General features: G+C 56.8%; 53 protein-coding genes, 2 pseudogenes and 1 riboswitch (1 of these 56 cut by a window edge). Of the genes and pseudogenes, 27 read left to right on the top strand and 28 right to left on the bottom strand.

Annotated features, from left to right (window positions below):
• The 5 genes from F8562_RS10510 to F8562_RS10490 all read left to right on the top strand — a co-directional run.
• Positions 1–232, top strand: the end of a protein-coding gene (locus tag F8562_RS10510) for a ketose-bisphosphate aldolase (protein WP_014228956.1). It extends 605 nt beyond the left edge of the window; the window shows 232 of its 837 coding nt (coding positions 606–837); the start codon falls outside the window, past its left edge; its stop codon occupies positions 230–232.
• Between the two features lie 4 nt (positions 233–236).
• Positions 237–1,184, top strand: coding sequence for a sugar kinase (locus F8562_RS10505; RefSeq protein ID WP_014838183.1), 948 nt, complete (start codon positions 237–239; stop codon positions 1,182–1,184).
• Between the two features lie 9 nt (positions 1,185–1,193).
• Complete coding sequence (locus F8562_RS10500) at positions 1,194–2,177, top strand: aldo/keto reductase (protein WP_014838184.1); 984 nt, start codon at positions 1,194–1,196, stop codon at positions 2,175–2,177.
• A 133-nt stretch (positions 2,178–2,310) separates the two neighbouring features.
• On the top strand, positions 2,311–3,069 hold the full coding sequence (locus F8562_RS10495) for a DeoR/GlpR family DNA-binding transcription regulator (RefSeq protein ID WP_014228959.1): 759 nt from the start codon (positions 2,311–2,313) through the stop codon (positions 3,067–3,069).
• A gap of 141 nt (positions 3,070–3,210) precedes the next feature.
• Positions 3,211–4,569 carry an MFS transporter gene (locus F8562_RS10490; protein ID WP_089046356.1) on the top strand — a complete coding sequence of 453 codons (1,359 nt, stop codon included), beginning with the start codon at positions 3,211–3,213 and terminating at the stop codon, positions 4,567–4,569.
• Positions 4,570–4,606: 37 nt separating this feature from the next.
• Here the strand turns inward: F8562_RS10490 and pncA are convergent, their stop codons facing one another.
• The 3 genes from pncA to sppA form a co-directional block, all read right to left on the bottom strand.
• Positions 4,607–5,248 (bottom strand): bifunctional nicotinamidase/pyrazinamidase, encoded by a 642-nt coding sequence (gene pncA / locus F8562_RS10485; RefSeq protein WP_014228961.1) that lies wholly within the window; start codon positions 5,246–5,248, stop codon positions 4,607–4,609.
• Positions 5,249–5,258: 10 nt separating this feature from the next.
• Positions 5,259–6,275, bottom strand: a complete 1,017-nt coding sequence (gene ansA, locus F8562_RS10480) for an asparaginase (RefSeq protein ID WP_004850037.1) — start codon at positions 6,273–6,275, stop codon at positions 5,259–5,261.
• A gap of 94 nt (positions 6,276–6,369) precedes the next feature.
• Positions 6,370–8,223 (bottom strand): signal peptide peptidase SppA, encoded by a 1,854-nt coding sequence (gene sppA, locus F8562_RS10475; protein WP_014228962.1) that lies wholly within the window; start codon positions 8,221–8,223, stop codon positions 6,370–6,372.
• Positions 8,224–8,389: 166 nt separating this feature from the next.
• On the opposite strand from sppA, the gene F8562_RS10470 reads away from it, so the two are divergent.
• On the top strand, positions 8,390–8,941 hold the full coding sequence (locus F8562_RS10470) for an NAD(P)H nitroreductase (protein ID WP_014228963.1): 552 nt from the start codon (positions 8,390–8,392) through the stop codon (positions 8,939–8,941).
• A 231-nt stretch (positions 8,942–9,172) separates the two neighbouring features.
• Here F8562_RS10470 and phoC read toward each other — a convergent pair whose 3' ends face one another.
• Positions 9,173–9,919 (bottom strand): acid phosphatase PhoC, encoded by a 747-nt coding sequence (phoC, locus tag F8562_RS10465; protein ID WP_014838185.1) that lies wholly within the window; start codon positions 9,917–9,919, stop codon positions 9,173–9,175.
• A gap of 227 nt (positions 9,920–10,146) precedes the next feature.
• On the opposite strand from phoC, the gene selD reads away from it, so the two are divergent.
• Both selD and F8562_RS10450 read left to right on the top strand, forming a co-directional pair.
• Positions 10,147–11,190 carry a selenide, water dikinase SelD gene (gene selD / locus F8562_RS10455; RefSeq protein ID WP_014838186.1) on the top strand — a complete coding sequence of 348 codons (1,044 nt, stop codon included), beginning with the start codon at positions 10,147–10,149 and terminating at the stop codon, positions 11,188–11,190.
• A 4-nt stretch (positions 11,191–11,194) separates the two neighbouring features.
• Positions 11,195–13,127 (top strand): annotated as a pseudogene (locus F8562_RS10450) (DNA topoisomerase III); the annotation flags it as partial.
• A gap of 95 nt (positions 13,128–13,222) precedes the next feature.
• On the opposite strand, the gene gdhA reads toward F8562_RS10450, so the two are convergent.
• Together gdhA and F8562_RS10440 are read right to left on the bottom strand one after the other, a co-directional pair.
• A complete protein-coding gene (gene gdhA / locus F8562_RS10445) occupies positions 13,223–14,566 on the bottom strand; it encodes an NADP-specific glutamate dehydrogenase (RefSeq protein WP_014838187.1) in 1,344 nt (447 codons plus the stop codon).
• A gap of 182 nt (positions 14,567–14,748) precedes the next feature.
• A complete protein-coding gene (locus tag F8562_RS10440; RefSeq protein WP_014838189.1) occupies positions 14,749–15,159 on the bottom strand; it encodes a pyrimidine (deoxy)nucleoside triphosphate diphosphatase in 411 nt (136 codons plus the stop codon).
• 86 nt (positions 15,160–15,245) lie between these two features.
• Here F8562_RS10440 and F8562_RS10435 point away from each other — a divergent pair, with 86 nt between their 5' ends.
• The gene (locus tag F8562_RS10435; RefSeq protein ID WP_014838190.1) at positions 15,246–15,863 is read left to right on the top strand and encodes a CDP-alcohol phosphatidyltransferase family protein; all 618 of its coding nucleotides are present in this window, start codon (positions 15,246–15,248) and stop codon (positions 15,861–15,863) included.
• 134 nt (positions 15,864–15,997) lie between these two features.
• Here F8562_RS10435 and F8562_RS10430 read toward each other — a convergent pair whose 3' ends face one another.
• From F8562_RS10430 to xthA, 8 genes are all read right to left on the bottom strand, one after another.
• Positions 15,998–17,305 (bottom strand): rhodanese-like domain-containing protein, encoded by a 1,308-nt coding sequence (locus F8562_RS10430; RefSeq protein WP_014228969.1) that lies wholly within the window; start codon positions 17,303–17,305, stop codon positions 15,998–16,000.
• A 78-nt stretch (positions 17,306–17,383) separates the two neighbouring features.
• The gene (locus tag F8562_RS10425) at positions 17,384–18,016 is read right to left on the bottom strand and encodes an ATP-binding cassette domain-containing protein (RefSeq protein ID WP_014838191.1); all 633 of its coding nucleotides are present in this window, start codon (positions 18,014–18,016) and stop codon (positions 17,384–17,386) included.
• Entirely contained in the window at positions 18,016–19,551 is a 1,536-nt protein-coding gene (locus tag F8562_RS10420; protein ID WP_014838192.1) for an ABC transporter permease subunit, read from the bottom strand. The genes F8562_RS10425 and F8562_RS10420 overlap by 1 nt, the downstream gene beginning before the upstream one ends.
• Positions 19,524–20,684, bottom strand: a complete 1,161-nt coding sequence (locus F8562_RS10415) for an ABC transporter substrate-binding protein (protein WP_014838193.1) — start codon at positions 20,682–20,684, stop codon at positions 19,524–19,526. Before F8562_RS10415 ends, F8562_RS10420 begins: the two co-directional genes overlap by 28 nt.
• A 9-nt stretch (positions 20,685–20,693) precedes the next feature.
• Positions 20,694–21,245 (bottom strand): carboxymuconolactone decarboxylase family protein, encoded by a 552-nt coding sequence (locus tag F8562_RS10410; protein WP_014228973.1) that lies wholly within the window; start codon positions 21,243–21,245, stop codon positions 20,694–20,696.
• Positions 21,242–21,940 (bottom strand): TVP38/TMEM64 family protein, encoded by a 699-nt coding sequence (locus tag F8562_RS10405; protein WP_014838194.1) that lies wholly within the window; start codon positions 21,938–21,940, stop codon positions 21,242–21,244. Before F8562_RS10405 ends, F8562_RS10410 begins: the two co-directional genes overlap by 4 nt.
• On the bottom strand, positions 21,930–22,562 hold the full coding sequence (locus F8562_RS10400) for a TVP38/TMEM64 family protein (protein WP_369816092.1): 633 nt from the start codon (positions 22,560–22,562) through the stop codon (positions 21,930–21,932). Before F8562_RS10400 ends, F8562_RS10405 begins: the two co-directional genes overlap by 11 nt.
• A gap of 213 nt (positions 22,563–22,775) precedes the next feature.
• Positions 22,776–23,582, bottom strand: a complete 807-nt coding sequence (gene xthA / locus F8562_RS10395) for an exodeoxyribonuclease III (protein WP_014228976.1) — start codon at positions 23,580–23,582, stop codon at positions 22,776–22,778.
• A 444-nt stretch (positions 23,583–24,026) separates the two neighbouring features.
• Here xthA and F8562_RS10390 point away from each other — a divergent pair, with 444 nt between their 5' ends.
• The 8 genes from F8562_RS10390 (at position 24,027) to F8562_RS10355 (ending at position 33,663) form a co-directional block, all read left to right on the top strand.
• Positions 24,027–25,247, top strand: a complete 1,221-nt coding sequence (locus F8562_RS10390; RefSeq protein ID WP_014838196.1) for an aspartate aminotransferase family protein — start codon at positions 24,027–24,029, stop codon at positions 25,245–25,247.
• On the top strand, positions 25,244–26,278 hold the full coding sequence (gene astA / locus F8562_RS10385; protein WP_014228978.1) for an arginine N-succinyltransferase: 1,035 nt from the start codon (positions 25,244–25,246) through the stop codon (positions 26,276–26,278). The genes F8562_RS10390 and astA overlap by 4 nt, the downstream gene beginning before the upstream one ends.
• Complete coding sequence (astD, locus tag F8562_RS10380) at positions 26,275–27,753, top strand: succinylglutamate-semialdehyde dehydrogenase (protein WP_014838197.1); 1,479 nt, start codon at positions 26,275–26,277, stop codon at positions 27,751–27,753. The genes astA and astD overlap by 4 nt, the downstream gene beginning before the upstream one ends.
• Positions 27,750–29,075 carry an N-succinylarginine dihydrolase gene (astB, locus tag F8562_RS10375; protein ID WP_014838198.1) on the top strand — a complete coding sequence of 442 codons (1,326 nt, stop codon included), beginning with the start codon at positions 27,750–27,752 and terminating at the stop codon, positions 29,073–29,075. The genes astD and astB overlap by 4 nt, the downstream gene beginning before the upstream one ends.
• Positions 29,076–29,084: 9 nt before the next feature.
• Entirely contained in the window at positions 29,085–30,050 is a 966-nt protein-coding gene (gene astE, locus F8562_RS10370; RefSeq protein WP_014838199.1) for a succinylglutamate desuccinylase, read from the top strand.
• A gap of 349 nt (positions 30,051–30,399) precedes the next feature.
• Positions 30,400–30,882: an ATP-independent periplasmic protein-refolding chaperone Spy gene (gene spy / locus F8562_RS10365; RefSeq protein ID WP_014228981.1), complete on the top strand. Its 483-nt coding sequence runs from the start codon at positions 30,400–30,402 to the stop codon at positions 30,880–30,882.
• 191 nt (positions 30,883–31,073) lie between these two features.
• Complete coding sequence (locus F8562_RS10360; protein WP_014228982.1) at positions 31,074–31,616, top strand: LemA family protein; 543 nt, start codon at positions 31,074–31,076, stop codon at positions 31,614–31,616.
• Between the two features lie 4 nt (positions 31,617–31,620).
• Positions 31,621–33,663: a DUF2207 domain-containing protein gene (locus F8562_RS10355; protein ID WP_094909475.1), complete on the top strand. Its 2,043-nt coding sequence runs from the start codon at positions 31,621–31,623 to the stop codon at positions 33,661–33,663.
• A 34-nt stretch (positions 33,664–33,697) separates the two neighbouring features.
• Here the strand turns inward: F8562_RS10355 and cho are convergent, their stop codons facing one another.
• Both cho and nadE read right to left on the bottom strand, forming a co-directional pair.
• Complete coding sequence (gene cho / locus F8562_RS10350) at positions 33,698–34,558, bottom strand: excinuclease Cho (protein WP_004850082.1); 861 nt, start codon at positions 34,556–34,558, stop codon at positions 33,698–33,700.
• A 107-nt stretch (positions 34,559–34,665) separates the two neighbouring features.
• Complete coding sequence (gene nadE / locus F8562_RS10345) at positions 34,666–35,493, bottom strand: ammonia-dependent NAD(+) synthetase (protein ID WP_004850083.1); 828 nt, start codon at positions 35,491–35,493, stop codon at positions 34,666–34,668.
• A gap of 230 nt (positions 35,494–35,723) precedes the next feature.
• On the opposite strand from nadE, the gene osmE reads away from it, so the two are divergent.
• The 7 genes from osmE to chbG all read left to right on the top strand — a co-directional run bounded on the left by osmE (position 35,724) and on the right by chbG (position 41,666).
• Positions 35,724–36,062: an osmotically-inducible lipoprotein OsmE gene (gene osmE / locus F8562_RS10340; RefSeq protein ID WP_004850085.1), complete on the top strand. Its 339-nt coding sequence runs from the start codon at positions 35,724–35,726 to the stop codon at positions 36,060–36,062.
• 284 nt (positions 36,063–36,346) lie between these two features.
• On the top strand, positions 36,347–36,667 hold the full coding sequence (gene chbB, locus F8562_RS10335; RefSeq protein ID WP_004101340.1) for a PTS N,N'-diacetylchitobiose transporter subunit IIB: 321 nt from the start codon (positions 36,347–36,349) through the stop codon (positions 36,665–36,667).
• A gap of 167 nt (positions 36,668–36,834) precedes the next feature.
• The gene (gene chbC, locus F8562_RS10330) at positions 36,835–38,193 is read left to right on the top strand and encodes a PTS N,N'-diacetylchitobiose transporter subunit IIC (RefSeq protein WP_004850089.1); all 1,359 of its coding nucleotides are present in this window, start codon (positions 36,835–36,837) and stop codon (positions 38,191–38,193) included.
• A gap of 53 nt (positions 38,194–38,246) precedes the next feature.
• The gene (gene chbA / locus F8562_RS10325) at positions 38,247–38,594 is read left to right on the top strand and encodes a PTS N,N'-diacetylchitobiose transporter subunit IIA (protein ID WP_004850090.1); all 348 of its coding nucleotides are present in this window, start codon (positions 38,247–38,249) and stop codon (positions 38,592–38,594) included.
• A 12-nt stretch (positions 38,595–38,606) separates the two neighbouring features.
• The gene (chbR, locus tag F8562_RS10320; RefSeq protein ID WP_071532282.1) at positions 38,607–39,446 is read left to right on the top strand and encodes a transcriptional regulator ChbR; all 840 of its coding nucleotides are present in this window, start codon (positions 38,607–38,609) and stop codon (positions 39,444–39,446) included.
• 102 nt (positions 39,447–39,548) lie between these two features.
• The gene (locus F8562_RS10315; RefSeq protein WP_009653470.1) at positions 39,549–40,895 is read left to right on the top strand and encodes a 6-phospho-beta-glucosidase; all 1,347 of its coding nucleotides are present in this window, start codon (positions 39,549–39,551) and stop codon (positions 40,893–40,895) included.
• Positions 40,896–40,907: 12 nt separating this feature from the next.
• Positions 40,908–41,666 (top strand): chitin disaccharide deacetylase, encoded by a 759-nt coding sequence (gene chbG, locus F8562_RS10310; protein WP_014228984.1) that lies wholly within the window; start codon positions 40,908–40,910, stop codon positions 41,664–41,666.
• 42 nt (positions 41,667–41,708) lie between these two features.
• On the opposite strand, the gene katE is transcribed toward chbG, so the two are convergent.
• Positions 41,709–43,967, bottom strand: a complete 2,259-nt coding sequence (gene katE / locus F8562_RS10305) for a catalase HPII (protein WP_014228985.1) — start codon at positions 43,965–43,967, stop codon at positions 41,709–41,711.
• 196 nt (positions 43,968–44,163) lie between these two features.
• Between katE and cedA the strand changes: the two genes are divergently transcribed.
• The gene (gene cedA, locus F8562_RS10300) at positions 44,164–44,403 is read left to right on the top strand and encodes a cell division activator CedA (protein WP_009653410.1); all 240 of its coding nucleotides are present in this window, start codon (positions 44,164–44,166) and stop codon (positions 44,401–44,403) included.
• Between the two features lie 75 nt (positions 44,404–44,478).
• Here cedA and F8562_RS10295 read toward each other — a convergent pair whose 3' ends face one another.
• From F8562_RS10295 to hxpB, 4 genes are all read right to left on the bottom strand, one after another.
• Complete coding sequence (locus tag F8562_RS10295) at positions 44,479–45,870, bottom strand: L-cystine transporter (protein ID WP_014228987.1); 1,392 nt, start codon at positions 45,868–45,870, stop codon at positions 44,479–44,481.
• A 134-nt stretch (positions 45,871–46,004) separates the two neighbouring features.
• Positions 46,005–46,595 (bottom strand): metal-dependent hydrolase, encoded by a 591-nt coding sequence (locus tag F8562_RS10290; RefSeq protein WP_004850102.1) that lies wholly within the window; start codon positions 46,593–46,595, stop codon positions 46,005–46,007.
• A 91-nt stretch (positions 46,596–46,686) separates the two neighbouring features.
• Positions 46,687–47,448: a 2-dehydro-3-deoxy-D-gluconate 5-dehydrogenase KduD gene (gene kduD / locus F8562_RS10285; protein WP_014838201.1), complete on the bottom strand. Its 762-nt coding sequence runs from the start codon at positions 47,446–47,448 to the stop codon at positions 46,687–46,689.
• A 148-nt stretch (positions 47,449–47,596) separates the two neighbouring features.
• On the bottom strand, positions 47,597–48,265 hold the full coding sequence (gene hxpB / locus F8562_RS10280) for a hexitol phosphatase HxpB (RefSeq protein WP_094909474.1): 669 nt from the start codon (positions 48,263–48,265) through the stop codon (positions 47,597–47,599).
• 129 nt (positions 48,266–48,394) lie between these two features.
• Between hxpB and F8562_RS10275 the strand changes: the two genes are divergently transcribed.
• The gene (locus F8562_RS10275; RefSeq protein WP_009653426.1) at positions 48,395–48,931 is read left to right on the top strand and encodes a YniB family protein; all 537 of its coding nucleotides are present in this window, start codon (positions 48,395–48,397) and stop codon (positions 48,929–48,931) included.
• A gap of 32 nt (positions 48,932–48,963) precedes the next feature.
• Here F8562_RS10275 and yciA read toward each other — a convergent pair whose 3' ends face one another.
• From yciA to F8562_RS10250, 5 genes and pseudogenes are all read right to left on the bottom strand, one after another.
• Positions 48,964–49,362 carry an acyl-CoA thioester hydrolase YciA gene (yciA, locus tag F8562_RS10270; RefSeq protein WP_004850109.1) on the bottom strand — a complete coding sequence of 133 codons (399 nt, stop codon included), beginning with the start codon at positions 49,360–49,362 and terminating at the stop codon, positions 48,964–48,966.
• 98 nt (positions 49,363–49,460) lie between these two features.
• A pseudogene (locus tag F8562_RS10265) lies at positions 49,461–51,643 on the bottom strand (TonB-dependent siderophore receptor).
• 183 nt (positions 51,644–51,826) lie between these two features.
• A complete protein-coding gene (locus tag F8562_RS10260) occupies positions 51,827–53,143 on the bottom strand; it encodes a voltage-gated chloride channel family protein (RefSeq protein ID WP_014838202.1) in 1,317 nt (438 codons plus the stop codon).
• A 79-nt stretch (positions 53,144–53,222) separates the two neighbouring features.
• A riboswitch (Fluoride riboswitch) is annotated at positions 53,223–53,284 on the bottom strand.
• A gap of 99 nt (positions 53,285–53,383) precedes the next feature.
• Complete coding sequence (locus F8562_RS10255) at positions 53,384–53,923, bottom strand: septation protein A (RefSeq protein ID WP_004101360.1); 540 nt, start codon at positions 53,921–53,923, stop codon at positions 53,384–53,386.
• Between the two features lie 52 nt (positions 53,924–53,975).
• Complete coding sequence (locus F8562_RS10250; RefSeq protein ID WP_004850117.1) at positions 53,976–54,719, bottom strand: YciC family protein; 744 nt, start codon at positions 54,717–54,719, stop codon at positions 53,976–53,978.
• Positions 54,720–55,032: 313 nt separating this feature from the next.
• Here F8562_RS10250 and ompW point away from each other — a divergent pair, with 313 nt between their 5' ends.
• On the top strand, positions 55,033–55,671 hold the full coding sequence (gene ompW, locus F8562_RS10245) for an outer membrane protein OmpW (RefSeq protein ID WP_004121296.1): 639 nt from the start codon (positions 55,033–55,035) through the stop codon (positions 55,669–55,671).
• A 121-nt stretch (positions 55,672–55,792) separates the two neighbouring features.
• On the opposite strand, the gene F8562_RS10240 is transcribed toward ompW, so the two are convergent.
• Together F8562_RS10240 and F8562_RS10235 are read right to left on the bottom strand one after the other, a co-directional pair.
• Positions 55,793–56,038: a YmjA family protein gene (locus F8562_RS10240; RefSeq protein WP_014228996.1), complete on the bottom strand. Its 246-nt coding sequence runs from the start codon at positions 56,036–56,038 to the stop codon at positions 55,793–55,795.
• Positions 56,039–56,562: 524 nt separating this feature from the next.
• Positions 56,563–57,186, bottom strand: coding sequence for a helix-turn-helix domain-containing protein (locus F8562_RS10235; protein WP_014838203.1), 624 nt, complete (start codon positions 57,184–57,186; stop codon positions 56,563–56,565).
• Positions 57,187–57,324: the final 138 nt, after the last annotated feature.

Raw genomic sequence — 57,324 nt, 5'->3', positions numbered from 1 at the left:
GCTGGTGCTACACGGCGCGTCCGGCATTAGCGACGCGGATATTAAGCAGGCCATATCGTTAGGTATTTCGAAGATTAACATCCATACCGAACTGTGCCAGGCGGCGATGGCGGCGGTACAGGAGAACCACAATCAGCCGTTCCTGCACGTAGAACGTGAAGTTCGCAAAGCGGTGAAAGCGCGCGCGCTGGAGAAGATCAAACTGTTTGGTTCTGACGGGAAAGCGGAATGACAATATGGATAATATCGAGGTTATTTGTCTGGGTGCGGCTATCGTAGATATTCCTCTGCAGCCGGTGAGTAAAAATATCTTTGATGTCGACTCTTATCCGTTAGAACGCATCGCCATGACCACCGGGGGAGATGCCATTAATGAGGCCACTATTATTTCCCGACTCGGTCACCGAACAGCATTAATTAGCCGGATAGGGAACGACGCTGCAGGACATTTTATTCTTGAACACTGCCGCCGGGAGAATATTGATATCCATAGCCTGAAGCAGGATAGCGAAATCGATACCTCAATCAACGTGGGCTTAGTCACCGCCGATGGCGAGCGTACTTTTGTGACTAACCGCAACGGGAGCCTGTGGAAGCTGAATATTAACGATGTTGATTTTGACCGCTTCTCTCAGGCAACGCTGCTGTCGCTGGCGAGCATTTTTAATAGCCCGCTGCTCGACGGCAAAGCGTTAACGGAGATCTTCATTCAGGCCAAAGCGCATGGGTTAATTATTTGCGCCGATATGATTAAGCCGCGGCTTAACGAAACCCTTGAGGATATTCGTGAGGCGCTGAGCTACGTCGATTATCTGTTTCCCAATTTTGCCGAGGCAAAACTGCTCACCGGCGAAGAGACGCTGGATGAGATTGCCGACTGTTTCCTGAGCTGCGGTGTAAAAACGGTCGTCATCAAGACCGGCAAGAGAGGCTGCTTTATTAAGCGTGCCGATATGAAAATGGAGGTTCCGGCGGTTTCTGGCATTACCGCCATCGACACCATTGGCGCGGGGGACAATTTTGCCTCGGGATTTATCTCCGCGCTGCTGGAAGGCAAACCGCTGCGCGACTGCGCGCTGTTTGCTAACGCAACGGCCGCGATCTCGGTGCTTAGCGTAGGCGCCACCACGGGCGTGAAGAACAGAAAGCTGGTTGAACAACTTCTCGACGAATACGAAGGGTAATAGCAGCAGATGAAAATGATTCCTTTAGGCAGTACGGATATGACGCTTTCCCGCATGGGATTAGGCACATGGGCCATTGGCGGTGGCCCGGCATGGAACGGCGATCTCGACCTGCAGATATGTATCGATACCATAGTTGAGGCGCATCGCTGTGGGATCAATCTGATTGATACCGCGCCGGGCTACAACTTTGGCAACAGCGAAGTGATTGTCGGCCAGGCGCTTAAACAGCTGCCGCGCCGTGAAGTCGTCGTCGAAACCAAATGCGGTATCGTCTGGGAGCGGACGGGTAGCCTGTTTAACAAGGTCGGAGATCGCCAGCTGTACAAAAACCTGACGCCCGAGTCGATTCGCGAAGAGGTGGAGGCCAGCCTGCAAAGGCTGGGTATCGACACCATTGATATCTATATGACCCACTGGCAGTCGGTGGAGCCCTGCTTTACGCCAATTGCGGAGACCGTCGCCACGCTGAACGCGCTAAAGAAAGAGGGCAAGATTCGCGCCATCGGCGCGGCGAACGTCGATGTCGGGCATATCAGGGAGTACCTCAAACACGGCGAGCTGGATATCGTGCAGGCCAAGTACAGCATTCTTGACCGGGCGCTGGAAGCCGAGCTGCTGCCGCTCTGTCAGCAGAACGGTATTGTGGTGCAGGTCTACTCGCCGCTTGAACAGGGGCTACTGACCGGCACTATCGGCCGTGATTATGTTGCCGGCGGCGCGCGTGCTAATAAGGTCTGGTTCCAGCGGGAAAATATGCTGCGCGTGATTGATATGCTTGAGCAGTGGCAGCCGCTGTGCGAAAAATACCGCTGCACCATCCCCGCGCTGGCGCTGGCGTGGATTTTAAAGCAAAGCGATTTAATCACCTTACTCAGCGGCGCCACGGCGCCCGAACAGGTGCGTGAAAATATTGCCGCGCTGACCATCGCTTTGACGGATGATGATTCATTATTGATGAGACGAATGGCGGAAGCGGTGGAGACAAAATAAGAGCGGCATCATTGACCTCTGTTTCTGTGTAAAAGAATATTGGAATCTGCTATTCGGACATGTTATTTTGAAAACAAACATATCCTGGCAGAGGCCAGGGGGTTATTACTTTGCGGGAAACAGAGGTGTTATCGTGGCGGCAAAAGACAGGATTCAGGCCATTAAGCAAATGGTGACTAACGATAAGAAAGTGGCGGTTTCTAATTTAAGCGCAATTTTTCAGGTCACTGAGGAAACTATACGCCGCGATCTGGAAAAGCTCGAAGATGAAGGTTTTTTGACCCGAACGTACGGCGGTGCGGTATTAAATACCAGTGCTTTATCCGACAATATTCATTTTTATAAACGGGCAAAGTCTCATTTTGAAGAGAAGCAAATTATTGCCCGTAATGCCTTGCCGTTTATTAAAAATAAAACCACCATGGCTGCCGATTCCAGCAGTACGGCGATGGAGTTATTAAAGCTGCTAAAGGAGAGAAACGATCTCACGCTGTTAACCAACTCGGCGGAAGCATTTCATGAGCTGGCGCAGTCGGAAATAAATGTTGTTTCGACCGGCGGAGAACTGAATAAGAACACGCTGTCGCTGCAGGGGCGGATCACCAAGGAAATTATCAGTCGTTATCATGTAGATATTATGGTAATGAGCTGCAAAGGCCTCGATATGCAGAGCGGGGCGCTTGACTCTAACGAAGCGGAAGCGGAAATCAAGAAAACCATGATTCGCCAGGCAGCAGAAGTAGCTCTGCTGGTCGATCACTCCAAATTCGATCGTAAAGCGTTCGTCCAGCTGGTGGATTTTAGCCATATTAATTACCTTATCACTAATAAGGCGCCCGGTGCACAGTGGATTGCTTTCTGTAAAGAAAATAATATTCAACTGGTTTATTAACTTCGCCGTTGGTGGTGTCGATATTGTTTTCGTTTGCACCTGGGTAATGCCATAAAAATTTAATGATGACGGACAGCGCGGCAAAAGTGACCCTGCCGCCAACGCCATACTCTATAATTTAGCTGAATTTGAGGCATCCAGATGGAACAATGTGACCCTATCGGCGCAAGATTAGACCGCTTACCCTTGTCGCGATTTCATTTTCGTATTTTTGGCATTATTAGTTTTAGTTTATTAATCACCGGTTTCCTAAGCTATTCCGGTAACGTGGTGCTGGCAAAATTAGTCAGCAACGGCTGGTCAAATAATTATCTCAATGCGGCATTTACCTCGGCGCTGATGTTTGGCTACTTTATCGGCTCGCTGACCGGCGGTTTTATGGGGGACTATCTCGGACGGCGCAAAGCTTTTCGCGTCAATTTACTGATCGTCGGGATCTCTGCCTGTGCGGCAACCTTTGTGCCCAATATGTACTGGCTTATCTTATTCCGCTGTCTGATGGGCTGCGGGATGGGCGCGCTGATTATGGTGGGCTATGCCTCATTTACCGAATTTATTCCGCCCGCGGTGCGCGGCAAATGGTCCGCCCGACTGTCGTTTGTCGGCAACTGGTCGCCCATGCTGTCGGCGGCCATCGGCGTTGTAGTGATTGCTTTTTTAAGCTGGCGGATGATGTTTCTGCTCGGCGGTGCGGCTATGCTGTTGGCCTGGTATCTGTCGGGGATGTATTTTATTGAATCCCCCCGCTGGCTGGCCGGCAAGGGGCAACGACACGCGGCTGAAGAACACCTCCGGCAGGTGGAGTCGCAAATCGAGAAAGAGAAAAACATCACATTGCCGTCCTGGCAGAATACTGCCCCGGTGGCGGAGCCGTGCGCGGAAAGCGGCTCTTTCTGGCTGCTCTTTAAAGGTCAGATGCTGCGGCGAACGCTGGTGGCGATCACGGTACTGATCGCCATGAACATTTCGCTCTATACCATCACGGTGTGGATCCCAACGATTTTCGTCAATTCGGGGATCGACGTGACGAAATCTATCTTGATGACCGCGATAATGATGGTTGGGGCGCCGGTGGGGATATTTATCGCCGCGCTGATTATCGACCGTTTTCCGCGGCGATTATTTGGCTCATTTCTACTGATAATTATTGCGGTGCTCGGCTACTTCTATTCGATTCAAACCGCAGAGTGGGCCATCTTAAGCTATGGTCTGGTGATGATATTTTTCCTGTATATGTACGTCTGCTTTGCTTCAGCGGTATATGTGCCGGAGCTGTGGCCAACGCATCTCCGTCTGCGCGGTTCAGGTTTTGTTAACGCGGTAGGCAGAATTGTCGCCGTATTTACCCCTTACGGCGTCGCTATCCTGCTGACCCGCTACGGCGCGATTACCGTATTTATGGTTCTTGGTTTATTGCTGGCGCTTTGCGCGCTGATTCTGTTTTGTTTTGGCATCGAAACGCGCAACGCGTCGCTGGAAGAGATTTCCGCTCTGGCCTGAGATAACGCGCCGACAGGACAATGCCTGTCGGCGTATTTTATGCGTGGGTTTCCAGCCAGTCGTCAAGGGTATAGAGAGTTGCGCCCGCGGCGGCCATCTCCATAAACGCCAGATTGCTATCCTGCGGCTGAATATTCACCCCGCGGCAGCCGTCGGTAATCACGTTGACGGTGTAGCCCAGATTGAGGGCGTCAAGCACGGTAAACTTGACGCAGTAGTCGGTGGCGAGCCCCAGCACCGTTAGCTCGCTGATGCCGCGCTCGCGCAGCCACGCATCGAGCTGCGTTTTCTGCCGGTGGCCGTTGTCGAAAAAGGCGCTGTAGCTGTCAATGGCCGGATTTTCCCCTTTGTGGAACACGGCGGCAATATCCTGCTGTTTGAGCAGCGGATGCAGCGCCGCGCCTTCGCTATTCTGCACGCAGTGATCCGGCCAGAACGTCTGCGCCAGGCCATCAAGCTCGCCCTGGGTATAGGGTTCGACCTGATGCTGACTGGCAAAGCTGCCGTGGTTCGCCGGGTGCCAGTCCTGGCTGGCAACTACCGTTTCGCCCCGCGCCAGGCTCCAGGCGATAAGCTGGTTGGCGACGTCCACCGTGCTGTCGCCCTGCGGGACGGCTAGCGCGCCGCCGGCGCAGAAATCATTTTGTAAATCGACCAGTAGCAGCGCGCGCTGGGTCATGTGCTTCTCCTTACTCATCGGGTGTCAGTTCGCCGCGCAGATTCTCCTGCATGGCGTGACGGATAGCCGCCACGTCCAGATCCTGGCTCAGCAAATAGTGTAGCTTGGTCAGCGTGGCCTCGACGGTCATATCAAATCCGCTAATCACGCCAGCCTGCGCCAGCGCGTTGCCGGTGGCGTAGCCGCCCATGTTGACCTTGCCGGACATACACTGGGTCAAATTAATCACCACGATACCGCGCTGGCTGGCTTCGGCCAGGACCTGAATAAACTCGCCGTTCTGCGGCGCGTTACCGACGCCATAGGAGCGCAGGATCAGCGCTTTGACCGGCTGGCGCAGGAAGTTGCGCACCACGTCGGCGGAAATGCCGGGATAAATCGTCACCACGCCAATCGGCTGCGGCGTGATAGGGTGAACCACCAGCTCGCCGCTGCCGTGCGGCGCGGGAGGCGTGCCGAGCCGGCGAATATGGATGCCGGCTTCCAGCAGCGGCGCCAGGTTGGGCGAGGCGAAGGCGTTAAAGCCGTCGGCATGGGCCTTCGTCGTGCGGTTGCCGCGGTAGAGGCGATTATTGAAGAACAGCGACACTTCGTTAATCGGATAGTTGGCGGCGACGTACAGCGCGTTGAGCAGGTTAATCTGGCCATCAGAGCGCAGTTCGGCAAGCGGGATTTGTGACCCTGTCACAATGACCGGTTTTCCCAGATTCTCCAGCATGAAGGAGAGCGCCGAGGCGGTAAACGCCATGGTGTCCGTGCCGTGGAGGATCACGAAACCATCGTACTGGTCATAATGGTCGCGAATATCGTCGGCGATATGCTGCCAGTCTTCCGGCGTCATATCGGAAGAGTCCATTAACGGGGCGTATTCATGAATGGTGAAGTCCGGCATCTCCGGGCGGTGAAACTCGGGCATCAACGCCAGCTGGCGCTGTAAATGGCCGGAAACGGGGATATAGCCGTGTTCAGAACGCTGCATACCAATGGTGCCGCCGGTATAGGCAACGTAAATAGATTTCTTCTGCATAGCATCGCTTAGGTTAAACGTAGACAGGCGCAGTATAGAGGGGCGGAAGAAAAAATAAAGTAAATGCCGCCCCATGAGATGGGGCGGCAGAGGATTAACGAATATTGGCGCAGGTTAAGCAGAACGCGTAGCGGTTCTGCGGATCGTTGAATGCCGCCAGCTTATCGCTCTCGGTTTTCACCGCATTGGCCGCCGCGGCGACCGGTGCGGGCAGATACGCCTGGACCGCTGCCGGCAGCGCCGCGCGAACGGAACCCGTCAGGCTATCCACCACCATCGAAAAGAAGGTCGGTTCTTCCTGATAGTAGTTGATATGCCACTGTTTCAGCTTCGCCAGTTCGGCGGCTTTTGCCACCGCGTCGTCAAAGTCGCCAAGGCTATCGACCAGGCCGTTCGCTTTTGCATCTTCACCGGTCCAGACGTGGCCCTGAGCGATTTGGTCAATTTTCTCCGGCGTGCTCTTACGCGCGTTCGCCACCAGGGTGATAAAACGCTTGTAGCCGTTTTCGATGCTGAGCTGCATCAGCTGTTGCACTTCCGGAGGCAGCGCTTTGGTGGTTGAGACATCAGCCAGCGGCGAGGTGGCCACGCCGTCGGTATGGACGCCAATTGAGCCGAGGGTATCTTCGACGGTATTGATCACCCCAAAGATACCGATAGAGCCGGTAAGGGTGCTGGGGTTGGCGACGATATAATCCGCCGGGGTGGAGATCCAGTAGCCGCCGGAGGCTGCCATGCCGCCCATTGAGACCACCACCGGTTTACCGGCCGCTTTTGCCGCCGCCAGCTCTTCGCGAATCATCTCGGAGGCGCTGACGCTGCCGCCCGGGCTGTTAACCCGCAGCACGATCGCTTTCACTTTCGGATCGAGGCGCGCGTCGCGGATCTGCGCGGCGGTGGTGTCGCCGCCGACGTTACCCGGCGTTTCTTCGCCATCCATAATCGCGCCGTTAGCAAAGATAACCGCTATTGCGGAACCCTGGTCGGCAGGCGTTTTCAGCGTGTAATCGTAGTAGCTGATCGCGCTGTAGTTGTTGTCCTCTTTACTCCAGCCAAACTGTTTAGTCAGCGCTTTTTCCACCTCGGTAGAGGTGCCCAGCGCATCAACCAGCTTGTTATCCAGCGCGTATTTTGCCGTGTCGCCATCGACTTTACGCAGGCCGTCAATCACGCCCTGAGCGCCGGGGAACAGCTGCTGAGCGGTGATCTGGCGGTTGGCGGCAATGGTATTGAGGTAGTTTTGCCACAGCTCGCCAATCCAGCGGCTGTCCGCCTCGCGCGCCGCCGGGGACATATCATCGCGGATAAACGGCTCTACCGCTGACTTATAGGTGCCGACGCGGAAAACGTGGGTCGACACTTTGAGCTTGTCGAGCAGCGATTTGTAGTACAGGCCGTTGGTCGCGAAGCCGTGCAGGTCCACTTCGCCCTGCGGCGAGAGCCAGATCTTATTGGCGAAGCTGGCCAGATAGTACTGGCCCTGGCTGTAGCTGCTGCCGATGGCATATACCGGCTTGCCGCTATCGCGGAATTCGCGCAGCGCTTTACCGATATACTGCATCGACGGCTGATCGCCGCCGGCAAAGTCCTTCAGATCCAGCACGATACCGGTGATATTGCGGTCGTCTTTCGCCTGGCGAATTGTCTGCACAATGTCGAACAGCGAGTTTTCCTGCAGGCGATCGGAACTGGCGCCAAACAGCTGGCGGCCAATCACGCCAAGCTTGCTGCTGGCCGAGGGTTTATCGACCACCACGCCGGTGATATCCAGCAGCAGCGCGCCGCGGGTAGCGTGCTCTGTCGTTGTACTACTGAACTGGGCCCAGATGCCGACGCAGGCCAGCACCAGCACCAGGAAAACCACGTTCAGTGCGAGCTGGCGAATGAAATTTAGCACGCGCCATGTCCATTTAAAAAATCCGGCGAGCAGTCGCCAAAGAGTTCGCATGTATTCTCCCTAACCATAATCAAAAATGGGCGAGCCGCAGGGGCTGCCGCGTCTGGCTATCCTAATGAGAGTGCCGTCGGTTGTCAGCAGGAATCACCCGTTGGGCTGTAACAAAATCCTTGCGCATGTTAATTTTATGAAAAATCACATCACAGGAGTTATACAGATGGATGCTCTCGAACTACTGGTTAATCGCCGCAGCGCTTCACGTCTGACCGACCCGGCTCCGGCGGGCGAACAGCTGGAAAACATCCTTCGCGCTGGCCTGCGCGCGCCGGACCACGGGACGCTGCAGCCGTGGCGCTTCTTCATTATTGTCGATGAAGGGCGCGAGCGCTTCAGCCAGCTGCTGGAAAAAGGCGCGGTGGCGGCAGGGGGAGATGAAAAAGCGATTGAAAAAGCGCGCAGCGCGCCGTTTCGCGCGCCGCTGATCATTGCGGTGGTGGCGCGCTGTGAAGATCATCCGAAGGTGCCAAAGTGGGAGCAAGAGATGTCGGCGGGCTGTGCGGTGATGGCCATGCAGATGGCGGCCGTGGCGCAGGGGTTTAACGGCATCTGGCGCAGCGGCGCGTTAACCGAAAGCCCGGTTGTACGCGAAGGGTTTGCCTGCCGCGAGCAGGATAAGATCGTGGGCTTTCTCTATCTGGGGACCCCGCAGCTCAAAGCGTCAACCACCATCGCTTTGCCGGATACCGCACCGTTCGTGACGCGCTTCTGAGTCCGTTCTCGTTATGCCGGGCGGGCCCGGCTCACCGGCTCCTCCGGGGGAGTAGCCCGGCTAAGGGCAGTGCGAGCCGGGTGGAAGCAGTGCCAGTCTATCAGACTTGACACCTTTCCCGGAGGCGGTGCTGGCGCACCTGTCCGGGCTATCAAACCGCGGACGGCTGGGAACCCGTAGCCCGGAAAAAGCGCGTCAAGCGCCGCCTCCGGGCATTCAACGGCGACGATGTTACTTCTGTTGTTTCGCGAATTCGTCTTTCGCTTTCTGAAGCTGCTGCTGGAAGGCCGGATTGGTATGCAGCGTGGCGACGACCGCCGAACCGACGATACGCGCCGCGTCTACGTCGCTCTGCCAGTGATAGCCGCAGATCACCCGGCTCTCGCCGAGCTCAAAGCCGCGCTTAAGGATTTCATTTTGCCGCTGGGGATTAATCTCAGCCAGCACCAGCGCGGTGGCCCAGCCGATAGAGGTGTGGCCGGAGGGGTAGGAGCCGTTTTTCGACAGCGTATCCTGTTCCTTGGTGTTACAGGTGGCGACGCCATAAAACGCAAATGGGCGAATGCGCATGTACTTCTCCTTCGCTCCTCGCGTCGCCAGGTCGCCGGCATCTTCAATCATGTTGGTGAGCAGCTTGTGCAGCTCCGGCGCATCTTTGGCGGTAATGGGCGAGCCGAAGGCGCCGGAGAAGGCGTTGGCGACGCCGCCGCCGCTCAGGTTGGCGTCTTCAACCGCCAGCTTACCGCGCTCGGTGCCGCGCAGCAGACGGCCTTTCTCATACATTGCCTGATCGTTTAAAAACGCGATACTGCCCACTTCCGGCGGCGGCGGTAGCAGCGCGAGGCTGTCGATAGCCTGGGCGTTGGTCAGGTAGTAGAGATCGGGTTTTGTGGTGACGTCGTTACCGGCGGGAACCAGGGCGAAAGCGTTAAGCGAGAAGAGACTGGCCAGGCAAACGGCGAGAACACGCTTTTTCATGAAAACTTCCTTACGTTGTTATATGTCCAGAGAAAACAGAATTTATGCTTGTCATATTTCTGTCATTTTTTAGTAAAGGGTAAAATCACGCTGAAAAAGCGGGACCGCATCGCAAAATCGGTTTTTTGTCTGCTTAATGAGCAACCATACGCGATTTCGGACTGTCGCACTTACCACTCCGCCATTTGGGCGCTACCATATCGGGATTGCAATGACAGGAGATGTCCATGAGCGAGCAAGCCATTCGTTTAACGCAATACAGCCACGGAGCCGGTTGCGGGTGTAAAATTTCCCCTAAGGTGCTGGAAACTATCCTGCAAAGCGACCAGGCCAAATTTATCGACCCGAATCTGCTGGTGGGCAACGAAACCAGCGATGATGCCGCGGTCTACGATCTCGGTAACGGCACGTCGATCGTCAGTACTACCGATTTTTTTATGCCGATCGTCGACAACCCGTTCGACTTTGGGCGCATTGCGGCGACCAACGCCATCAGCGATATTTTCGCCATGGGCGGTAAGCCGATTATGGCGATCGCTATTCTCGGCTGGCCCATCAATACCCTGGCGCCGGAAATTGCCCGTCAGGTGGTTGAGGGCGGGCGCTTTGCCTGCCAGCAGGCGGGGATCGCGCTTGCCGGCGGCCACTCCATTGACGCTCCGGAACCCATTTTCGGGCTTGCCGTGACCGGCATCGTCCCGACCGAGCGGGTGAAGAAAAACAGCACCGCGCAGGCCGGCTGCAAGCTGTATCTCACTAAACCGCTGGGTATTGGCGTGCTGACCACCGCGGAGAAAAAGTCGCTGCTGAAGCCTGAGCACCAGGGGCTGGCGACGGAAACCATGTGCCAGATGAACCTCGTCGGCTCGGCGTTCGCCAACATTGACGGCGTGAAGGCGATGACCGACGTCACCGGCTTCGGGCTTCTGGGCCACCTGAGCGAAGTGTGCCGCGGCGCGGGCGTACAGGCGCAGCTTACCTATGCGGAAATCCCGAAATTGCCCGGCGTCGAAGCCTACATCGCGGCGGGCGCGGTGCCGGGCGGTACCGGGCGTAACTTTGCCAGCTACGGCCATTTGATGGGCGACATGCCGCCAGCGTGGCGCGATCTGCTGTGCGATCCGCAAACCTCCGGCGGTCTGCTGCTGGCGGTAACGCCGGAAGCCGAGGCTGAGGTGCAGGCTGCCGCCGCTGAGTTTGGTATCACGCTTACCGCTATCGGCGAGCTGGTTACCGCCCGCGGCGGACGCCCCATGATCGAGATCCGTTGATTTCATGCGGCTGTTTATTGCAGAAAAACCGAGTCTCGGTCGCGCCATCGCCGATGTGCTGCCAAAACCGCATCGCAAAGGCGACGGCTACATTGAGTGCGGTAACGGGCAGGTGGTCACGTGGTGCATCGGCCACCTGCTGGAGCAGGCCCAGCCCGACGTCTACGATGCGCGCTATGCGCGCTGGAACCTGCTCGACTTGCCTATCGTGCCGGAAAAGTGGCAGCTGCAGCCTAAACCGTCGGTGACCAAACAGCTTAACGTGATTAAGCGTCTGCTCGGCGATGCGCAGGAAGTCATTCATGCGGGTGACCCGGACAGAGAGGGGCAGCTGCTGGTGGATGAGGTACTTGACTACCTGCAGCTGGCGCCGGAAAAGCGTCAGCAGGTGCAGCGCTGTCTGATTAACGATCTTAACCCGCAGGCGGTGGAGCGGGCGATTAACCGCCTGCGCGCCAACAGCGAATTTGTTCCGCTGTGCGTCTCCGCGCTGGCCCGCGCCCGCGCCGACTGGCTATACGGGATCAATATGACCCGCGCGTACACCATCCTTGGCCGTAACGCGGGTTACCAGGGGGTACTCTCGGTCGGGCGCGTGCAAACGCCGGTGCTTGGCCTGGTGGTACGCCGCGATGAAGAGATTGAAAACTTCGTCGCTAAAGACTTCTTCGACGTCAAGGCGCATATCGTTACCCCCAAGGATGAGCGTTTTGTCGCCACCTGGGTGCCCAGCGAGGCCTGTGAACCGTACCAGGATGAAGAGGGGCGACTGCTGCATCGCTCGCTTGCCGAGCACGTCGTCAAGCGCATTGAGGGGCAGCCGGCGACGGTCACCGCTTATAACGATAAGCGGGACTCTGAGCCAGCGCCGCTGCCGTTCTCCCTCTCGGCACTGCAGATTGAAGCCGCGAAGCGCTTCGGCTTTAGCGCGCAGAACGTGCTGGATATCTGCCAGAAGCTGTACGAAACCCATAAGCTGATTACCTATCCGCGTTCGGATAGCCGCTATCTGCCGGAGGAGCATTTTGCCGGGCGCCATGCGGTGCTGAACGCGATCGGCGTGCACGCGGCGGATCTGCTGCCGCAGCCGGTGGTGGATCCGGAGATCCGTAACCGCTGCTGGGACGATAAAAAGGTCGATGCCCACCACGCGATTATTCCGACCGCCCGCAGTTCGCAGGTAAAACTCAGCGACAACGAAGAAAAGGTTTACGGCCTGATTGCCCGCCAGTATCTGATGCAGTTCTGTCCGGATGCGGTGTTCCGCAAATGCCAGATCGATCTCGATATCGCCAACGGCAAGTTCGTTGCCAAAGCGCGTTTTCTGGCGGAAGCGGGCTGGCGAACCCTGCTGGGCAATAAAGAGCGCGATGAAGAGAACGACGGCATGCCGCTGCCGGTGGTGGCAAAGGATGACGAGCTGCTGTGCGAAAAAGGCGAAGTGGTGGAGCGTCAGACCCAGCCGCCGCGTCATTTTACCGATGCGACGCTGCTATCGGCGATGACCGGTATTGCCCGCTTTGTGCAGGATAAAGACCTGAAGAAAATCCTGCGCGCAACGGACGGACTCGGTACGGAGGCAACCCGCGCCGGGATTATCGAACTGTTGTTCAAACGCGGCTTCTTAACCAAGAAAGGGCGCTATATCCACTCCACCGACGCCGGGAAGGCGCTGTTCCACTCTTTGCCTGAAATGGCGACGCGCCCGGATATGACCGCCCACTGGGAATCGATTCTGACGCAAATCAGCGAGAAACAGTGCCGCTATCAGGACTTTATGCAGCCGCTGGTCGGTACCCTGTTCCAGCTTATCGACCAGGCCAGGAGCACGCCGGTACGCCGCTTCCGCGGAATTGTGGCCCCGGGCGACGGCAAGAAGAGCTTTAGCAAGGGGAAAGGCAGAGCCAAAGCGAAAGATAAAAAAAGCGCCGCCGGCCCTGCGGCGGAAAGTCCGCAATAAAAAACCCCGGGAAACCGGGGTTTTTCAATTATGTTCCGAACCCATATACAGGGGTTCATTCAGCGAGTGGACTTAAATAACACCCTGCGCCAGCATTGCGTCGGCGACCTTCACGAAACCGGCGATATTCGCGCCGCGTACGTAGTTGGTCTGCTTCGCTTCACCGCCGTACTCAACGCAGGCGTGGTGGATATCCAGCATGATATGGTGCAAACGGGCATCCACTTTCTCCGCTTTCCAGCCCATACGCGCGGCGTTCTGCGCCATTTCCAGACCTGAAGTGGCGACGCCGCCGGCGTTGGCCGCTTTACCCGGCGCGAATAGCACGCCCGCTTCGAGGAACAGATCGGTCGCCGCGATAGTGGTTGGCATGTTGGCGCCTTCCGCAACGGCCTTCACGCCGTTGGCAATGAGCTGGCGGGCAGCGTCGACGTCCAGCTCGTTCTGCGTGGCGCACGGCAGAGCGATATCCACCGGCACGGACCACGGCTGCTTGCCTTCAAGGTAGGTCAGGCCGAACTCGCGCGCGTAATCCGCCACGCGGCCGTGGCTGCGCTCTTTAATGTCGATCAGGCGCGCCAGTTTTTCTTTAGTAAAGCCAGACTCGTCAACCACGGTACCGTTGGAGTCGGAAGCCGTAATCACCCGGGCGCCGAGCTCCATGGCTTTCTCAATCGCGTACTGCGCCACGTTGCCCGACCCGGACACCGCGACGCGAGCCCCTTCAAAGCCCAAACCGTGGCGCTTAAGCATCGCTTCGGTGAAGTAAATCAGTCCGTAACCGGTGGCTTCCGGACGAATCAGGCTGCCGCCGAAGGAGAGGCCTTTACCGGTGAAGACGCAGGCGCTGTTGTTGGAGAGCTTACGCATCATTCCGGCCATAAAGCCCACTTCACGACCGCCCACGCCGATATCACCGGCCGGCACGTCGGTATCCGGACCGAGGTGGCGATAGAGCTCAGTCATCAGCGACTGGCAGAAACGCATCACTTCGCCATCGCTTTTTCCTTTAGGATCGAAGTCGCTGCCGCCTTTACCGCCGCCCATAGGCAGGGTGGTGAGAGCGTTTTTGAAGGTTTGTTCAAAGCCGAGGAATTTCAGAATCGACAGGTTTACAGAGGGATGGAAACGCATACCGCCCTTATACGGGCCGATGGCGGAGTTGAACTGCACGCGCCAGGCGCGGTTAACCTGAACCTGATTGCGGTCATCAACCCAAACGACGCGGAACTGGATAGCACGCTCCGGTTCAACCAGACGTTCCAGCAAATTCATCTGACGATAGCGCGGATTTTCCTCAAGGAATGGCCACAGGGTGGTCATCACCTCGCGGACCGCCTGAGCAAATTCAGTTTGATTTGGATCGCGCTGTTGAACGCGGGCGAGAAAACCTTCCAGAGTGCACGTCTGATCCATAGATATAAGTTCCCCTTATGGTTGTGGTTGCGTCTATTTATTATGATTCGGCCCTTGAAAAAGCCGATTTTCCGACTATACCATCGGAAATCGTTAGTTAAGCAAGGAAAAATTGTTCAGAAAGCAAAATTTATAATCAGGCGGTGGTCATAATCAAAAACGATGACAACCACCCGATAAAATTAGCGGGAATGGAGAGCGACGCGCTGGGCGATAAAGGCTTCGAGCAGGGGAATATCGGCTGGCGCAAGAGGGAAGGTTAACGCCTCCTGCGGTGAACACCAGCGCAGCTGGCTGTGGTAGCGGGCGATGGGTTCGCCGTTAAAATGCGGAACCCACCAGGCGTGAAGATGTATCAGGCGAGCGGACACTTCGCGCTGGTGGCTGGCGATGTAGCATTCCGGCCGGGCGTCGATCGCCAGCTCCTCCCGGAGCTCGCGCGCCAGCGCCTGGGCCTGGGTTTCGCCGGGTTCGACTTTACCGCCGGCCAGCTCCCACATTCCCGGCTGATCCGCGTGGGGCGGCCGCTGCGCCAGCAGAATTTGCCCGTTGCGTTCGATAATGGCGGCAACAACATCAAGGGTTTTTAGCATGTGAATCATCGTTCTGTACGGGATAATGGCCTATTATCACCGTCCTTGTCCCCGTCAAACAACCCTGAATTCGCTGGAGAGACTTTGTGCTTGACCGTCATTTGCATCCCCGCCTGAAACCTGTCCTCAACGCCGCCGCCGCCCTGCTGGATCGTCCGGCTATCTCTCCCGATGGCCTGACGCTATTTGGCTTTGCGATTGGCGTGCTGGCGCTGCCGTTTTTAGCCCTGGGCTGGTATCCGGCGGCGCTGGCGGCGATCGCGATCAATCGCCTGCTGGATGGCCTGGACGGCGCGCTGGCCCGGCGACGCGGATTAACCGATGCGGGCGGTTTTCTCGATATTTCTCTCGATTTCCTGTTTTACGCCCTGGTGCCGTTTGGCTTTATTCTTGCCGATCCGGCGCACAACGCGCTGGCGGGCGGCTGGCTGCTGTTCGCGTTTATCGGTACCGGCAGCAGCTTTCTCGCCTTTGCCGCGCTGGCGGCTAAGCATCAAATCGATAATCCGGGCTACGCCCACAAATCGTTTTATTATCTCGGCGGGCTGACGGAAGGGACGGAAACTATCGCGCTGTTTGTGCTGAGCTGCCTGTTCCCGGCGTGGTTTGCGTGGCTGGCGTGGATGTTTGGCGCACTGTGCTGGCTGACGACCTTTACGCGGGTGTGGAGCGGATACCTGACCCTGAAGCAGGTAAGAGATTGATGGGCGGGTTTTTCCCGGCTGCGCTTAGCCGGGCTACGGGGCCACAGTCGTCAGCGGTCCGGTGCGCCAGCGCCGTCTTCGCGAAATGCGCCGGGAAGGATGCTTCCCGGCGGTGCATATGGCCAACAGGCGAATTACATACTGCTTTCCGGGCCGCGTTCCCCGCGCGAGACCGGGTTTTTCGGGTTGCTGCTCCACTCGTACCAGCCGCCGTCGTAGACCGAGACGTTGTTCCAGCCCATCGCCCGGGCGTACATAAAGGTTTCTGAGGCGCGCCAGCCGGTACCGCAGTAAAAAGAGACCTGCTGGTTCGGCAGAATATTCCATGATTTCCACATCGCGGCGATATCATCTGCGCTACGCATGGTGCCGTCCGGATTATGGAAATCCTCCATATGGGTGGAGTCGCTTCCGGCATGGCCCCAGCGGGCCCCGGCAATCTCCCCCATCGGCTTGATATAGCTGTAGCCGCTGGTGGTGCCGATAAACTCCGGCCAGGAACGAATGCTTACCAGCGAGGCGTCCTGACGGTGCAGCAGGGCGCGAGCCTGCTCGGTATTGAGCATCAGCTGCGGCTGACCCGGGATCGGCGCGCCGAACTCCGGCTCGGGCTTCTGCTTCGGCGGCGTTCCGCGCTCGACCGGCAGCCCGGCGTCGGACCAGGTTTTCCAGCCGCCGTCGAGCAGGCGTACATCCTTAACCCCGGCGTAGAGCATGATCTGCGCCACGCGGGCGGCGGCATACACGTCGCGACCGTACAAAATCACCGCGGTGTCATGGCGAATACCGTGTTTTGCCAGCATCGCTTTAAGCTGCGCGTCGGAGACTTTGTTCCATAGCGGCTCGCTCTCCACCTCGTTGGTATCGATATACCCGGCGCCCGGAATATGGCTCAGCAGATAAAACTTCGGCGCGCCCCAGGCGGCCTCGAACACCTTCCAGTGCCCGGCAGGCGCGGCGGTGACCGGTTTACCCTGCTGGAGGTCGTGCAGCCACTGCGGATACACCAGCTGTTCAAAATGCGGCAGCTTCTGCAGGCGGTCCGCCTGGCTCAGGGCGTCGCCGAGCGAGCTGAGGTGAGTGAAACCAGCCGCCTTAAGGCGCGCCGCGACTTTCGCGTTGTCGTCGGCGTTGCCGTACAGCGCAATCGGCGTAGAGGCCTGCAGATTGTGCAGCTTAGCCCAGGCGCTCAGCTGTTCATCGTTCAGCGAGCCAAGCCAGCTGGCGGCGAGGTTGAGCGCCTGCGGTTCATGGCCCTGAGGGCCGTTGGCGCCTTGCGGCCAACCGTTATAGAAAGCGCTAAGGCGCGTATCAATAGCGACGCCGTTGTGCTGTTGCAGCGTGGCAAGCGTTAGCGTTGGCATGGTGTCAGCGGCGGAGGTGGAAGCAGCAGCAAGCCCCATCAGCAGGGCGAGTGCGGTCAATTGAGAAACACGTTTCATCGAAATGCCCGGCAGTAGAAAATTGAGCGGCAATTCTCCGCGAACAATGCGGAGAATTCTTTGCGATAGCGCAGGCTTTCATTGCCAGAGCCCCATATGCAAACAGCGTCCGCCGGCGGGCGTATCCTGGTCATCATGCGTGACCAGCACCGCGGGGATCGCCTGCCGCGCCAGTTCGTTGAACACCCAGCGGCGAAAATCGGCGCGCAGCGCAACGTCGAGACGGTTAAACGGCTCATCCAGCAGCAGCGCCCGCGGTCGGGCCAGCAGGGCGCGCAGCAGGCTGACCCGCGCCCGCTGGCCGCCGGAAAGGGTGGCCGGATCGCGCGTATAAAATCCCGCCAGACCGGCGCGCTCCAGCGCCTGTTCGACCTGGGCTTTGCGCTGGGGGCCGCGGACGTCAGCGGCAAGCGCCAGGAGTAAATTTTGCCCGACGCTGAAGTGGTCGAACAGCAGCGCGTCCTGGAACAGGATGCCGATGCGCCGTCGCTCGGTGGGTAAACTGTCGCAGCGCTGGTTATCCAGCCACAGCTCGCCGGCGGCGCGAAAATTCTCCGCCAGCGCGCCGACCATCCAGGCGAACAGGGTTGATTTACCGCTGCCCGAGGGGCCCATCAGGGTCAGTATCTCGCCGGGAGCAACGGAAAAGTCGACGTTGCGCAGCAGCGGCTCTTCGTTGAGGCTGAGAGTCAGGTTTTTGACGATCAACATTAGCGTAATCCTTGTCGATAGCGGCCGGTCAGCCAGGCCAGCAGCGCGGTGGCGGCAAAAAACAGCGCCGGCAGCAGTAGCTGCCATAGCGCCTGCGCGGCCAGAGTGGACGTCTCGCCGCCGCTGCTCAGCGCGACGGCTTCGCTGGTGAGCGTCGGGAACCGTCCGCCCCCCAGCCATAACGTCGGCAGATATTGCGCGATGCTTACCGAAAAGCCCACCGCCAGCGCGGTCAGCAGAGGACGCGTCAGGGCGGGTAAGGTAACCAGCCAGAAGATGCGGCCTCGTTGCCAGCCGAGGGTGCGGGCGAGCAGCTCCATGCGCGGGTCGCGAGCGCGCCAGGCGGGACGCAGAATAAACAGCATCCACGGCACGACCCACAGCAGGTGCCCCCATAAAACGGCGACCCACTCGCCGTCCAGCCACGTATACAGCGCCAGCTGATATTGGCCGTCTACCAGCGGCAGCGCCGGTAAAATCAGTGGCAGCCAGATCCATCCGTCGAAACGGGAAGGGCCAGACGCCAGCCACAGCAGGCAGATAACCGCGCCGAGCGACGCTGAGCAGAGTCCAAGCCACAGGCTGTTGCCGACGCTATCGCTGACCGGCTGGCTATTCTGCGCCGCCGCGGCAAGCAGCAGGGCGCAGGCCACGCCGCACAGCGGCAGAAGAAGGGCGAAGCTTTTCCCGGCGAGCGCCCGCGGCTGCGGGCGGCGGATCCCCTGAACCTGCGGGATCCGCCGTCGCCAGAGACGCCAGACTCCCCACGCCGCCAGCGCCATGATGGCGAGCGTCAGCAGCAGTACCAGGCTGGCGAGGGCGCCTTTCGCCTGCTGGATCTCATCGCCCTGGCTTAACCATTGCCAGGCCAGCACCGCCAGCGTCGGCGGGTTACCCGGGCCAATCACCAGCGCGACGTCGACCGCCGAAAGGCTCCAGGCGGCGGTGGCCAGCAGCGCTATCGACAGCGCCGGAAGCAGCGTGGGCAAGACTAACCATTTCAGGCACTGCCAGCGTCCGTAGCCGAGGCTTTTTAATACCGTCGCCTTTCCGGCCAGGCGTTTCTCGCCTAACAGGCCATAAACCACCCACAGCAGGAACGCGCTCTCTTTGAGCGCCATCGTCAGGCCCAGTCCAATGCCGTAGCGGTCAACCGGCGGGGTAAAAAAGGGCAACAGGCGCGAGAGCCAGCCGCCATCGGCGAAGAGCAGCAGGGCGGCGGTGGCGAAGGCCACATGGGGCACCGCCAGCAGCAGAGGGAGCCTTGCGGCCAGCCGCCGCCAGCCGCCCGACGGCCAGAGTGCGGCCACGACGGTGAGCGTGATGATCAGCGCGCCGCCAACCGATAGCAGAGTTGAGACGAGAGTCGCCGCCAGCGCCTGGCTGAATTGCGGGTCGGCAAACAGCGACAGCCAGCGCGCGCGGCGGAGCGCCGGAAGCGCCATCAGCGCAGCGGCCGGCAGCAGCGGCAGATAGATCAGCGCGACGGCGGCCCAGGCCAGCAGCCTTAGTGCGTGCCGTAGCGGCGCAGCCATTCCTGCTCCAGCGCGTCAACCCAGGCCGCGTGCGGTTCACCCAGCATCGGCGGCATATTCTGCGGCACAACGGCGTTAAAGGCCTGCCGCTCAGTCTCGGTTAATTTCGCCGGATCCAGCACGCTGGGGTCCCCCCACACCGTCGGGTCGGCCTTGCGCAGCTGGGCCTGGGGCGAGAGCAGGAAATTCGCGACCACTTTCGCCCCCGCCGTCGCCCGGGCATTGGCCGGGATCGCCACAAAGTGGACGTTGCCAAGCATCCCCTCGCGGAAGCCGAAACCGTAGCTGTCTTTCGGCAGCTCGCCGCTGACCGCTTTTTGCTGCGCGTGCAGCGGGTTAAAGGTGATGGACAGCCTGAGGGTCCCATTTTTAAGCATGGCATCCATGCGGGCGGGCGAAGCCGGGAAGTCGCGGCCCTGGCGCCACAGCAGAGGATGAAGCCGATCAAGATAGTGCCACAGCGGCGCGGTCACGGCGGCGAAGGTGGCCTCCTCAGGCGGCTGGCGTAGCGCGTCGGGCCGCGGAGTCAGCGTCAGCAGCAGCTGTTCAAGAAACGCGGTACCGGTAAAATCCGGCGGACGCGGGTAGGTGACGCTGCCGGGATGCGCGGCGGCGAAAGCCAGCAGCGCCTGCGGAGAGGTGGGCCCGTCGGGCGTTTGTGAGCGGCGGGCGATAAAAGTGAGCTGCGCGCCGCCCCACGGCGACTCGGCGCCGTCGGTGGGGATGGAGAAATCCTCGCGCACCGGCTTTTGCGTATCGACAAAGCGCCAGTTGGGCAGGGTTTCCGCCCACCGGGTTTGCAGCAGCCTGCCGTTTTTCAGGGTGCGGAAGTTTTCGCCGTTGACCCACAGCAGATCGATGGAACCGCCTTTACTGCGTCCGGCGCGGGCTTCGGTCTGGATGCGCTTCACCGCGTCGGCGGCATCCGCAATATGCACGATGCGCAGGTCGATAGCGTAGTCGCGCTTTACCTCACCGCTGACCCAGTCGAGATAGCGGTTCACCGCCGGATCGCCGCCCCAGGCGTTAAACCACACCGTCTGGCCGCGGGCTTCTTGTTGTAGGGATTGCCAGCCGGCGCTGGCGGCCAGCGGGGAGAGCAACAGCAAAGCGAAGACCAGCACACTGCGCATAACCACTCCTTATGGTTTTGAATCGGTTGGGATCCGGCACAATCCCTGGGCGGGGATCGCCATGGCCGAATTAAAGCGCGCCGACAGGTTTTGTAAACCGATCAGCGCCGTGAGTTCGGTGAGCGCGCGGGCGTCAAACTGGCCTGCCAGCCTGTCGCGCAGCGCATCGTCGACCACCGGCGGCGTCATGCTGGCCGCCTCGGCATACTCCAGCGCCAGCCGCTCGCGGTCGCTGAATAGCGCGCTGTCCCGCCATTCGGCGACCGCCAGCAGCTTAGCGCTGCCGCCGCTGCGTTCCGCCAGCTTCATATTGGTGATATCAATGCAAAACTCGCACAGGCACAGCTGCGCGACGCGGGCGCTGACCAGCGATCTCAGCACCGGATCGAGGGGCGAACGCTTGCGTTCCAGATAGCCGACGAACATCGACACCAGGTAAAACACCAGCGGAATACGGCCCCACCAGCGGATAGGGCTGAGCACCTCGCCGTAGTGGCGACGATGCAGCCAGGCCTGCGGGCGAAGAATCAGCGGAATGGACTTCAGAGGGGGTAAGCTCATCGTGAACGCCTCTTTTGTTGTTCAAGATAGAGCGCTTTCGCGACGACCACCACAATCGCCAGCGCAAACAGGATCGATAAACCGGTCACCAGCCAGAATGTGCCGCCGGTCAGCAGGCTGCCGGTCCACGAATAGACTATCGTCGCGGGCAGCTGGCCGAGACCGGTGGCCAGCATAAAGTGGCGAAAGCGCATTGACGTCAGCCCGGCGGCGTAGCTCACCGGGTCGAAGGGAACGAAAGGGAGCAGACGGCAGATTAATATGGTGTGTTTGCCGTAGCGGGTAAAAAAGCCATCCGTACTCTGCAGTACGCTCTTGCCGGTGAGCTTTTCCACCGCGTCGCGGCCGAGCGCTCTGGCGATAAAAAAGCACAGCGCCGCGCCGGCCATCGCGCTCACCCACGACAGCGCGCCGCCCCAGAAGGCGCCGAACAGGGAAGCGTTAGCGAAGGTGATCAGGAAGGCGGGAAGCGGGGCGATAATCGCCTGCAAAATCATCAGGGCGAAGGAGACCAGCGCCGCCTGCGGGCCCCAGGAGTCGATAAAGCGTTCAATAGCCTGCTGATCGAGCGTGGCAAAAGCGGCGAGGCTGCGCTGCATAAACTCATTGACGCCGGGTATCAGCCACCATGCCAGCAGAAGCGCAAACAGCGTCATGCCGATGGCTATCCGGTAGCGCGCGTTGCTATTTTTCATCGTTAGCCTGTATCCGTGATGTCTCGATTCGCCGATAGCGGGCATAGCTTTTCGCCGCCTGAATCAGGACAAATAAAGCCAGCCCCGCGAGGGTCAGCTTCAGTATAAACAGGGGGGTGATACCCTCGCGGATAAGCTCGCTGGCCATCAGCGTATAGATAAATATGCCGGGCAAGGTGGTGAGGGCGGAAATAAAGGTAAATGTCCAGAACGGAATCGCCGTCAGGCCATAGGCGTAGTTCTGAACATTATAGGGAAACAGCGGGATGAGCCGGGTCAGAATTAAAAAATCGGTGCCGCTACGGGCGATGCCTTTTTCAATGGCCTGAAATATCGCCGTCTGCCCGACGTATTTAAGCAGCAGCTCGCGGCCCAGCCAGCGGGCGAACAGAAACGACGCGGAGGAGGCGAGCGTCGCCGCCAGCAGCGATAGCAAAGTTCCCGCCAGCGGACCGAAAATCACCCCGCCGGCAATCACTAAAAGAGTGCCCGGTAGCAAAAACAGGGTGGCGACGATAAACAGCAGAATATAGAGCGTATAGCCGAAGGCGCCGCTCTGGCGGATCATTTCGCGCAGACGATCAAAATGGGTAACCAGCCCGGCAAAACCCGACTGCTGAATAAGACAGGCGACAATGCTCAATATCACCACAACAAAAAGCAGCTTATATTCTGCTTTATGACGGCTTCTTTTGCATTGGGTTCTCCTGTATGGCGCGGGCGGTCTGAAGTGCGCGCGACAGTATAATAGTTTGCCGCCGTTCACAATCTCTGACGGCGGCTTTTTTGATATGGCTCAGGCTCTCCGGACGGGAGAGCCTGACGGAGGGAATATTTAGACTTTAAAGGTCGCCCATACCGGCGCGTGGTCGGACGGCTTTTCCATTGCGCGAATTTCGTAGTCGATACCGGTTTCGATGCAGCGCTGCGCCAGCGGGGTGCTTGCCAGCAGCAGATCGATACGCAGCCCGCGGTTATCGTCAAAGCCCTTAGAGCGATAGTCGAACCACGAGAAGTGTTCGTTATCCTGCGGATTCGCATGGCGGTAAGTATCCACCAGGCCCCAGCTCAGCAGGCGCTCCATCCATTCGCGCTCTTCCGGCAGGAAGGAACACTTGCCGGTACGCAGCCAGCGCTTGCGGTTCTCTTCACCGATGCCGATATCGAGATCGGTCGGGCTGATATTCATGTCGCCCATGATCAGTACCGGATTCTCTTTATTCAGTTCGGTATCAAGGTAGTTTTGCAGGTTCTGATAAAACGCCGCCTTCGCCGGGAATTTGGTTTCATGATCGCGACTTTCGCCCTGCGGGAAATAGCCGTTAATCACCGTCACGTTGCCAAACGGGGAAGGGATTTCCGCCATGATGATGCGGCGCTGGGCCTCTTCACCATCGTTTGGGAAACCGCGACGCACGGAGATCGGCGTCTCTTTGGTCAGCAGCGCGACGCCGTAATGGCCTTTCTGCCCGTGATAAAAGACGTTATAGCCCAGCTTTGCCACCTCTTCGAGAGGAAACATATCGTCGTGAACTTTGGTTTCCTGTAGGCCGATGACGTCGGGCTGGTGTTTATCGATGATGGCGGCCAGCTGATGCGGGCGGGCACGCAGGCCGTTGATATTAAAAGAGACAAATTTCATAGTCGCTGCCACTGTGCAAGGTGAATAGTGCAGGGATGGTAGCAGAAATTCGCCGGGCTGGCTGCGCAAAGGCGCTTTATTCTGCCGATTGCAGCGGTTGGTAGCCTGTTTGCACAAACTGTGCACCATTCTGGAACGCGCTGCGCCAAAAAAGGGCAATTATTGCCGATAAATTTCGTCAAGGATCACAATTACAGAATTATATCTTACCCCTGCATAATCTTTCTTTTTATTCCACTGCAAAAGCCTCTTTTAGTATTTTTATTCACTTTTTATGCATTTTATGTGAATAACGGTCTTTCGTAACTTCTTGATATTTCGTTGACGACCTCGATTTATGCATTTTTACCTCTGGCTGGCACGAACCGTGCAATCTACATTTACAGCGTAATAACCATATTCATTAACATTATTTAAACTTTTTATTTACCGGAAGAGGTCGATATGTCTCAGTCAATTACGCGTAGCAACTTTGATGAATGGATGATGCCTGTATACGCGCCAGCGGCTTTTATTCCGGTACGCGGCGAGGGGTCACGCCTGTGGGATCAGCAGGGAAAAGAGTATATCGATTTTGCCGGCGGCATTGCGGTGAACGCCCTCGGCCACGCTCATCCTCGGCTGGTTAAAGCGCTGACCGGGCAGGCGGAAAAGTTCTGGCATACCGGTAACGGCTATACCAATGAGCCGGTATTGCGTCTGGCTAAGCAGCTGATTGACGCCACTTTTGCCGACCGGGTCTTTTTCTGTAACTCCGGGGCCGAAGCCAACGAAGCGGCGCTAAAACTGGCGCGCAAATATGCCCACGATCGTTTCGGCAGCGAGAAAAGCGGCATCGTGGCGTTCAAGAATGCCTTCCACGGCCGCACGCTGTTTACCGTTTCCGCGGGCGGCCAGCCGGCCTATTCGCAGGATTTTGCGCCGCTGCCGCCGCAGATTCAGCACGCCATCTATAACGACCTCGACTCGGCAAAGGCGCTGATCGACGACAATACCTGCGCGGTGATCGTTGAACCGATGCAGGGTGAAGGCGGCGTCGTGCCTGCGGATGCGGACTTCCTGCGCGGCCTGCGTGAACTGTGCGATGAGCACAACGCGCTGCTGATTTTCGACGAAGTCCAGACCGGCGTCGGCCGTACCGGGGAGCTGTACGCCTATATGCACTACGGCGTGACGCCGGACGTGCTTTCCACCGCGAAAGCGCTGGGCGGCGGTTTCCCGATCGGTGCGCTGCTGGCATCGGAGCGCTGCGCCAGCGTGATGACCGTCGGCACCCACGGCACGACCTACGGCGGCAACCCGCTGGCCTGCGCGGTGGCGGGAGAAGTGTTTGCCATCGTCAACACCCGCGAAGTGCTCAGCGGCGTTAAGCAGCGCCATCAATGGTTCTGCGAACGGCTCAACGCGATTAACGCGCGTTACGGCCTGTTTAAAGAGATTCGCGGCCTGGGGCTGCTTATCGGCTGCGTGCTGAAGGATGAATATGCCGGCAAGGCGAAGACCATCAGTAATGAGGCGGCGGAAGAGGGGCTGATGATGCTGATCGCCGGCGCCAACGTGGTGCGTTTCGCTCCGGCACTGATTATCAGCGAAGAAGAGATCAACGCCGGGCTGGATCGCTTCGAACTGGCCTGCAAACGCTTTCTCGCGGGGGTCTCATCATGATGGTGATCCGTCCTGTAGAAAAAGGCGATCTGCCGGGGCTAATGACTCTGGCGGGCGAGACCGGCGGCGGCCTGACGTCGCTGCCGGCCGATGAAGCCACGCTGGCCGCGCGCATTGAACGTTCGCAGATGACCTGGCGCGGCGAGCTGCCGAAAAGCGAGCAGGGTTATGTGTTCGTTCTTGAGGACTGCGCCAGCGGCGCGGTAGCGGGAATTTGCGCCATTGAGGTGGCCGTGGGGCTTAACGACCCCTGGTACAACTATCGCGTCGGTACCCAGGTGCACGCATCGAAAGAGCTTAACGTCTACAACGCCCTGCCGACGCTGTTTCTCAGTAACGACCATACCGGCAGCAGCGAACTGTGTACGCTGTTCCTGGACCCAAAATGGCGTAAAGAGGGCAACGGCTATCTGCTGTCGAAATCGCGTTTTCTGTTTATGGCCGCCTTTCGCGAACGTTTCAACGATAAGGTCGTGGCGGAAATGCGCGGCGTCATTGACGAACACGGCTACTCGCCGTTCTGGGAGAGTCTCGGGAAACGCTTCTTCGCGATGGAGTTCTCCCGCGCCGACTACCTGTGCGGCACCGGGCAGAAGGCGTTTATCGCCGCGCTGATGCCGAAGCACCCGCTGTATATCGACTTTTTAAGCGACGAAGCGCGAGCGGTCATCGGCGAGGTCCATCCGCAAACCGCGCCGGCACGCGCGGTGCTGGAGAAAGAGGGATTTCGCTATCTCAACTACGTCGATATCTTCGACGGCGGCCCGACGCTGGAGTGCGAAATTGACCGGGTGCGGGCCATTCGCAAAAGCCGGCTGGTCACCGTCGTCGAAGGCCAGCCCGCGCCGGGCGAGTGGCCGGCCTGTCTGGTTGCTAATGAGCAGTACCAGCAGTTTCGCGCCATGCTGGTTCACGCCGACCCGGAGAGCGACCGCCTGGTGCTAAGCGCGCGCGAGCTGGATGCCCTGAAATGCCACCCTGGCGACCAGATTCGCCTGGTTCGTTTGTGCCCTGAGGAGAAAAAATCATGAGTTTATGGATTAACGGCGACTGGCAAAGCGGTCGCGGCCCGGCCCGTAGTAAACATAACCCGGTAAGCCAGGCGCTGCTGTGGCAGGGCAACGATGCCGATGCCGGGCAGGTGGCGCTGGCGGTCACCGCGGCGCGCGCGGCGTTTCCCGCGTGGGCGCGTCAGTCGTTTGCCGCCCGGAAAGCGATAGCGGAAAAGTTTGCTTCGTTACTGGAAGCGAACAAAGGCGAATTAACCCGGATTATCGCCCAGGAGACCGGCAAACCGCGCTGGGAAGCGGCAACGGAAGTTACCGCGATGATCAACAAAATCGCCATTTCGGTGAACGCGTATCATAGCCGTACGGGGGAAGCGCAGACCGCGATGGCGGACGGAGAGGCGACGCTGCGCCATCGGCCGCACGGCGTGCTGGCGGTCTTTGGCCCCTACAATTTTCCCGGACACCTGCCTAACGGGCATATCGTTCCGGCGCTGCTGGCGGGAAATACCGTGGTATTCAAACCCAGCGAGCTGACGCCTCAAAGCGGAGAGGCGGTGGTGAAGCTATGGGCCGAAGCCGGCCTACCGCCGGGCGTGCTTAACCTGCTCCAGGGCGGGCGGGAAACCGGCGAAGCGCTGAGCGGCCAGGCGGACATCGACGGCCTGCTATTTACCGGCAGCTCTGCGACGGGTTTTCAACTTCATCGCCAGCTTGCCGGGCAGCCGGAAAAAATTCTCGCTCTTGAGATGGGCGGCAACAACCCGCTGATCGTCGATGACCCACAGGATATCGACGCCGCGGTCCATCTGACCATTCAGTCGGCGTTTATTACTGCCGGACAGCGCTGTACCTGCGCGCGGCGGCTGCTGGTAAAACGCGGCCAGATCGGCGATGCGTTTCTTCAGCGGCTTGTGACGGTGTCACAAACGCTGATTCCCGACGCGTGGGACGCTGAACCTCAGCCGTTCCTCGGCGGGTTAATTTCAGCGCAGGCCGCGCAAAAGGTACATCAGGCCTGGCTGGCCCACGTGGCCAGCGGCGGAAAAACCCTGCTGGAGCCGCGCCTGCTGCAGGCCGGAACCTCGCTGCTGACGCCGGGTATTATCGAGATGAGCGCGGTGGCGCAGGTGGCCGACGAAGAGGTCTTCGGGCCGCTGCTCTGCGTCTGGCGCTATGACCATTTCGATGAGGCGATTGCCCTCGCTAACGCGACCCGTTTCGGGCTTTCCTGCGGGCTGATCTCCGCCGAACGCGACAAATTCGACCAGCTGCTGCTGGAGGCGCGGGCCGGGATCGTTAACTGGAACAAACCCTTAACCGGCGCCGCCAGCACCGCGCCGTTCGGCGGTACCGGCGCTTCCGGTAACCACCGGCCGGGGGCGTGGTACGCCGCAGACTATTGCGCCTGGCCGATGGCCAGTCTCGAATCACCGGAGCTGGCGCTGCCGGCAACCCTCAGCCCCGGGCTGAATTTCCGTAAGGAGACATCACAATGAAAGCCCGGGAAGTGAACTTTGACGGGCTGCCGGGCCTGACCCACCACTATGCGGGTTTATCTTTCGGCAACGAAGCCTCGACGAAGCACCGCTATCGGGTGTCGAACCCGCAGCTGGCGGCAAAGCAGGGGCTGAAAAAAATGAAAGCGCTGGCGGATGCTGGATATCCGCAGGCGCTGATCCCGCCGCAGGAGCGGCCAAACATTCCGCTGTTGCGGCAGATCGGTTTTAGCGGTAGCGATGAGCAGGTGCTGGAAAAGGCGGCGCGCCAGGCGCCGGAACTGCTCTCGGCGGTCAGCTCCGCGTCATCGATGTGGGTGGCTAACGCCGCCACGGTCTCGCCCTCGGCCGATTCGCTGGATGGCCGGGTGCATCTGACCGTCGCCAACCTGAACGATAAATTCCATCGCGCCAGCGAAGCGCCGAGCACCGAAGCGCTGCTGCGGGCGATTTTCCCCGATGAGCAGCGGTTTGCCGTACACGGCGCGCTGCCCCAGGTATCGCTGTTCGGCGATGAAGGGGCGGCAAACCACAACCGCCTCGGCGGCGACTACGGCGCGCCCGGCGTGCAGCTGTTTATTTACGGCCGCCAGCAGGGGGGCGAAGATAATCCGCTGCGCTACCCGGCGCGGCAGACGCTCGAGGCCAGCCAGGCCGTCGCCCGCCTGAATCAGGTCAATCCCCGGCAGGTGATTTTCGCCCGACAAAATCCGGCGGTGATTGATAAAGGCGTGTTTCATAACGATGTGATTGCGGTAAGCAATCAGCAGGTGCTGTTTTGCCACGAGCAGGCGTTTGTTGACCAGCCGCAGCTCCTGCAGCAGCTGGCGCAGCAGGTCTCCGGCTTTACGCCGCTGGTGGTGCCGGCGAGTCAGGTTTCGGTGGAAGAGGCGGTGGCGACCTATCTGTTCAACAGCCAGCTGCTAAGCAAAGAAGAAGGCGGGATGCGGCTGATTTTGCCGCTGGAAGCGCAGGAACACCCGGGCGTCTGGCGCTACCTGAACCGGCTGGTGGAGGGCGATAACCCCATCGATGAGCTACAGGTTTACGATCTGCGCGAAAGCATGGCCAACGGCGGCGGCCCGGCCTGCCTGAGGCTGCGGGTGGTGCTGACGGAGGACGAGCGACAGGCGGTGAATCCGGCGGTCATAATGAACGATACGCTGTTCGCCACCCTGAATGACTGGGTAGACCGCTACTATCGCGATCGCCTGACCCAGGTCGATCTCGCGGATCCGCAGCTGCTGCGCGAAGGCCGCGAGGCGCTCGACCGCTTAACGCAAATCCTGCGCCTGGGCTCAGTGTATCCGTTTCAGCAATAAGGAGGCGTCGTGGACGACTTTTTGGCACTTACTCTGGCGGGGCGTCTGCCCCACCATTTCCACGGTCAAACCGCGCATTTCCGCTGGCACTGGATTGACTGCGGTATTTTGCAGCTCATTCCTCATGAACCCTGCGATCGGTCATTGGTTTTGTCATCCGGGCTTCACGGCAATGAAACCGCGCCGGTCGAAATCACCGATTTACTGCTGCGGCAGCTGTTTCGTGGGGAAATACCGCTCCGCTGGCGGCTGCTGGCGATCTTTGGTAACCCTCCGGCGCTGCGGGCCAACAAGCGCTATATGCACAGCGATATCAACCGGATGTTCGGCGAGCGATGGCGCGCTTTTAGCGTCAGCGATGAAACCGTTCGCGCCCGGCAGCTGGAGCATGCGCTGGCGCGATTTTATGCCGGGACGCCCGGCGAGCGCTGGCACCTGGATTTACATACCGCCATACGCGGTTCGCTGCATACCCGCTTTGGTGTCCTGCCGGCGCGGGATACGCCGTGGGATGAAGCGTTTTTGCGCTGGTTAGGGGCGGCAGGGCTGGAGGCGCTGGTGTTTCATCAGCAGCCTGGCGGGACTTTTACCCATTTCAGCTGCGAACGCTTCGGCGCGCGCTCCTGCACGCTGGAGCTCGGCAAGGCGCTACCTTTTGGCGAAAACGATCTGCGCTTGTTCGCGACGACTCAACGCGCGCTGTCGCTGCTGCTGGCGGGAGAAGTGGCGGCGGAAGAGGCGCACGCGCCGCTGCGCTACAGGGTGGTACAGCAAATTACCCGCAGCAGCGACAGTTTCCGGCTGCATATGTCGGCGCAGACGCTGAACTTTACGCCGTTTGCCGCCGGGACGCTGCTTGCTGAGGATGGCGATACCCGCTACATAGTGGAAAAGGATCAAGAGTACGTTTTGTTTCCCAACCCCAGCGTCGCCTTCGGCCAGCGCGCCGGGCTCATGCTGGAGCGCTTCCGGTGAATCCGTCGCCCGTCCGGGCGGCGGCATTTATTTCAGCGTTTATTTTTCCGCAGTCATCTTATTTTTTCGTGCTCTGTCCATTGATTGCAGATTATTCCTGGTTAAATGCTTTGTTTTTAATCTCCGCTGATTTATAATCTTCATAATTTCCCATTAAAACAGTTGCTTATTTATTTTTTATTGCATTTACCCCCTCATTTTCCTTATTTTCTCCATAATTGGCGAGAAAATGTTTTTTACACTTTCAATGTTTTACGCTTGCTCTGATTAATTGACGATAAACGTCGTAAAGTTAATCTCGTCAACACGGCAACGCGCCGTAAGAATAACGCAAAGTAAGGATTGAACTATGAAGAAGATTACAGCACTGTTTGTTGCCTCTACTCTGGCTCTGGGCGCGGCTAACCTGGCCCACGCGGCTGACGCTACTGCAACCCCAACCGATAACGCGCCGATGATGCATCATAAGCGCGGACCTGCGGGCCCACATGAAATGATGTTTAAAGGGCTGAACCTGACCGATGCGCAGAAAACGCAAATCCGCGACATTATGAAGAGCCAGCGCGACAACATGAAGCGTCCGTCCCTGGATGAGCGCCGCGCGATGCATGAGCTGGTAGCCAGCGATACCTTCGATAAGGCAAAAGCGGAAGCGCAGATTGATAAGATGGAAGCCCAGCATAAAGAGATGGCGCTGGCTCGTCTGGAAACCCAGAATAAGATTTACAACATTCTGACGCCGGAACAGAAAAAGCAGTTCAATGCCAATTTTGAGAAGCATCTGACAGATCGTAAAGCGCCGGAAGGTAAAATGCCTGCACCTGCTGAATAACTCAGCGCGCTGACTTAAGACCGCCGGTCTTGCCCAATAACGCCAACAGGCTTTGGGCAGGCCCGGCGGTTTTTCTTTATCTGTAGCGACAAGCTGATTTACCCGGCAGGGACGAATGTGCCAGTATGAGTGCCATCGCCACGGACTCTGGTGTCCTGGTCTAAAGCCTACTCTGCTCATGGATCTTGCATATGGAAATGTATATCGGCCTCGCCGTCCTCGTTGTCGTCCTCATCTGGGTCGTGATGACCTATAACCGCTTTATCTCCCTGCGACGTTTCAAAGACGAAGCCTGGAGCGGCATTGCCGTACAGCTTAAGCGCCGCCACGACCTGGCGCCGAATCTGCTGAGCCTGGTGAAACGCTATGCGCAGCATGAAAAAGAACTGCTGGAAGAGATCTCCCGCCAGCGCGGCGAACTGGTCGGCAGCACCCGACAGATCGCCGACAGCGAACGCCAGTACTCGGGTACGCTAGGGCGCGTTTTCGCGCTTGGCGAAGCGTACCCGGAACTTAAAGCCAGCGAAAACTACCTTGCCTTACAGCAATCTCTCAGCGAAATAGAAGAGCAGCTGCAGATGGCTCGCCGCTACTTCAACGGTACGGTGCGCGATTTCAATATCCTGGTCGAGTCTTTCCCCAGCCTGCTGCTGGCGCGACTGTTTAATTTTCAAACGGAAGTGTTCTTCGAGCTGGACTCACCAGAAGAAGCTAAATCACCGCGGATGGCGTGATTAAATGGCGAATTTACTTTTTCGGGGGCTGCGCACCCTCGTCCTGCTGCTGCTTCTGAACATCAGCGCGGCTTTTGCCGCCGGCGACATGATCATCATTAAGGATGCTTCTCAGCTTCCCGCTGGCGCTATTCCAGCGTATGAACATATCCTCTCTTTCGATGCCCGGGCGCGCTTTAATCCGGACGGTAGCATGGAGATGCGGGAAAATATCAAAGTACTTTCTCTGGGCAGGCAGATTCGGCGGGGGATTTTCCGTACGCTGCCCCTGACCTGGAACCGCCAGGACGGCAAGATCTTTCGCGTGTATTACGCGATCGAGTCGGTGTCGCGCGATGGCGTGCCTGAGCCGTTTAGCCTTGATGAAGCGGAAAAAAACCTGACGGTACGCATTGGCAGCGGCGAACGGGTCCTGAAACCAGGGATCTATAACTACGAGATTCGCTATCAAATCAGCAACCATTTCAGCCGCTTCCCCGAATGGGATGAGCTTTACTGGAACGTGACGGGCAATGACTGGGCGTGGCCTATCAGCAAGGCCAGCTTTCGTCTTGAACTGCCGGACGCCGCCGGAAATCTCAACGCCGACGCTAAGGACGCCAGAGTGCGATCGCTTGATGTTTATACCGGCGTCGCAGGGGCGAAAGAACACAACGCGCAGGTGCTTCCTGACGGTAGCGTCCGCACCCTGCGGCCTCTGGCGCGGGGGGAGGGGCTGACCGTTGTCTATGCCTGGCCTCGGTCGATCCTTGCCGATGCTCCGGCGCCGGAGGCCGCTTTGCCGCTGGTGCATCTCCTTATCCCCACCCTAAAAACCGGCGTGGTCTGGCTACCTCTGCTGCTGATGGCCGCTTATTACCTGATGTGGTGGCGAAAAAACGTCACCAAAGCCGGGCTAAAAATGCCGCCGGTCGTTGCGCTTTATTCGCCTCCTCCCGGCATGTCTCCGGGCTACCTGCGTTTTATCACCCGGCGTAAATATGATGATGTGGCTTTTAGTAGCGATTTATTAGCGCTGGTGGCTAAACGCGGAATGGCGGTCAGCGGGGACAGTCAACACACCCCTAACCCGTGGCTTGCGAACGCCGGCGTAAAACAGCGGCTGACCCGTTTGCCCGTCGAGGGAAACCGGCAATTAAACTATGATGACAGGCAGCTATTAAGTACGCTTTTTAAGGGTAAACAAAAAAATATCGATCTCAGCAAGGCCCATCAGCGATCGATGCAGACAGCGCGTGAAGAGCAGGAAAAGCGTTGTGAAGCGCAGCGGGATAAATTATTTCGCAAATGGGGGCAGCCGCTGCGGCGCTGCATCTACATTGCGCTGTTGGTGCCGGTGGCCTGCGGTCTTTGGGTTAATACGGAGGCCGCGCTGCTGACGATACCGGCCGCGGTTTTTATGCTGATTGGCGGAGCGATGCTCGCCTGTTTGCTGCGCTTTATATGCCGCCCGCGGGAAATGTGGCGTGCCTGGGGGCCGGTGCCGCTCTTTTTTTTGGCGATCTTCGGCCCCTTCGCGACGCTGGGAGGCGGGATTTTTCTCTTTGGTATACTGCCCATCACCCAGCTTCCGTCAGGATACATTGGCGCGCTTATGGCCGCGCTGGTGCTCTGCGTTTTCGTGGCCTGGAAAACGCCTCGCTATACGCAGCGCGGGCTTGATGAACTGGCTATCGCGAAAGGATTGATGCGCTATCTGGGCACCGCCGAAAAGCATCGTTATCAGATTATCTATCCGCCCGAGCAGATGATTTCCCATTTTGAAGCGCTGCTGCCGGTTGCCCTGGCGCTTGGCGTAGGGAAAACATGGGCAAATACCTTTGCCCACTACCTGAGTAGTACAGGCGCCGTGTCGCATGCGTTTGCCGGCGCCGACTGGGGAAGCGTCCACCACTTCAGCGAAGCCTGCCGAACCGCCTCTATGTCAACGCCGGATAGCGGTTCAGGGAACGGTTCATCATCAGGTTCCGGTTACAGCGGCTCCGGTTCCTCCGGAGGCGGTTCATCCGGAGGCGGCTCTGGCGGGGGCGGCGGGGGCGGCTGGTAATTGCCCCGATAGCGCATCGGGGCTGACATTCGCCTCACAGAGGATGGAGCTTATAGCGGCCGCTGAGCAGCGGCTTACACAATATTTTATAACCGTCATGGTCAAATTTGGCCGACAGGCGCGTGAGTGATGACGCCTGCGACAGAGACTCTACCGCGCCGAGCCAAAGCCAGTTTTGAATAATGTGGTATTGGGTCATATCCTCGCTGCTCTCTTCCAGCGCGATCGCCCCGGCCCAGGGCCAGCATACCAGCTGCATCTTTTGCATATTGTCGACCAGACGCTGCTGGTGTGCTTCAACGCTCTCTTTTCCGCAACAGGCGCCCGCGCAGCGGCCGAGCGCCGAACGAAAGCAGGCCCGCCCGCGGTTGAGCGGCTCGAGGCCCATTAATCCGTAGCACAGGCGATGCTCGTCGGCAATTTTTTGCAGCGCCTGCAGCGCCGCGCGGCGGTTGGCAAAAAGACCATAGAGATCGCTTTGCAGGGAAAAATCCAGCTCGCTGGCGTACACCACCTGCGGACGGGCGTCAGCCAGGCGTAATGAACATAGCTGTCGGTTTTGCCGCAGACGCTTATTGAATAGCGGCTGCTGTTCTTTAATGAGCTGTGCCTCTAATAAGAGTGCGCCTAGCTCTCCCGCCGTTCGTTGCCAGGTAATGCGCCGGGACTGGCGCAGCATCGCCGCTTCGTCGGGCGTGCGCAGATGCGACAACACCCGGCTGCGGATATTCACGCTTTTCCCGATATAGAGCGGTAGGGTATCGCTTTCGCCGTGGAACAGATACACTCCCGGCTGCCTGGGCAAAGCCTCAAGCCACGGACGCAGATGTTCGGGATACTCATAAATTGCCGCCGCTTCAAATTCGAGACGCGGGGCGGATTGCCTTCTTGCCACTTTTGCTCCTGGTGCTGGTTATTTATCCAGTATAGCAGTCGAAGGAAGAGGCGAAAAGGATAAAAAACCGCCCCGAACCGGGTCGGGGCGGAGGGGGGAGAGGCGAATTACTTTTTCCAGAAGTCGTCGAAGACCGTAATCGGCGGTCGGCGTTTATGCTCGGTTTTCAAATACCAGCCTTCAATCGTTTTCGCAATTTTCTCATCCAGCGCTTTGCCTTCCAGATAATCATCGATATTTTCGTAGGTCACGCCCAGCGCCACTTCGTCCGGCAGGGAGGGGCGGTCGTCCTCAAGATCGGCGGTCGGCAGCTTTTTATACAGATGCTCCGGGCAGCCTAGCTGGGCCAGCAGCTGTTTGCCCTGGCGTTTGTTAAGGCGAAAGATAGGGTTAATATCCGTACCGCCATCACCGTATTTGGTGAAGAATCCGGTAATGGCTTCCGCTGCATGGTCGGTACCCACCACGACGCCGTGGGTCATTCCGGCGATGCTGTACTGCGCCTTCATGCGTTCGCGGGCTTTTTCGTTACCGCGAACAAAGTCGCTAAGTTCAATCCCGGCCTCGCGCAGCGCCTGTTCGCTGGCCAGCACGGCGCCTTTGATATTGACCGTTAATACGCGATCCGGCTGAATAAAAGCGATAGCGTCCTGGCAGTCCTGCTCATCCGCCTGCACGCCGTAGGGCAGGCGCACGGCAATAAACTGCAGGCTGCTGTCACCGGTTTCGGCACGCAGTTCGTTGATGGCTAACTGACACAATTTACCGGTTAGCGTTGAATCCTGGCCGCCGCTGATGCCGAGGACCAGTGATTTAATAAAAGGGTATCTCTGAAGATAGGCCTTCAAAAAGTCTACGCTGCGGCGTATCTCGGCTTCGACATCGATCTGGGGTTTTGCGCCCAGCGCCTGAATAATCTCTTGTTGTAGCGTCATTGCGCCCTCCGGGAAGTGAATCTGTTTGCCAATCAGCAGTGGTTTAACCTACCTCTTTGCCGGTAAAACGACAAGGATCACAATTTTGAGTGAAGCAAAAGCAGGCAACCTCAACAAGAGGGGATTTATTATTGGAAAGCTCTTAATTTCGCTTCATTTCCACCTTCGGCTTGAAAAATAACGATATTTATTCCAGGCTTATTAACACGCCAAAAAAAAGAGGATGGTATATGAACAAGCATTTTGCAGGATTTCTGGGCGCAGCAGCAGTATTGACCCTGCTTGCAGGGTGTACGGCCTACGACCGTACGAAAGATCAGTTCACTCAACCCGTGGTTAAAGACGTTAAGAAAGGCATGACCCGCGCGCAGGTTGCGCAAATTGCCGGTAAACCTTCATCAGAAGTCACCATGATCCACGCGCGCGGTACCTGCCAGACATATATCCTGGGTCAACGCGATGGTAAAATTGAAACCTACTTCGTTGCGCTGGATGAAACCGGCCGCGTGATGAATTCTGGCTATCAAACCTGCGCCGAGTACGATACCGACCCGCGCAACAGTAAGTAACGCCCCGCCATAGTGCTGATTCCTACGAAAGCCCGACCAGTGGTCGGGTTTTTTTATGAGTTCTGATGCTTATTTAATTGCGCGAATTATTTGAGGGAAATGTGAAGGCAGTCAAAACGCGAGGTCAATGAGAGACAATTCTGTTCAAGGAGGAATTATCCTGCTGCCGATCGATGCCGTATACTCAATGCATAAACAATACTAATTCAAAGAAACATCTCTTACCGCCTCTCAGGCATCAATGCTGCAGAGAGGACCGGGTCACACAAATTGAGGAAGCGTTCATGGAAAAGAAACATATCTACCTGTTCTGTTCTGCCGGGATGTCGACATCACTGCTGGTATCGAAAATGCGTGCCCAGGCCGAGAAGTATGAAGTGCCGGTGATTATTGAAGCATTTCCGGAGACCTTAGCCGGTGAAAAAGGACCTGATGCGGATGTCGTATTATTAGGCCCACAAATTTCCTATATGCTGCCGGACATTCAGCGTTTACTGCCAAATAAACCCGTAGAAGTCATTGATTCTGTTTTGTACGGTAAGATCGATGGTTTAGGTGTTCTGAAAGCGGCCGTTGCGGCCATTAAGAAAGCTGCTGCACAATAATTTTATTTTAAAACTCGACATATTTCGGATAGCAGCGGTTAGAATTTCGTGAGGGTGTGTTTTAGCTGCTCGCTGTCCGAAATACCCAGAGTTTATTTTCCCGTCAAAGAGTAATTTCATCTATCATTGCCGCAGTGACTATATTGCGGCCTTAAAGGGTATTTATTATGAGTAAAGTGATTGACTCGCTTGAAAAGGTACTCCTGCCTTTTGCCGTCAAAATAGGAAGGCAGCCCCACGTCAATGCAATTAAAAACGGCTTTATTAAGTTAATGCCATTGACGCTAGCCGGGGCGATGTTTGTTTTAATTAACAACGTATTTTTGAGCTTTGGCGACGGCTCATTCTTTTATTCAATGGGCATCCGTCTGGATGCGTCTACAATAGAAACGCTTAACGGTTTTAAAGCTATCGGCGGTAACGTTTATAACGGTACGCTTGGCATTATGTCGCTGATGGCGCCTTTCTTTATTGGCTCCGCTTTAGCTGAGGAGCGGAGAGTAGACCCGATGGCCGCCGGTTTACTGGCCGTTGCGGCATTTATGACCGTCACGCCTTATAGCGTCGGTGAAGCCTACGCCGTGGGTGCGAACTGGTTAGGCGGCGCCAATATCATTTCTGGTATTGTCATCGGGCTGGTCGTTGCCGAGATGTTCACCTTTATCGTGCATCGCAACTGGGTGATTACGCTGCCGTCCAGCGTGCCGGCTTCGGTTTCCCGTTCATTCTCTGCGGTCATCCCGGCCTTTATCATCCTCTCGATTATGGGGATTATCTCCTGGGCGTTGACCCACTGGGGGACTAACTTCCACCAGATCATCATGGACACTATCTCCACGCCGCTGGCTTCAATGGGCGCCGTCGTAGGCTGGGCATACGTCATTTTCACCTCGCTGCTGTGGTTCTTCGGCGTACACGGGTCGCTGGCGCTGTCAGCGCTGGATAGCGGAATCATGACGCCGTGGGCGCTGGAAAACATCGCAACCTACCAGCAGTACGGTTCCGTCGAGGCCGCGCTGGCCGCGGGTAAGAGCTTCCATATGTGGGCCAAGCCGATGCTGGATTCCTACATCTTCCTTGGCGGTACCGGCGCGACTCTGGGCTTAATCATCGCCATCTTTATCGCTTCACGTCGTGAGGATCATCGTCAGGTGGCGAAACTGGCGCTTCCGTCAGGCATCTTCCAGATTAACGAGCCAATCCTGTTCGGTCTGCCGATCATTATGAACCCGGTGATGTTTATCCCCTTCATTCTGATTCAGCCTCTGCTGGCGGCTATCACCATGACAGCTTATACCCTGGGCATCATCCCGCCGATTACCAATATCGCGCCGTGGACCATGCCAACCGGTTTAGGCGCCTTCTTTAACACCAACGGTAGCGTAGCCGCTCTGCTGCTGGCCCTGTTCAACCTTGCCGTGTCCACCCTGGTCTACCTGCCGTTTGTGGTGATTTCCAACAAAGCGCAGGGCGTCATTGAGCAGGAAGAGAGCGAAGAAGATATCGCTAACGCACTGAAATTCTAATATTGAACGGTACGGGAGATTTCCCGTACCGTCCTGGAAATAAGGGAGTCATTATGTTTGATCTGGATAACATCGCAGCAGAAGAGACCGCGGTAAACGACCTCGAAGAGGTGGTGATGGGGCTGATTATCAACTCCGGTCAAGCGCGCAGCCTGGCTTATGCCGCGCTGAAGCAGGCAAAGCAGGGAGATTTCGAGGCGGCGAAAACGATGATGGAACAGTCGCGCATGGCGCTGAGCGAAGCGCACCTTGTGCAGACGCAGCTGATTGAGAGCGATGAGGGTGAAGGCAAAATGAAGGTGAGCCTGGTGCTGGTTCATGCGCAGGATCATCTGATGACCTCAATGCTGGCTCGTGAGCTGGTTGCCGAATTGATTGAGCTGCACGAGAAGGTACAATAGGTCATCGACACGATGAGGCAGCCAAAGATGATGACCACTGAAATCAGTACCGCCCGGGAGCAACAACTCTTTAACGGCAAGAACTTTCATGTGGTCATCTATAACAAAACGGAGAGCGTAAGCGGGCTTCACCAGCATGATTACTACGAGTACACCATCGTTTTAACCGGGCGCTATTATCAGGTTATTAATGGCAAGCGGGTGCTGCTGGAGCGCGGGGATTTTGTCTTCATCCCAATGGGGTCGCATCACCAGAGTTTTTATGAATTTGGTGCGACGCGCATTCTTAACGTTGGCATCAGCAAAAGTTTCTTTGAGAAACACTATCTGCCGCTGCTGCCGTTTGGTCTGGTCGCCTCACAGGTCTATGCCGTTAAAAGTACTTTTCTCAGTTATATTGAGTCGGTTATTGCATCACTGAATTTTCGCGAAACTGAATTCGACGAATTTATCGAGCTGGTGTCTTTTTACACCCTGAATCGTTTGCGGCATTATCGTGAAGAACCTACGGAAGACGTTATTCCGCAATGGTTAAAAAATACCGTTGAGGGTATGCACGATAAGCTTAAATTTGGCGAGGGGGCGCTGGAAAATATGGTCGAGCTTTCCGGGAAAACTCAGGAATACTTAACCCGGGCGACCCAGCGTTATTACGCCAAAACGCCGATGCAGATGATTAACGATATTCGCATCAACTTTGCCAAAAAACAGCTGGAGATAACCAACTACTCGGTGACCGATATCGCCTATGAGTCGGGGTACAGTAGCCCAAGTCTGTTTATTAAAACATTCAAGAAGCTGACTTCTTTTACCCCCAGCAGCTATCGGAAACACCTCACCAGTATTAATTAACCGGGCGCGGAATAGTCCGCGCGGTCTAAATATTCAAATTAACTGTCCGTATTTAAACGGAGAGCGGGTGCCGCATACGCGCTATCCGCAAGGGAGAAAAAGATGAGCCAGAAATTGAAGGTAGTGACTATCGGCGGCGGCAGCAGCTATACCCCGGAATTACTGGAAGGATTCCTGAAGCGTTATCATGAACTGCCGATTAGCGAACTGTGGCTGGTGGACGTCGCGGAAGGGCAGGAAAAGCTCGATATTATCCACGCGCTGTGCCAGCGCATGGTGGAAAAAGCCGGCGTCCCGATGAAAGTCTACAAGACCCTCGATCGCCGCGCGGCGCTGGAAGGCGCAGATTTCGTCACCACCCAGCTGCGCGTCGGCCAGCTTAAGGCGCGCGAAAAGGATGAGCGTATTCCGCTGAGCCACGGCTATTTAGGCCAGGAAACCAACGGCGCGGGCGGACTGTTTAAAGGTCTGCGCACCATTCCGGTCATTTTTGACATTGTGAAAGATGTGCAGGAAGTCTGTCCGAACGCCTGGGTGATTAACTTTACCAACCCGGCGGGTATGGTGACCGAAGCGGTTTATCGTCATACCGGCTTTAAGCGCTTTATCGGCGTGTGCAATATTCCTATCGGCATGAAGATGTTTATCACCGATGTGCTGAAGCTGAGCCCGAGCGATGAGCTCAATATCGATCTGTTTGGTCTGAATCATCTGGTGTTCGTGCGGGATGTGCTGGTCAACGGCGTTTCGCGCTTTGACGAGCTGCTTGACGGCGTGGCGTCGGGTCGATTGAGCGCAAACTCGGTGAAAAATATCTTTGATTTGCCGTTTAGCGAAGGGCTGCTCCGTTCGCTGCGCCTGATCCCTTGTTCCTATCTGCTCTACTACTTTAAGCCAAAAGAGATGCTGGCGATTGAAATGGGCGAGTACTACAAAGGTGGCGCCCGCGCGCAGGTGGTGCAGAAGGTTGAGAAACAGCTGTTTGAGCTATACAAAGATCCGGATCTGAACGTTAAACCAAAAGAGCTGGAACAGCGCGGCGGGGCGTATTACTCCGACGCGGCCTGTGAAGTGATTAACGCCATTTACAATGATAAGCAGGCCGAACATTACGTGAACGTGCCGCACCATGGCCACGTGGATAACATCCCGGCCGACTGGGCGGTCGAGATGACCTGTACGCTGGGTCGCGACGGTGCGAAACCGACGCCGCGCATCACGCATTTCGACGAAAAAGTGCTGGGACTGATTTACACCATTAAAGGCTTTGAAGTCGCGGCCAGCGAAGCGGCAATCAGCGGTAAACTGGATGACGTGCTGCTGGCGCTTAACCTGAGCCCGCTGATCCACTCCGATCGTGACGCCGAACAGCTGGCGCGTGAGATGATCCTTGCGCACGAGCAGTGGCTGCCAAACTTTGCGGCGACTATCGAAAAACTGAAACAGTAACGGGAGCGGCTTATGGAACGCGTGTTAATCGTCAATGCCGATGATTTTGGCCTCAGCAAAGGGCAAAACTACGGCATTATCGAAGCCTGCAAGAACGGTCTGGTCACCTCCACGACGGCGCTGGTCAACGGCGCGGCGATCGGCCACGCTGCCCAGCTTAGCCGCTGCGTCCCTGAGCTGGCGGTGGGGATGCACTTTGTCCTGACGCTGGGCGAACCGCTGTCGGCGATGCCGGGCTTAACCCGCGAAGGTCGTCTCGGTAAGTGGATTTGGCAGATGGCGGAAGAGGATAGCCTGCCGCTGGATGAGATCGCGCACGAGCTGGAGTGCCAGTACCGGCGCTTTGTCGAGCTGTTTGGCCATGAGCCGACGCATATCGACAGCCATCACCATGTGCATATGATTGCGCAGATTTACCCCATCGTCGCGGCCTTTGCTCGCGAGAAGGGGGTGGCGCTGCGGATCGATCGGCAGCTGGCGACGCTGTCAGGTTTAGCGCAGGATGCGGCGCGCAGCAGCGACGGGTTTACCAGCGAGTTTTACGGGGAAGGGGTTTCGGAAGCGCTGTTTCTGCAAACCCTGGATGCCTCTATCCAGCGTGATGAGCGATCGCTGGAGGTGATGTGCCACCCGGCGTTCGTTGATAACACGATTATGGGTAGCGCCTATTGCTACCCGCGCCTGACCGAACTGGACGTGCTCACCGCCGAGTCGCTGAAGTATGCGATTGCCGAGCGCGGCTACCGGCTCGGCACCTATCGCGATGTGTAAGTAAAGAGAAGTGAGAAGCCCGGCAGAAATGCCGGGCTTTTTTTACGCCGGGATCGCGGAGATTTTGGCGCTTCTCGACCACACCCGATGCGCCGCCATCAGGGTAATCAGCGCATCCACCGACGCATTATCGATGGCGTCCGTCTCAACGATGCCTTCTTCCCCCTGACTGGCAACCTGCAGCGGCGCTTTGCACTGCCGGGCATCGCCTGCCAGCAGAATCGGCTTCAGGTGTTTATAGGCTTCCAGCAGGTAGTAGTGGAAATCACCGTTGTTGCTCAGGCTTTGCAGATCGCCGCCGGGAACAATGACCGCGTCCACGGTAAGCGATGGCGACCCGGCAAAGGTCCCGGCCACCGGCAGCTCGGTACCGTCATCGGCCTGCACTTTCCCCATTCGGGAATAGAGTAGTTTGGCATGCACCCCGTGCGCTTTGAGCGCCTTGAGCAGCGTCAGGAGCTCTTTGGCGACCGGACGATCGTTAAGCAGTACCGCTACCACCCGGCCTTTTACGTCACCGCTGGGAATAGCGTACAGGCTTAACGTAGGATCCTTTTTCAGACCGTTAACATCCGGCGGCGGCGTGATGCTGCGCTGTTCGTCGGTGAGCTCAATACCCAGATTTTTACCCACCGCCTGAGCCAGCTGCAGGTCGATATGCGCCAGCTGATCGACCACCCGCTCGCGGATCCACTCCCTGACGACCTTGCTCAGCTCGAAGCTGAATCCGTCGATAATATGCTGCTGCTCAATAGGCGTCTGGCTACGCCAGAACAGCAGGGGCTGCGAGTAATATTCGCCAAACGACGGACTGCGCTGGCGAATCTTTTCCCCGTCAACCCGCTCGGCATAGGATTCAAAGCCGCCGCGTTTAGCGGCCGGCGGCGTCTCCCGCGGCCAGTTATCGTTGATGGAGTTAGGTTCATAGTTTGCCGGGTTGGTATCAATATCCATCCGGTGCATGCCGTCACGCTGGAAATTATGGTACGGGCAGGTGGGTTTATTGATCGGAATTTCATGGAAATTCGGCCCGCCGAGGCGGCTGATCTGCGTATCGGTATAGGAGAAGAGTCGGCCCTGCAGCAGCGGATCGTTGCTGAAGTCTATCCCCGGAACGATATGCCCTGGATGGAAGGCCGCCTGTTCGTTTTCGGCAAAGAAGTTGTCCGGGTTGCGATTGAGGACCATCTTACCGACGCGCTGCACCGGGACCAGCGCTTCCGGAATCAGCTTGGTGGGATCCAGCAGATCGAAATCAAAAGCAAACTCGTCCTCTTCCGGGATCAGCTGTAAGCCCAGCTCGTACTCAGGATAATCGCCGGCTTCAATCGCTTCCCATAAATCACGGCGGTGGAAATCGGGATCGCGACCGGTCAGCTTTTGCGACTCGTCCCATACCAGGGAGGCTTTGCCCGCGACCGGCTTCCAGTGAAAACGTACGAAGGTGGCTTTACCTTCCGCGTTAATCAGGCGGAAGGTGTGGATGCCGAACCCTTCCATCGTGCGGTAGCTGCGGGGCAGTCCGCGGTCGGACATCGCCCACATCACGTTATGCAGCGTTTCGGGCTGCAGTGAGACGTAATCCCAGAACGTGTCGTGCGCGCTTTGCCCCTGCGGGACGGCCCAGTGCGGCTCGGGTTTGACCGCGTGGACGAAATCAGGGAACTTGATCGCGTCCTGAATAAAAAAGATCGGCGTGTTGTTGCCGACCAGGTCAAAGATGCCCTCGTCGGTATAAAACTTGGTGGCAAAGCCGCGGATGTCGCGCACCGTATCGGCGGAGCCTGCGCCGCCCTGAACGGTGGAAAACCGGACGAAGACCGGCGTTTTTTTCTGCGGATCGCAGAGGAAAGCCGCTTTGGTGATATCGCTTAAATCGCTGTACGCCTGGAAATAGCCGTGCGCAGCGGAGCCGCGGGCATGGACGATCCTCTCAGGAATGCGCTCGTGGTCAAAATGGGTGATTTTTTCGCGCAGGATAAAATCTTCCAGCAGCGTGGGGCCGCGTTTGCCCGCGCGCAGCGAGTTCTGGTCGTCTGCGATGCGTACGCCCTGATTGGTGGTGAGCGCAAAATCCTCGCCGCCTTTACGCTGTTTTTCAAGGGCATCGAGCTTTTCGCTGCGCGTATCCGGGGCTTTCATACTGCCCGGGGCGGTCGGCTCTTCACCTGGGGCGGTGGGATGCGGCGTGGGCCGCCAGTTCTGATCTTCGGGGGCTAAGGCATCCAGACCTGGTTTTGCTTCCCGGTCGTCGTGAACCGGTGATTGATGGGGTTGCGGGTTATGGTGTTTATCAGACATTGCTCGCTCCTGCTTTCATTGCTGAAAATGGTCGTTGCTAAACCAAAACCCTTCTAATTGTAGAACATCATTTCAAGAATATATTTTTATAAGAGTTTTACTACTAAAGGGCCGCAAGCTGGGGGCGACGAAAGGGGGCTTTTTCGGCTATGATAGGGGTTTCTGTTTCCCGCTGTGTTTAGTGAATCTATTTGTGATGAAACCACTTCGCCAACAAAATCGTCAGGTCATTAGCTACGTGCCGCGAGTCGAGCCTGCGCCGCCGGAACACGCCGTCAAAATGGATGGTTTTCGCGACGTCTGGGTTTTGCGGGGTAAATACGTTGCTTTTGTGCTGATAGACGAACATTTTCGTCGCTCCCCGCCGTTTAACGTGCCGGAAGCGGCGCAGCGCTGGGCGACGCAAATGAGGCAGGAAGGTGAAATCGACGCCTGAATGTGCCGGGCACAATAAAAAAACCGCTGAAAATCAGCGGTTTTTTGTTTTTAATAACCTGAAGTGCGGGCCCGCTTAGCGGTGCGCCAGCTCCGCATCTTCTTCGCTATCGAGAATAGCTTTATCGGTTTGACGCAGCCACTGGCTGGTCAGGGTACCGGCGGTCATGGAACCGCTTACGTTCAGCGCGGTACGGCCCATATCAATCAGCGGCTCAACCGAGATCAGCAACGCCACCAGCGTGACCGGCAGGCCCATCGCCGGCAGGACGATCAGGGCGGCAAAGGTCGCGCCGCCGCCCACGCCCGCGACCCCGGCGGAACTGACGGTCACGATGCCCACCAGCGTCGCAATCCACAGCGGATCGAGCGGGTTAATACCGACGGTAGGCGCGACCATCACGGCGAGCATCGCCGGATAGAGGCCCGCGCAGCCGTTCTGCCCGATCGTGGCGCCGAACGATGCGGAGAAGCTGGCGATAGACTCCGGCACGCCCAGGCGACGCGTTTGCGCTTCCACGTTCAGCGGAATAGACGCCGCGCTGGAGCGGCTGGTAAAGGCGAAGGTCAATACCGGCCAGACTTTACGGAAGTACTTCAGAGGACTCACGCCGTTGACCGCCAGCAGCAGACCGTGCACCACGAACATGATGCCCAGACCAATATAGGAGGCGATAACGAAGCTGCCGAGCTTGATGATGTCCTGCAGGTTAGAGCCCGCGACCACCTTGGTCATCAGCGCCAGCACGCCGTACGGCGTTAACTGCATCACCAGGCGCACCAGCTTCATTACCCAACTCTGCAGCGTGTCGATGGCGGTGAGTACGCGCTGGCCTTTGGCGACGTCATCTTTCAGCAATTTCAGCGCCGCGACGCCGAGGAACGCGGCGAAGATAACCACGCTGATAATCGACGTTGGGTTCGCGCCGGTCAGATCGGCAAACGGGTTTTTCGGTACGAAAGAGAGGATCAGCTGCGGGACGCTCAGGTCCGCGACTTTACCGGCGTAATTGCTCTGAATGGCGTTGAGGCGGGCGGTCTCCGCGCTGCCCTGAACCAGCCCTTCGGCGGTCAGGCCAAACATATTAGTGACCAGCACCCCGACCAGCGCCGCAATCAGCGTGGTGAACAGCAGGGTTCCAATACTGAGGAAGCTGATTTTACCCAGCTGCGAGGCATTATGCAGACGGGCGACCGCGCTCAGAATGGAGGCGAAAACCAGCGGCATGACGATCATTTGCAGCAGTTGAACATAGCCGTTACCGACGATATTGAACCACTGGATAGAATCCTTCAGCACCGGGCTGTCGGAACCATAGATAAGCTGTAGCGCCAGGCCGAAGACAACGCCGATCGCCAGACCGACCAGCACTTTTTTAGCGAGGCTCCACTGTTTATGGCGGGTTTGGGCCAGCGCCAACAGTAAAACCGCGAACACGACTACGTTCGCTATTAATGGAAAGTTCATCCCCGTTCTCCTGATATCTTTTATTACCGGGTTGGTCAATAACCAACTCTTATGACGGCAAGGGTAGCAGAAGGCGTTATTCGTTACTTATATTCAAATGGAATTGATTATAACCAATTGAATAATTCGCTGGTTTATCGTCCAGCCTGGTGGCTAATTAAGCGATTAAAGGTGGTTTGCAAAGAATTAATCATGTCCGATGACCAGCGAATGGCGCTGTTTTCGGCAACGTTTTGCGGCATCCATACGGCATAGATAAACAGCGCCATACACAGCGCGCGCTCCAGCTGGTTACCCTTGCGCGGTGCAAGCAGGGGCAGGCGAAAACGCCAGCGGCAGGGCCAGAGCAGCGGAACGCCTGCCGGGGTGAGCATGTCGGCGAGAATATGGCTGAGGTAGCCAAGAACCAGGCCCTGAACCGCATCTGCCGGCACTATCCAGCTTTCCGGTACTTTCAATGAGAAAATCGCGACCGCGCCAAAGACTACCAGCAGGCTATGGGTGAAGCCGCGATGGCCAAAGGCGCGAGCTATCGGTTTTGATATCCAGCTTAATCGCTGACCGAGAAACGACTTAGGGTGATCGATATCCGGCAGCAGACAGGTCAGGATGGCGGAAGGAACGATGTGCCACCAGTCGCCCTGAGCCAGCACGGGGGTCAATTCCGCGTTTTTCGCAAATACCGCACAGGCGATAGAGAAGAGGAGGTGGCCTTCCGCCGTCATGATAAACACCCTAAACTGTCAATTCATACAGTATAGGGTTTTTATACAGTGTGCGGAAGAGGTGACGGTGTAACTCTTTGTCACAAAAACATCAGCGTGCCAGCCAGCCGCCATCTACCGCCAGCGTAAAGCCGCTAATGTAATCCGCCGCCCGGGAGGCGAGAAAAACCACCGGCCCCTGAAGGTCATCCGGCACGCCCCAGCGCCCGGCCGGAATACGATCGAGAATCGCTTTGCTGCGCTCGGCGTCTTCACGCAGCTGCTGAGTATTGTTGGTAGCCATGTATCCCGGGGCAATGGCGTTAACGTTGATGCGATGCCCCGCCCATTCGTTGGCCATCAGGCGGGTAATGCCCAGTACGCCGCTTTTTGACGCGGTGTAGGAGGGTACCCGAATCCCCCCCTGAAAGGAGAGCATTGAGGCAATGTTAACAATTTTCCCGCCGTCACCCTGCTGAATAAACTGCCTGGCGACCGCCTGTGAAAGAAAGAACACCGACTTCAGATTCAGGTTAATCACCTCGTCCCAGTCTTTTTCGCTAAAGGAGAGCGCATCGGCGCGGCGGATGGTTCCCGCATTGTTGACCAGAATATCTACCCGGCCCATGGCGGCCACGGCCCGATCGACAATGGTTTCAATCTCATCCTGCCGGCTCAGATCGGCCTGAATAGCGGTAAAGCGTCGGCCCAGCGCCTGAACCTTCTCTGCGGTTTCATGGGGGATCCGGCGATTCACGCCGACGATATCGCACCCGGCCTGCACAAGGCCCAGCGTCATTCCCTGGCCCAGCCCGGTATCACAACCCGTCACGATAGCGACCTTGCCCGTAAGGTCAAAGGCGTTCAGTACCATATGCACCTCTGTATGCTGATTTCACGCGTTAAATAACGCCGTTGAGACAAGCTTAGAGGGCGGGAGAAGAAAAAACAAATAAAAATGAAACGCTGTTTTAATTTTGTGATGATGAGACGGTGCCGCTATCTCATCATCAGCGGCAGGATTAACCGAGCAGGTCGCTCAGGGTGAGGGATTCAAGGGTGGCAAGCTTCACGTCCGCCAGCACGAAGCGCGGATCGCGGCTGTTTTCCGCTTCCGGTACGACGATAGATCGCATTCGGGCCGCTTTGCTGGCAATCATGCCGTTCACCGAGTCTTCCAGCGCCACGCAGTGCATCGGGCTGGCGCCGAGTCTGGCGGCGCAGTCCAGATAGACCTGCGGGTGCGGTTTGCTGAACGGCAGCCCTTCGGTGGAAGCGAGGGCGTCAAATTGATCGCGCAGTTCAAACATGGTGAGGACTTTTTCCAGCATCCGCAGCGGCGAAGCCGACGCCAGGCCGATTTTCAACCCCTGGGCTTTGCACATCGCCACCGCTTCCCGCGCACCGGGGAGGAGCGGACGCGCTTCTTCCACCAGCTGGATGGCGCGGTTGATGATCCGCGCGGTGACTTCGGCACGATCCGGGCCTTTCCACGGCTGCTGGGCAAACCACAGATCGACGACTAAATCGATGCGCAGCCCCAGGATATCGGGCATTTCATGGCGGCGGCTGATATCCACCCCGAGGCTTGCCATCACCTCCAGCTCCGCTTTATCCCACAGCGGCTCAGAATCAATCAGTAAACCATCCATATCAAAAATCGCGGCGTGAATCTGGCGCCTGGCTGACATAAGTCCCTCTCCTGTAGCGTAAGTAGATAACGAATCGGCACTCATGGTATATCATACCGCGCATTATTGGGCGAAATTCGCCGACGAAGGTAGACTTAGGGTAGACAGGCGTCTTAACAAGGGGAACCCATGACGTATCAACAAGCTGGACGCGTTGCAGTACTTAAACGTATTTTGGGGTGGGTGGTATTTATCCCGGCGGTTATCTCGACGCTGATCTCCGTGCTGAAGTTTATGTACGAGCACAGTGAGAAAAAACCGGGCATTGACGCGGTGATGATGGACTTTGCTCATGTGATGATTGAGATGATGCGTTTCAATACGCCGTTCCTGAATTTCTTCTGGTACAACTCGCCGCTGCCGGACTTTAAGCACGGTATGAATATCGGCTTCTGGGTTATCTATATTCTGGTGTTCGTCGGCATGGCGCTACAGGCCTCCGGGGCGCGGATGGGGCGCCAGGCGAAGTTTCTGCGCGAGGGCGTTGAGGATCAGCTGATTCTGGAGCAGGCGAAAGGGGCCGAAGGGCTGACGCGCGAACAAATCTCTGAACGCGTTGTGGTGCCGCGCCATACCATCCTGGTGCAGTATTTTCCGCTATACGTCCTGCCGGTTATTATTATCGTGCTGGGCTACTTCTTCTTCTCTTTACTCGGCTTTCTGTAAAAGACCGGCCCGGAAGCGCCGGGCCGGCAGAATCACTGGGCGGGAAGGGCGCGCGGTTTACCCTCATTATCTACCGCAACGTAGATAAACAGCGCTTCGGTTGCTTTGTAGCGCTGGCCGATGGGTTCAGACGACACCTTTTTGACCCACACTTCCATATTGATGGTTATCGACGTATTGCCGCGCTTCACGCAGCTGGCGTAGCAGCACACCACGTCGCCGACCGCGACCGGGCGTAAAAAAGTCATGCCGTCGACGCGCACGGTCACGACGCGACCGTGGGCAATCTCTTTGGCCATAATCGCCCCGCCAATATCCATCTGCGACATCAGCCAGCCGCCGAAAATATCGCCGTTAGCGTTGGTGTCCGCCGGCATCGCCAGGGTGCGTAATACCAATTCGCCCTTCGGCGTAAGATCTGTTGTTGTCATTCTATACTCTGTACTAGTCAAAGATGATCAGGCGGATGCTACTATGAAAATGACGCTGAGAGAATAGGGAATACGCCCGCGATAGCGGGCGTGAGGGGTTAGAAGGAGATCGTGACGCCAGCGTAATAGGCGCGACCCGGTTCGTTATAGGTCGAAGCCCCTTCGTTTTCACGATAAATTTGCTTATCGAACAGGTTACTGATCCCGGCGTTCAGGCGCAGGTCTTTCATTAGCTGATAGTTGCCGCCGATACCAACCACGGAATAGGAGCCCACTTCATTGGTGGCCAGTACGCCGTTTTCAGTACGAATTTCCGCATATTCCCGCGGTTTCTGCCGACCGTACAGAGTCCAGTTGACGTTCGCCGAAAACTTGCTGGTCACCTGCCAGTCGAGCAGGGTATTGATGGTGTATTTCGGAATAACGGACAGCGGGTTTCCGGTATCTTTGTTTTCCGATTTGATCATATAAGTGGCATTGGTGCGCCAGCTGAGCGTATCGGCAATGACCGGAACCAGCAGCGTGCCTTCAAGGCCTTCGACGACCGCTTTCCCACCGTTCTCCCACTGCAGGATATTCGCTCCGGTCGCGGTATTACCCAGTATCTCTGTGCCGGAGACGATCTTGTTTTTGTAGTCGTTGCGGAACCAGGTGACGCCGGCGTTGTAACCGTTCAGGTTAAACTCAAGGCCGATCTCCTTGTTAATGCTGATTTCCGGATCGAGGTCCGGGTTACCCAAAAGATAACAACTAGTATTCCCGGCTATGTTGATTGGGCAGCCGTTACCCCGCGTAGAAAGCAGATAGCCTTCACTCGACTGGTACAGGTTCGGCGCTTTAAATACCCGGGCGATGCCCGCTTTGACCTTAAACATATCGCCCAGATCCTGCGACAGGTTCAGGCTCGGGCTCCAGTTGCTGCCGAAGTCGTTATGATAGTCGAAACGCAGGCCGGGAATAATATTGGTACCCGGCGTCGCTTCGATATTGTCTTCCAGATAAATACCGGTTAGGGTGGCGCTGTTTTAGGGCTGCGTTGCGAAGGATCGCCGGACATCCCCGGCAGCGTTTCCGTCGTCGTGGTGGCCTGCATAGACGCCGGATCGTTTAGCTCATCGCGATTCCATTCCATGCCCAGAGTCAGGGTCTGTTCAGCGAGCCAGTTGAAGGGGAGATTCACCTCTGCGGTTGAGCGCCACGACTCCAGGCGGCTGGTGTCATAGACATCGCTATTGATCATCCCTTCAACGCGGCCGGTGGTGCCCTCCTGCAGGCGGGTATTGTTGGTTTTTTCGTAGTAGACGCCCGCCTTCGACTGGCCCCAGTCCCAGATCCCGTTGTAGGTCAGGCCCCAGGTCTGCCGATATAGCCGGTTGGTTTCCTGACCGTACAGCGTATCCACCAGGCCATTTGGGCTCATATTGCTGTTGCTGTACTGCGTATCGCCGGCATAAATATTGCCCTGGCGGCTATAGGCGTAGCTAAGATCCAGGATCTGCTGCGGGGTAACTTTCCACGACAGCAGGGCGTTAATATCTTTGTTGCGTACCCCTTCGCGGCCCGCCGCGTAAGAGCCATTTTGCGCGCGGTTAATATCCCAGGCATCGGGCTCCGTTTTGTTGATGTTGCCGTACAAACGCATGGTCAGGGCATCTCCCGCCAGCGGTCCGTTGAGGCTGAAGTTAGCCCGGTTGGTGGCGCCTTCTTTATTATTTTCCGGCTGATTGGTATACAGCGAAAGCGAGCCGTGCCAGTCGTTGGTGGGGCGCTTGGTGATGATATTGACAACGCCGCCCGCGGCGCCTGAGCCGTAGCGCGCTGCGGCAGGGCCGCGCAGAACTTCAATGCGTTCCACCATTTCCGGCGGTACCCAGTTGCTGTCGCCACGGGTATCGCGCTCGCCGCGCCAGCTATAGCGCACTGAATTGCGGGAGGTGACGGGCACGCCGTCGATAAGAATCAGCGTGTTTTCCGGTCCCATTCCGCGAATGTCGATCTGACGGTTGTTGCCGCGGCTGCCGCTGGCGCTGTTGCCGGTCAGGTTGACGCCGGGCATTTTACGGATGATTTCTGAGAGATCGTTAACCGGGGGATCTTTAGCAATATCTTCCGCAGTGATGATCGAGACGCCCGGCTGCTGCTTCAGCGCCTCTTCGGCGGTGCCATGAACCACCATGGTCTCCGTATCCTGTTCCACCTCTTCGGCGAAGACCCCTGGGCTGAGTAAGCCTGCAATGGCCAGGGCCAGGGGCGTTGCTATGTGATTTTTCTGCGTTCTCATTATAAATATCCATATCAAATCATGAAAAAATTGAGATCGAGAATATCAATGATAATCATTATCGTTTCAATAAAGAGACGCTAATCTCCATTAAATCCTCACAATTGCCGCAACTTTCCGACATGTGGTAGATATCATGAAGAAACCGGCGAGCCTGAACCCTCCGGTTTCCGGGCGCGTTCGTCAGGAGGTGGGGGTTTCGTTGTCGGTTTTTTGACGGCGTGTTTGCGATTGGTACCACGCCGGGAGCTCAGCCAGTCTGATGCCGGTCGGGACATAGCTTTGTTTCAGGCAGGCTATGCGCTGGGAACGATAAATACCGGTATAGCCCGAGACCAGCCATGCCACCACGCAGGCCAGCGCCGCGTAAACACCGATTTCCGCGCCAAACAGCTCAATTGCCATCAGCGTCGAGGCGATGGGGGTATTCGCCGCGCCGGCAAAGACGGCGACAAAACCTATCCCGGCCAGAAAACTTAGCGGCATATGCAGCAGCGGCGCCAGCGCATTGCCCAGCGTCGCGCCGACGTAAAACAGCGGGGTGACTTCGCCACCTTTAAATCCGCTGCCTAAAGAGACAACGGTGAAGATCAGTTTGCCGAAGCAGTCCCACGGCGCCAGCGGATGCTGGAAAGCGTCCACTATCACCGGTATGCCCAGGCCAATATAGCGCTCTCCGTGCAGCAGCCAGACGGCGCCGGCAATCGCCAGTCCGCCAATAAACGGCCGCAGCGGCGCGTAGTGAATCCGTTTTTTCATGAAGGCGCCGACCGCATGCGCGCTGTCGGCGAAAATGCGCGCCGCGAGGCCAAAGCAGCAGCCGGCGATAATGATGGCCAGCAGCGTCCAGAGCGTCAGCGTGGGAAAGCCGGTAATAAAGTAGTGCGTATGCTGCACCCCCCACATGATGCCGACCCGATCGGCGATAATCGCGGCAAACAGACAGGGAAGAATGGCGCTGTAGTCCATCCGTCCGATAGCCAGGACCTCGAGCCCGAATAGCGCTCCGGCGAGCGGGGTACCGAAAACCGAAGAGAAACCGGCGCTGATCCCGGCCATCAGTATCATTCGCCGGGCATCGTCGTTAAGGCGGAAAAGGGCCGTAAAACGGTCGGCAATCGAGGCACCCATCTGCACCGCCGTGCCTTCACGCCCGACGGAGGCGCCAAACAGATGAGAAACAACGGTACCAAAAAAGACCAGCGGCGCCATGCGCAAGGGAATGACGCGCTGAGGGTCGTGAATCTCTTCCAGAATCAGGTTATTGCCGGCCTCCACGCGGGTGCCGTAGCGCAGGTAGATCCAACCGACGGCAAAACCGGCCAACGGCAGGAGCCCGATAAGCCAGCGGTGAGCTTCACGCGTTGCCGTGGCCCACTGCAGTGAGAAAAGAAAAAACGCCGATGCCGTACCCGCCAGCACCGCGATGATAAAGGCGAGGAGCAGCCATTTTCCGAGGAAGAAAAGCAGAGAGAGTGATGAAAAGCGGTTTGCACGCATCGTCAGTTCCTTAGAAGATTAACCTTCCCGGACGCGGTGCCTGCAATTCAGATATGCCTGCCCATTCCCGGTCCGGGAATAAAAAGCAGGCATCATTAGCCACATGGCGGTTCAAGGAGGAATGCCATCTCCTGTGAGAAATAGCTTACATTACGAATCGTTTCAGCTGAAGCGATTTATGCGGAGAGGGGAAAAGCGAAGAACGCGGCACGCCGTCCGGCGTGCCGTGGGAAAGCCAGCTTAGTGGTTGTCGTCCTGCGGCATATGGCGATAGATATACACGCCGCTCAGCAGGGTGAATACCAGCGTCAGGGCGGTCAAACCAAAGACCTTGAAGTTGACCCAGATATTCTGCGGCAGCCAGAAAGCGATATAGATATTCGCCAGTCCGCAAAGGATGAAAAACACCGCCCAGGCCAGATTCAGACGCGACCACACCTGCTGCGGCAGCGTCAGCTCTTTACCCAGCATGCGCTGGATCAGCGGCTTCTTCATCACCCACTGGCTAAACAGCAGCGCGCTGGCAAACAGCACGTAGATAACCGTCACCTTCCATTTAATAAACTCATCGTTATGGAAGAAGATGGTTAAGCCGCCAAATACGGCCACCAGCACAAAGGTAATCAGCGCCATTTTCTCGACTTTACGATAGCGCACCCAGCTGTAAATCAGCACGATGGCGGTAGCGATAATCAGCGCGGTCGTCGCGGCGTAGATATCATAAAGCTTGTAGAATGCGAAGAAGACTACCAGCGGTAAAAAATCCAGAAACTGCTTCATACATCGATTCCGTCGTTCAGGTTGGGGCAGGGAGCACCCGCCCCGGATTAGGTTAGTTACGAATGAGCATATACAAGCGAAATAAATAGATCAGCAACAATGCGGAGATAAGATTGCTGAGGGTATTTATTACCACCGCGCCAACGTTTGGCGTCAGGACCGCGAAGCTGGAGGCAAACAGCAGCAGCAGCGTTTTCGCCAGCAGCCAGCCGATAATGGCCGGCGCCACCAGACGTACGTTGGCCCAGGCCAGACGCATACTGCTACGCATGGCGCTGAAAATCCCCATTTTATCCTGCACCAGCATAACCGGTGCGAAAGAGAGCACGATAGCCAGCAGGACGCCCGGCACCACCACCAGCATCATTCCCATCTGCACGATAAACGTCGTCAGCAGGATCAGCAGCAGCAGCTTTGGCAGCACCGGCGCAGAAGCGCCGATCGCGCGCAGGGCGCTGACTCGCTGGCCGGCGGAGACCATCTGAATCATGAGCAGAACGCCGCCGGCAAGAATGGCGTTACCTACCAGCCCTGAGAAGGTGGAGGCCGCAGACGCGCGCAGCAGGATTTGCTGCTGCTCCGGCGTCATGCTCTGGACCAGTTCGAACAGCCCGCCGCTACCCGCCAGGCTATCGCCCTGGCTCAGTATTGACAGCTGCTCTTCACTGGGTGAAAAGGCATGGCCAAGTACTACCGTAATGAACGCGCATAGCAGCGCAATCAGCAGGATAGTAACGAACTGATTGCGGAAAAAGTTCCCGGTGTCACGGTAGACGGACTTCGCCGTGATAGACATGCATTCTCCTTGAGTATTGCAGGTGTTAACTAGCCGGCGATTGTACCGCAAATCGCGGCTGGGTAGCAGTCTCTGCTCCTGCACGCTAAGTATATCTTTGTAAATAGAAGAGGAAATCAGCGACGCGCTGCCTTGAGTGTCATAAAGGAAGAAATTTGATACGACACGCTTCTCACTGATTGTATTGAGAAAGTGAAAATTAATCTGGATCAATAAATGTTAAATTTGCCCACTTAATGTGATCTATGTTGGATCAAACATACTTCAATGTAGGTATATTCTGGCGCTGAATAACCATAATGAGGAAGTGGGTATGAAAAAGTTAGCAGCGGCGGTTGTTATTCTGAGCAGTCTTTCCGGCAGCAGCGTCTGGGCGCATGAAGCCGGTGAATTTTTTATTCGCGCGGGTTCGGCAACGGTCAGACCGACCGAAGGCGCGGGCGGCACGTTAGGCAGCCTGGGGGGCTTTAACGTCAGCAATAATACGCAACTGGGTTTGACGTTTACCTATATGGCAACGGATAACATCGGCGTTGAACTGCTGGCCGCCACGCCGTTCCGCCATAAAGTCGGGACCGCGGCAACCGGCAATATTGCGACCGTTCACCATTTACCGCCGACGCTCATGGCGCAGTGGTATTTTGGCGACTCCAGCAGCAAGCTCCGTCCATACATTGGCGCGGGTATCAACTACACGACCTTCTTCGATGAGAGCGTGAACGATACGGGTAAAAAGACCGGCATATCCGATCTGAGCCTGAAAGACTCCTGGGGGGCGGCAGGACAGGTGGGGATGGACTATCTGATTAACCGCGACTGGCTGATTAACATGTCGGTGTGGTACATGGATATCGACACCACCGCCAACTATAAGCTGGCGGGCGCGCAGCAGCACGACAGCATCCGTCTGGATCCGTGGGTGTTTATGTTCTCTGCGGGATACCGGTTCTAAAGTCTCAGGTAAAGCTGGTCGCAATGACCAGCTTTATTGCACATCCCGACGCGAAGTCCGCTGCCGCGATTGCCGATGCGTCATTTGCCGCAATCATTCCGCGGAACGTCCGCGTCAACCGCTACTCATTACCCCATTTATTCAGGAATACCGCGATATCATCGATGCGCTGCCGATCGATGCCCGCTTGTATGGCCATCTCTCCCTGCGCCTCCTCGCTGATTTCTTCGTTATTCATCAGCCGCGTAATCAGCAGTTGAAAATAGCGCGCCAGGGGCTCACGTTCTGACTCGCTGACGGGCTCGGCGGACTCCGTCGAATACTCATCCGCAATGTCGTAATATTTCAGTGGTACTTCCTCGTGCATAAATCGCTCCCGGTTGACGTTGTGCCTGTATTTTCTGGCTTGAATAATATCACCCCTGCCTGGCTTTAGCTCAGGAACGCCCAGAAAAACGTATGACTAGCCCACGCCATGCGTAACGGGAGGGTAACGCCCCGCTATCGAGGCGTAAGGATGTTCGTGCGACATGCGCTGGCCTTTATTAAGGCTATTGGTACGGTTGTTCCGTTTGGAGCGTTATTAAACATCTGGTTTCTAATGCTATGTTATTTGAGCTGCACGTTTAATGAGAAAACTCTTGCCGCGACACCATCAATTCTGAAATAAAAGCAAATGGCTTGTTGGAATAATACGCCGTGCTCTATGATGCCTCTGCCTGTAAATGTCTTTTCTTTTATATCCAGGGTGCCTTATGAGTAATTTACTTCTTTTATTTATCTCCATCTTGCTATTGGTTATTTCCGTATACAATGGTGTGGCTTATTTTAATGAGATCAGAAGACGACGTAATGTGTTTCGTTGTTTTTATACTTCTGACGATCGTGACGCTAGGTCATAAACTGTTTTCTTTTCTCTAGCACGTTTAGAAACTTATTAAGATCGGTATTGCTTTCAATCTTAAAGTCATGCATGACATTTTTCTTGTGAGAATACACTGTTTTATAGTTAATGTTCAATTTATTCGCGATTTCCAGCTGGTTAAGCCCAAGACTCAGGGCATGAACGACCTTTGACTGCGCCTGGGTCAGCGATTTACAGGGACAGTTAATGCAGCGGCTAGTCTGCGGGCGATATCCTGTTTCATTGTCCGTCCAGGTGAATGCATAAACATGAACTTTTATTTTATTTATTATCGCCGGAAGCGAATCACCTTTATATAAAAACAAACAATCTTTAGTACAGTTGGGGAGTTCATTTTCCGAACATTGATTTTCCCTTTCCTGAAGAATAAATAGTAAGCTTTTCGTGGTTTTATATTTCAATTCATCATGGCATAAAAATATTTCTCCGGGTGCCATTTCGGTGAATATGATCTGAGCCTCTGCGATGTTACCGGGGGTGTAGCTATCTACAAAAATGAGGTTTTCCTCATGGGCTACGCTTTCCTGCATCAGCTGCTTGATGGCATATCGGGTGTATATGTTTTTGGTATTGATTAAAATGGTTATCATAAATAAAGATTCACATGCTTATGAATAAATAAATCAGAATTAAAATAGTGTCAGTGCCTGATAATGGCCGTACGTAAAACTAAGAGGTCTAACGGTAATGAGTGGTTTAACAAACTGCAAATAAGATATTGTAGAGGT

This window comes from Klebsiella sp. RCJ4 (assembly GCF_009025755.1).
Classification (GTDB): domain Bacteria; phylum Pseudomonadota; class Gammaproteobacteria; order Enterobacterales; family Enterobacteriaceae; genus Klebsiella; species Klebsiella michiganensis.
This window is presented reverse-complemented; position numbering and strand designations above follow the sequence as displayed.

Coding starts and splice junctions, on each gene's coding strand:
- F8562_RS10505 (WP_014838183.1), top strand. CDS start 237: ATGGATAATATCGAGGTTATTTGTCTGGGTGCGGCTATCGTAGATATT.
- F8562_RS10500 (WP_014838184.1), top strand. CDS start 1,194: ATGAAAATGATTCCTTTAGGCAGTACGGATATGACGCTTTCCCGCATG.
- F8562_RS10490 (WP_089046356.1), top strand. CDS start 3,211: ATGGAACAATGTGACCCTATCGGCGCAAGATTAGACCGCTTACCCTTG.
- pncA (WP_014228961.1), bottom strand. CDS start 5,248: ATGACCCAGCGCGCGCTGCTACTGGTCGATTTACAAAATGATTTCTGC.
- ansA (WP_004850037.1), bottom strand. CDS start 6,275: ATGCAGAAGAAATCTATTTACGTTGCCTATACCGGCGGCACCATTGGT.
- sppA (WP_014228962.1), bottom strand. CDS start 8,223: ATGCGAACTCTTTGGCGACTGCTCGCCGGATTTTTTAAATGGACATGG.
- F8562_RS10470 (WP_014228963.1), top strand. CDS start 8,390: ATGGATGCTCTCGAACTACTGGTTAATCGCCGCAGCGCTTCACGTCTG.
- phoC (WP_014838185.1), bottom strand. CDS start 9,919: ATGAAAAAGCGTGTTCTCGCCGTTTGCCTGGCCAGTCTCTTCTCGCTT.
- selD (WP_014838186.1), top strand. CDS start 10,147: ATGAGCGAGCAAGCCATTCGTTTAACGCAATACAGCCACGGAGCCGGT.
- gdhA (WP_014838187.1), bottom strand. CDS start 14,566: ATGGATCAGACGTGCACTCTGGAAGGTTTTCTCGCCCGCGTTCAACAG.
- F8562_RS10440 (WP_014838189.1), bottom strand. CDS start 15,159: ATGCTAAAAACCCTTGATGTTGTTGCCGCCATTATCGAACGCAACGGG.
- F8562_RS10430 (WP_014228969.1), bottom strand. CDS start 17,305: ATGAAACGTGTTTCTCAATTGACCGCACTCGCCCTGCTGATGGGGCTT.
- F8562_RS10425 (WP_014838191.1), bottom strand. CDS start 18,016: ATGTTGATCGTCAAAAACCTGACTCTCAGCCTCAACGAAGAGCCGCTG.
- F8562_RS10420 (WP_014838192.1), bottom strand. CDS start 19,551: ATGGCTGCGCCGCTACGGCACGCACTAAGGCTGCTGGCCTGGGCCGCC.
- F8562_RS10415 (WP_014838193.1), bottom strand. CDS start 20,684: ATGCGCAGTGTGCTGGTCTTCGCTTTGCTGTTGCTCTCCCCGCTGGCC.
- F8562_RS10410 (WP_014228973.1), bottom strand. CDS start 21,245: ATGAGCTTACCCCCTCTGAAGTCCATTCCGCTGATTCTTCGCCCGCAG.
- F8562_RS10405 (WP_014838194.1), bottom strand. CDS start 21,940: ATGAAAAATAGCAACGCGCGCTACCGGATAGCCATCGGCATGACGCTG.
- xthA (WP_014228976.1), bottom strand. CDS start 23,582: ATGAAATTTGTCTCTTTTAATATCAACGGCCTGCGTGCCCGCCCGCAT.
- F8562_RS10390 (WP_014838196.1), top strand. CDS start 24,027: ATGTCTCAGTCAATTACGCGTAGCAACTTTGATGAATGGATGATGCCT.
- astA (WP_014228978.1), top strand. CDS start 25,244: ATGATGGTGATCCGTCCTGTAGAAAAAGGCGATCTGCCGGGGCTAATG.
- astD (WP_014838197.1), top strand. CDS start 26,275: ATGAGTTTATGGATTAACGGCGACTGGCAAAGCGGTCGCGGCCCGGCC.
- astB (WP_014838198.1), top strand. CDS start 27,750: ATGAAAGCCCGGGAAGTGAACTTTGACGGGCTGCCGGGCCTGACCCAC.
- spy (WP_014228981.1), top strand. CDS start 30,400: ATGAAGAAGATTACAGCACTGTTTGTTGCCTCTACTCTGGCTCTGGGC.
- F8562_RS10360 (WP_014228982.1), top strand. CDS start 31,074: ATGGAAATGTATATCGGCCTCGCCGTCCTCGTTGTCGTCCTCATCTGG.
- F8562_RS10355 (WP_094909475.1), top strand. CDS start 31,621: ATGGCGAATTTACTTTTTCGGGGGCTGCGCACCCTCGTCCTGCTGCTG.
- nadE (WP_004850083.1), bottom strand. CDS start 35,493: ATGACGCTACAACAAGAGATTATTCAGGCGCTGGGCGCAAAACCCCAG.
- osmE (WP_004850085.1), top strand. CDS start 35,724: ATGAACAAGCATTTTGCAGGATTTCTGGGCGCAGCAGCAGTATTGACC.
- chbB (WP_004101340.1), top strand. CDS start 36,347: ATGGAAAAGAAACATATCTACCTGTTCTGTTCTGCCGGGATGTCGACA.
- chbC (WP_004850089.1), top strand. CDS start 36,835: ATGAGTAAAGTGATTGACTCGCTTGAAAAGGTACTCCTGCCTTTTGCC.
- chbA (WP_004850090.1), top strand. CDS start 38,247: ATGTTTGATCTGGATAACATCGCAGCAGAAGAGACCGCGGTAAACGAC.
- chbR (WP_071532282.1), top strand. CDS start 38,607: ATGAGGCAGCCAAAGATGATGACCACTGAAATCAGTACCGCCCGGGAG.
- F8562_RS10315 (WP_009653470.1), top strand. CDS start 39,549: ATGAGCCAGAAATTGAAGGTAGTGACTATCGGCGGCGGCAGCAGCTAT.
- chbG (WP_014228984.1), top strand. CDS start 40,908: ATGGAACGCGTGTTAATCGTCAATGCCGATGATTTTGGCCTCAGCAAA.
- katE (WP_014228985.1), bottom strand. CDS start 43,967: ATGTCTGATAAACACCATAACCCGCAACCCCATCAATCACCGGTTCAC.
- cedA (WP_009653410.1), top strand. CDS start 44,164: ATGAAACCACTTCGCCAACAAAATCGTCAGGTCATTAGCTACGTGCCG.
- F8562_RS10295 (WP_014228987.1), bottom strand. CDS start 45,870: ATGAACTTTCCATTAATAGCGAACGTAGTCGTGTTCGCGGTTTTACTG.
- F8562_RS10290 (WP_004850102.1), bottom strand. CDS start 46,595: ATGACGGCGGAAGGCCACCTCCTCTTCTCTATCGCCTGTGCGGTATTT.
- kduD (WP_014838201.1), bottom strand. CDS start 47,448: ATGGTACTGAACGCCTTTGACCTTACGGGCAAGGTCGCTATCGTGACG.
- hxpB (WP_094909474.1), bottom strand. CDS start 48,265: ATGTCAGCCAGGCGCCAGATTCACGCCGCGATTTTTGATATGGATGGT.
- F8562_RS10275 (WP_009653426.1), top strand. CDS start 48,395: ATGACGTATCAACAAGCTGGACGCGTTGCAGTACTTAAACGTATTTTG.
- yciA (WP_004850109.1), bottom strand. CDS start 49,362: ATGACAACAACAGATCTTACGCCGAAGGGCGAATTGGTATTACGCACC.
- F8562_RS10260 (WP_014838202.1), bottom strand. CDS start 53,143: ATGCGTGCAAACCGCTTTTCATCACTCTCTCTGCTTTTCTTCCTCGGA.
- F8562_RS10255 (WP_004101360.1), bottom strand. CDS start 53,923: ATGAAGCAGTTTCTGGATTTTTTACCGCTGGTAGTCTTCTTCGCATTC.
- F8562_RS10250 (WP_004850117.1), bottom strand. CDS start 54,719: ATGTCTATCACGGCGAAGTCCGTCTACCGTGACACCGGGAACTTTTTC.
- ompW (WP_004121296.1), top strand. CDS start 55,033: ATGAAAAAGTTAGCAGCGGCGGTTGTTATTCTGAGCAGTCTTTCCGGC.
- F8562_RS10240 (WP_014228996.1), bottom strand. CDS start 56,038: ATGCACGAGGAAGTACCACTGAAATATTACGACATTGCGGATGAGTAT.
- F8562_RS10235 (WP_014838203.1), bottom strand. CDS start 57,186: ATGATAACCATTTTAATCAATACCAAAAACATATACACCCGATATGCC.